52 protein-coding genes and 7 tRNA genes (2 of these 59 cut by a window edge) are annotated in these 56,960 nt (G+C 71.5%); 43 read left to right on the forward strand and 16 right to left on the reverse strand.

Annotated elements, in window-relative coordinates; genetic code table 11:
- Positions 1–914, reverse strand: the 5' portion of a protein-coding gene (locus tag JK359_RS25745) for a serine/threonine-protein kinase (protein WP_201840255.1). It extends 532 nt beyond the left edge of the window; only the first 914 of its 1,446 coding nucleotides appear in the window; its start codon is at positions 912–914; its stop codon lies beyond the left edge, outside the window.
- 603 nt (positions 915–1,517) lie between these two features.
- On the opposite strand from JK359_RS25745, the gene JK359_RS25750 reads away from it, so the two are divergent.
- From JK359_RS25750 to JK359_RS25760, 3 genes are all read left to right on the forward strand, one after another.
- Positions 1,518–1,694 (forward strand): hypothetical protein, encoded by a 177-nt coding sequence (locus tag JK359_RS25750; protein ID WP_014671580.1) that lies wholly within the window; start codon positions 1,518–1,520, stop codon positions 1,692–1,694.
- A gap of 472 nt (positions 1,695–2,166) precedes the next feature.
- The gene (locus tag JK359_RS25755) at positions 2,167–3,156 is read left to right on the forward strand and encodes a phosphotransferase family protein (protein WP_372445478.1); all 990 of its coding nucleotides are present in this window, start codon (positions 2,167–2,169) and stop codon (positions 3,154–3,156) included.
- Between the two features lie 81 nt (positions 3,157–3,237).
- Positions 3,238–3,534, forward strand: coding sequence for a TFIIB-type zinc ribbon-containing protein (locus JK359_RS25760; protein WP_201840258.1), 297 nt, complete (start codon positions 3,238–3,240; stop codon positions 3,532–3,534).
- A gap of 53 nt (positions 3,535–3,587) precedes the next feature.
- On the opposite strand, the gene JK359_RS25765 is transcribed toward JK359_RS25760, so the two are convergent.
- The 5 genes from JK359_RS25765 to JK359_RS25785 all read right to left on the reverse strand — a co-directional run bounded on the left by JK359_RS25765 (position 3,588) and on the right by JK359_RS25785 (position 4,054).
- Positions 3,588–3,659 (reverse strand) — tRNA-Val (locus tag JK359_RS25765).
- A gap of 29 nt (positions 3,660–3,688) precedes the next feature.
- Positions 3,689–3,760, reverse strand: a tRNA-Val gene (locus JK359_RS25770).
- A 36-nt stretch (positions 3,761–3,796) separates the two neighbouring features.
- Positions 3,797–3,868 (reverse strand) — tRNA-Val (locus JK359_RS25775).
- A gap of 1 nt (position 3,869) precedes the next feature.
- Positions 3,870–3,943: transfer RNA gene (locus JK359_RS25780), tRNA-Cys, on the reverse strand.
- 38 nt (positions 3,944–3,981) lie between these two features.
- Positions 3,982–4,054: transfer RNA gene (locus JK359_RS25785), tRNA-Gly, on the reverse strand.
- A gap of 178 nt (positions 4,055–4,232) precedes the next feature.
- Here JK359_RS25785 and JK359_RS25790 point away from each other — a divergent pair.
- The 3 genes from JK359_RS25790 to JK359_RS25800 all read left to right on the forward strand — a co-directional run bounded on the left by JK359_RS25790 (position 4,233) and on the right by JK359_RS25800 (position 7,090).
- A complete protein-coding gene (locus tag JK359_RS25790) occupies positions 4,233–5,276 on the forward strand; it encodes a chorismate-binding protein (RefSeq protein WP_201840260.1) in 1,044 nt (347 codons plus the stop codon).
- Positions 5,273–6,094, forward strand: coding sequence for an aminotransferase class IV (locus JK359_RS25795; RefSeq protein WP_201840262.1), 822 nt, complete (start codon positions 5,273–5,275; stop codon positions 6,092–6,094). Before JK359_RS25790 ends, JK359_RS25795 begins: the two co-directional genes overlap by 4 nt.
- A gap of 171 nt (positions 6,095–6,265) precedes the next feature.
- A complete protein-coding gene (locus JK359_RS25800; protein ID WP_201840265.1) occupies positions 6,266–7,090 on the forward strand; it encodes a GNAT family N-acetyltransferase in 825 nt (274 codons plus the stop codon).
- 21 nt (positions 7,091–7,111) lie between these two features.
- Here JK359_RS25800 and JK359_RS25805 read toward each other — a convergent pair whose 3' ends face one another.
- Entirely contained in the window at positions 7,112–7,645 is a 534-nt protein-coding gene (locus JK359_RS25805) for a DsbA family protein (RefSeq protein WP_201840267.1), read from the reverse strand.
- A gap of 190 nt (positions 7,646–7,835) precedes the next feature.
- On the opposite strand from JK359_RS25805, the gene JK359_RS25810 reads away from it, so the two are divergent.
- A complete protein-coding gene (locus tag JK359_RS25810) occupies positions 7,836–8,276 on the forward strand; it encodes a hypothetical protein (RefSeq protein ID WP_201840270.1) in 441 nt (146 codons plus the stop codon).
- A 155-nt stretch (positions 8,277–8,431) separates the two neighbouring features.
- Positions 8,432–8,584 carry a hypothetical protein gene (locus JK359_RS25815; protein WP_184971216.1) on the forward strand — a complete coding sequence of 51 codons (153 nt, stop codon included), beginning with the start codon at positions 8,432–8,434 and terminating at the stop codon, positions 8,582–8,584.
- Between the two features lie 71 nt (positions 8,585–8,655).
- Here JK359_RS25815 and JK359_RS25820 read toward each other — a convergent pair whose 3' ends face one another.
- Positions 8,656–9,216, reverse strand: a complete 561-nt coding sequence (locus tag JK359_RS25820; protein ID WP_201840273.1) for a CGNR zinc finger domain-containing protein — start codon at positions 9,214–9,216, stop codon at positions 8,656–8,658.
- A gap of 309 nt (positions 9,217–9,525) precedes the next feature.
- On the reverse strand, positions 9,526–9,939 hold the full coding sequence (locus JK359_RS25825; RefSeq protein ID WP_004002642.1) for an SsgA family sporulation/cell division regulator: 414 nt from the start codon (positions 9,937–9,939) through the stop codon (positions 9,526–9,528).
- Between the two features lie 191 nt (positions 9,940–10,130).
- On the opposite strand from JK359_RS25825, the gene JK359_RS25830 reads away from it, so the two are divergent.
- The 4 genes from JK359_RS25830 (at position 10,131) to JK359_RS25845 (ending at position 11,860) form a co-directional block, all read left to right on the forward strand.
- Positions 10,131–10,613 (forward strand): TIGR02611 family protein, encoded by a 483-nt coding sequence (locus JK359_RS25830; RefSeq protein WP_201840275.1) that lies wholly within the window; start codon positions 10,131–10,133, stop codon positions 10,611–10,613.
- 84 nt (positions 10,614–10,697) lie between these two features.
- Positions 10,698–10,769 (forward strand) — tRNA-Val (locus JK359_RS25835).
- 533 nt (positions 10,770–11,302) lie between these two features.
- Positions 11,303–11,749, forward strand: coding sequence for an SRPBCC family protein (locus JK359_RS25840; RefSeq protein ID WP_201840277.1), 447 nt, complete (start codon positions 11,303–11,305; stop codon positions 11,747–11,749).
- A gap of 39 nt (positions 11,750–11,788) precedes the next feature.
- Positions 11,789–11,860, forward strand: a tRNA-Val gene (locus JK359_RS25845).
- A 79-nt stretch (positions 11,861–11,939) separates the two neighbouring features.
- Here the strand turns inward: JK359_RS25845 and JK359_RS25850 are convergent.
- Positions 11,940–12,665, reverse strand: a complete 726-nt coding sequence (locus JK359_RS25850; protein ID WP_201840450.1) for a 3'-5' exonuclease — start codon at positions 12,663–12,665, stop codon at positions 11,940–11,942.
- Between the two features lie 168 nt (positions 12,666–12,833).
- On the opposite strand from JK359_RS25850, the gene JK359_RS25855 reads away from it, so the two are divergent.
- From JK359_RS25855 to thrS, 3 genes are all read left to right on the forward strand, one after another.
- Complete coding sequence (locus JK359_RS25855) at positions 12,834–13,400, forward strand: DUF4365 domain-containing protein (protein WP_201840279.1); 567 nt, start codon at positions 12,834–12,836, stop codon at positions 13,398–13,400.
- The gene (locus tag JK359_RS25860) at positions 13,397–14,629 is read left to right on the forward strand and encodes a hypothetical protein (protein WP_201840281.1); all 1,233 of its coding nucleotides are present in this window, start codon (positions 13,397–13,399) and stop codon (positions 14,627–14,629) included. Before JK359_RS25855 ends, JK359_RS25860 begins: the two co-directional genes overlap by 4 nt.
- A gap of 99 nt (positions 14,630–14,728) precedes the next feature.
- Positions 14,729–16,705 carry a threonine--tRNA ligase gene (thrS, locus tag JK359_RS25865; RefSeq protein WP_201840283.1) on the forward strand — a complete coding sequence of 659 codons (1,977 nt, stop codon included), beginning with the start codon at positions 14,729–14,731 and terminating at the stop codon, positions 16,703–16,705.
- Between the two features lie 36 nt (positions 16,706–16,741).
- On the opposite strand, the gene JK359_RS25870 is transcribed toward thrS, so the two are convergent.
- A complete protein-coding gene (locus JK359_RS25870; RefSeq protein ID WP_201840285.1) occupies positions 16,742–17,398 on the reverse strand; it encodes a potassium channel family protein in 657 nt (218 codons plus the stop codon).
- Between the two features lie 79 nt (positions 17,399–17,477).
- Between JK359_RS25870 and JK359_RS25875 the strand changes: the two genes are divergently transcribed.
- Entirely contained in the window at positions 17,478–18,029 is a 552-nt protein-coding gene (locus JK359_RS25875) for an HIT family protein (protein ID WP_236678428.1), read from the forward strand.
- Positions 18,030–18,286: 257 nt separating this feature from the next.
- Here JK359_RS25875 and JK359_RS25880 read toward each other — a convergent pair whose 3' ends face one another.
- Positions 18,287–19,933, reverse strand: a complete 1,647-nt coding sequence (locus tag JK359_RS25880) for an AbeC-like domain-containing protein (protein WP_201840291.1) — start codon at positions 19,931–19,933, stop codon at positions 18,287–18,289.
- A 212-nt stretch (positions 19,934–20,145) separates the two neighbouring features.
- Entirely contained in the window at positions 20,146–22,347 is a 2,202-nt protein-coding gene (locus tag JK359_RS25885; RefSeq protein WP_201840294.1) for an elongation factor G-like protein EF-G2, read from the reverse strand.
- Between the two features lie 251 nt (positions 22,348–22,598).
- Between JK359_RS25885 and pgsA the strand changes: the two genes are divergently transcribed.
- The 15 genes from pgsA to JK359_RS25960 all read left to right on the forward strand — a co-directional run bounded on the left by pgsA (position 22,599) and on the right by JK359_RS25960 (position 38,507).
- Positions 22,599–23,330, forward strand: a complete 732-nt coding sequence (gene pgsA / locus JK359_RS25890; protein WP_201840452.1) for a phosphatidylinositol phosphate synthase — start codon at positions 22,599–22,601, stop codon at positions 23,328–23,330.
- The gene (locus JK359_RS25895) at positions 23,327–24,235 is read left to right on the forward strand and encodes a phosphatidylinositol mannoside acyltransferase (protein ID WP_201840297.1); all 909 of its coding nucleotides are present in this window, start codon (positions 23,327–23,329) and stop codon (positions 24,233–24,235) included. Before pgsA ends, JK359_RS25895 begins: the two co-directional genes overlap by 4 nt.
- Positions 24,232–25,395: a glycosyltransferase family 4 protein gene (locus JK359_RS25900; protein ID WP_201840299.1), complete on the forward strand. Its 1,164-nt coding sequence runs from the start codon at positions 24,232–24,234 to the stop codon at positions 25,393–25,395. The genes JK359_RS25895 and JK359_RS25900 overlap by 4 nt, the downstream gene beginning before the upstream one ends.
- A 217-nt stretch (positions 25,396–25,612) precedes the next feature.
- Positions 25,613–26,155, forward strand: coding sequence for a LemA family protein (locus JK359_RS25905; RefSeq protein ID WP_201840301.1), 543 nt, complete (start codon positions 25,613–25,615; stop codon positions 26,153–26,155).
- A gap of 160 nt (positions 26,156–26,315) precedes the next feature.
- The gene (gene pdxS / locus JK359_RS25910) at positions 26,316–27,221 is read left to right on the forward strand and encodes a pyridoxal 5'-phosphate synthase lyase subunit PdxS (protein ID WP_201840303.1); all 906 of its coding nucleotides are present in this window, start codon (positions 26,316–26,318) and stop codon (positions 27,219–27,221) included.
- 21 nt (positions 27,222–27,242) lie between these two features.
- Positions 27,243–27,848, forward strand: a complete 606-nt coding sequence (gene pdxT / locus JK359_RS25915; protein WP_201840305.1) for a pyridoxal 5'-phosphate synthase glutaminase subunit PdxT — start codon at positions 27,243–27,245, stop codon at positions 27,846–27,848.
- Between the two features lie 48 nt (positions 27,849–27,896).
- On the forward strand, positions 27,897–28,649 hold the full coding sequence (locus tag JK359_RS25920) for a YebC/PmpR family DNA-binding transcriptional regulator (protein ID WP_201840307.1): 753 nt from the start codon (positions 27,897–27,899) through the stop codon (positions 28,647–28,649).
- A gap of 110 nt (positions 28,650–28,759) precedes the next feature.
- Complete coding sequence (gene ruvC, locus JK359_RS25925) at positions 28,760–29,299, forward strand: crossover junction endodeoxyribonuclease RuvC (RefSeq protein WP_201840310.1); 540 nt, start codon at positions 28,760–28,762, stop codon at positions 29,297–29,299.
- Positions 29,296–29,901, forward strand: coding sequence for a Holliday junction branch migration protein RuvA (gene ruvA, locus JK359_RS25930; protein WP_201840313.1), 606 nt, complete (start codon positions 29,296–29,298; stop codon positions 29,899–29,901). Before ruvC ends, ruvA begins: the two co-directional genes overlap by 4 nt.
- Before the next feature lie 103 nt (positions 29,902–30,004).
- The gene (gene ruvB, locus JK359_RS25935; protein WP_201840316.1) at positions 30,005–31,090 is read left to right on the forward strand and encodes a Holliday junction branch migration DNA helicase RuvB; all 1,086 of its coding nucleotides are present in this window, start codon (positions 30,005–30,007) and stop codon (positions 31,088–31,090) included.
- Between the two features lie 357 nt (positions 31,091–31,447).
- Positions 31,448–31,975 carry a preprotein translocase subunit YajC gene (gene yajC, locus JK359_RS25940; protein WP_201840319.1) on the forward strand — a complete coding sequence of 176 codons (528 nt, stop codon included), beginning with the start codon at positions 31,448–31,450 and terminating at the stop codon, positions 31,973–31,975.
- 144 nt (positions 31,976–32,119) lie between these two features.
- A complete protein-coding gene (gene secD, locus JK359_RS25945; protein ID WP_201840322.1) occupies positions 32,120–33,901 on the forward strand; it encodes a protein translocase subunit SecD in 1,782 nt (593 codons plus the stop codon).
- A 3-nt stretch (positions 33,902–33,904) separates the two neighbouring features.
- Positions 33,905–35,014, forward strand: coding sequence for a protein translocase subunit SecF (secF, locus tag JK359_RS25950; RefSeq protein WP_201840325.1), 1,110 nt, complete (start codon positions 33,905–33,907; stop codon positions 35,012–35,014).
- Entirely contained in the window at positions 35,011–35,559 is a 549-nt protein-coding gene (locus JK359_RS25955; RefSeq protein WP_201840328.1) for an adenine phosphoribosyltransferase, read from the forward strand. The genes secF and JK359_RS25955 overlap by 4 nt, the downstream gene beginning before the upstream one ends.
- 410 nt (positions 35,560–35,969) lie before the next feature.
- Positions 35,970–38,507 (forward strand): RelA/SpoT family protein, encoded by a 2,538-nt coding sequence (locus tag JK359_RS25960; RefSeq protein ID WP_201840331.1) that lies wholly within the window; start codon positions 35,970–35,972, stop codon positions 38,505–38,507.
- Between the two features lie 62 nt (positions 38,508–38,569).
- On the opposite strand, the gene JK359_RS25965 is transcribed toward JK359_RS25960, so the two are convergent.
- Positions 38,570–39,799 carry a DUF349 domain-containing protein gene (locus JK359_RS25965; RefSeq protein ID WP_201840334.1) on the reverse strand — a complete coding sequence of 410 codons (1,230 nt, stop codon included), beginning with the start codon at positions 39,797–39,799 and terminating at the stop codon, positions 38,570–38,572.
- A 154-nt stretch (positions 39,800–39,953) separates the two neighbouring features.
- Positions 39,954–40,775, reverse strand: a complete 822-nt coding sequence (locus JK359_RS25970; RefSeq protein ID WP_201840337.1) for a peptidylprolyl isomerase — start codon at positions 40,773–40,775, stop codon at positions 39,954–39,956.
- A 170-nt stretch (positions 40,776–40,945) separates the two neighbouring features.
- Between JK359_RS25970 and JK359_RS25975 the strand changes: the two genes are divergently transcribed.
- The 5 genes from JK359_RS25975 (at position 40,946) to rpsD (ending at position 46,371) form a co-directional block, all read left to right on the forward strand.
- Positions 40,946–41,653: an MBL fold metallo-hydrolase gene (locus JK359_RS25975; RefSeq protein WP_201840339.1), complete on the forward strand. Its 708-nt coding sequence runs from the start codon at positions 40,946–40,948 to the stop codon at positions 41,651–41,653.
- An 11-nt stretch (positions 41,654–41,664) separates the two neighbouring features.
- On the forward strand, positions 41,665–42,927 hold the full coding sequence (gene hisS, locus JK359_RS25980; RefSeq protein WP_201840342.1) for a histidine--tRNA ligase: 1,263 nt from the start codon (positions 41,665–41,667) through the stop codon (positions 42,925–42,927).
- 420 nt (positions 42,928–43,347) lie between these two features.
- Positions 43,348–44,004 carry a vitamin K epoxide reductase family protein gene (locus JK359_RS25985; protein ID WP_201840344.1) on the forward strand — a complete coding sequence of 219 codons (657 nt, stop codon included), beginning with the start codon at positions 43,348–43,350 and terminating at the stop codon, positions 44,002–44,004.
- A gap of 92 nt (positions 44,005–44,096) precedes the next feature.
- A complete protein-coding gene (locus JK359_RS25990) occupies positions 44,097–45,452 on the forward strand; it encodes a replication-associated recombination protein A (RefSeq protein ID WP_201840346.1) in 1,356 nt (451 codons plus the stop codon).
- 304 nt (positions 45,453–45,756) lie between these two features.
- Entirely contained in the window at positions 45,757–46,371 is a 615-nt protein-coding gene (rpsD, locus tag JK359_RS25995; protein ID WP_201840357.1) for a 30S ribosomal protein S4, read from the forward strand.
- A 21-nt stretch (positions 46,372–46,392) separates the two neighbouring features.
- Here the strand turns inward: rpsD and JK359_RS26000 are convergent, their stop codons facing one another.
- A complete protein-coding gene (locus JK359_RS26000; protein ID WP_236678430.1) occupies positions 46,393–48,711 on the reverse strand; it encodes an ATP-binding protein in 2,319 nt (772 codons plus the stop codon).
- Positions 48,712–48,864: 153 nt separating this feature from the next.
- Here JK359_RS26000 and JK359_RS26005 point away from each other — a divergent pair, with 153 nt between their 5' ends.
- The 7 genes from JK359_RS26005 to aroC all read left to right on the forward strand — a co-directional run.
- Entirely contained in the window at positions 48,865–49,302 is a 438-nt protein-coding gene (locus tag JK359_RS26005) for a DUF948 domain-containing protein (protein ID WP_201840359.1), read from the forward strand.
- Positions 49,303–49,318: 16 nt separating this feature from the next.
- Positions 49,319–49,666 (forward strand): hypothetical protein, encoded by a 348-nt coding sequence (locus JK359_RS26010; RefSeq protein ID WP_201840361.1) that lies wholly within the window; start codon positions 49,319–49,321, stop codon positions 49,664–49,666.
- A complete protein-coding gene (alaS, locus tag JK359_RS26015) occupies positions 49,666–52,338 on the forward strand; it encodes an alanine--tRNA ligase (RefSeq protein WP_201840363.1) in 2,673 nt (890 codons plus the stop codon). The genes JK359_RS26010 and alaS overlap by 1 nt, the downstream gene beginning before the upstream one ends.
- A gap of 9 nt (positions 52,339–52,347) precedes the next feature.
- The gene (gene ruvX, locus JK359_RS26020; RefSeq protein WP_201840365.1) at positions 52,348–52,812 is read left to right on the forward strand and encodes a Holliday junction resolvase RuvX; all 465 of its coding nucleotides are present in this window, start codon (positions 52,348–52,350) and stop codon (positions 52,810–52,812) included.
- Positions 52,813–52,934: 122 nt separating this feature from the next.
- Positions 52,935–54,596: an endolytic transglycosylase MltG gene (mltG, locus tag JK359_RS26025; protein ID WP_201840367.1), complete on the forward strand. Its 1,662-nt coding sequence runs from the start codon at positions 52,935–52,937 to the stop codon at positions 54,594–54,596.
- 304 nt (positions 54,597–54,900) lie between these two features.
- A complete protein-coding gene (locus JK359_RS26030) occupies positions 54,901–55,740 on the forward strand; it encodes a shikimate dehydrogenase (RefSeq protein ID WP_201840370.1) in 840 nt (279 codons plus the stop codon).
- Between the two features lie 166 nt (positions 55,741–55,906).
- Positions 55,907–56,960 carry the 5' portion of a chorismate synthase gene (gene aroC / locus JK359_RS26035; protein WP_201840372.1) on the forward strand. The gene runs 131 nt beyond the window's last position, so only the first 1,054 of its 1,185 coding nucleotides appear in the window; its start codon is at positions 55,907–55,909; the stop codon falls past the right edge of the window.

The following is a 56,960-nucleotide window of genomic DNA, read 5'->3' on the forward strand; positions in this document are numbered from 1 at the left end:
TGCTCGGGATAGGTGTCGGTGAGCCGCCCGGTGGGCCGGTCCGCCTCGGCGGCACGCGGGGCCGGCGGCCGTACGCCGTCCAGGCCCTGCGCCTCCCGGGCGGCGATCTCCTTCAGCCGCAACGACAGCTGCAGGGTGCTGGGCCGGTCGTCGGGATCCTTCGCCAGGCAGGCCCGCACCAGCGGCGCGAGTGCGTCCGGTACGCCGTACAGCTGCGGCTCCTCGTGCACCACCCGGTACAGCATCACCTCGGAACTGCCGTGTCCGAAGGGCGAGTCGCCGGTCGAGGCGTAGGCCAGGGTCGCGCCCAGCGAGAAGACGTCCGTGGCCGGGGTGACCGCCGCGCCGCGCACCTGCTCGGGGGCGAGGAAGCCGGGGGAGCCGACCGCGGTGCCGACATGGGTGAGCGTGGAGGCACCGGTGGACCAGGCGATGCCGAAGTCGATGATCCGCGGCCCCTTGGGGGACAGCAGGATGTTGGACGGCTTCAGGTCCCGGTGCACGACACCGGCCTCGTGCACGGCGACCAGTCCCTCGGACAGGGCCGCGCCGACCGCCGCCGCGTCCGCGGCACCGAGCGGGCCCTCGTCGGCGACCTTGTCGTGCAGGGACGGTCCGGGCACGTACTGGGTGGCGAACCAGGGCCGCTCGGCCTCCAGGTCGGCGGCGACCAGCCGGGCCGTGCACCCGCCGCGGATCCGCCGGGCCGCGGACACCTCGCGCGCGAACCGCGACCGGAACTCCTGGTCCTCCGCCAGATCGGGCCGGATCACCTTCAGCGCGACCCGTTGGCCCTTCTTGTCGGAGCCGAGATAGACCACGCCCATCCCGCCCGCGCCGAGCCGTCGGTGAAGCCTGAACGAGCCGACGACGCGCGGGTCCTCGCGCCTCAGGCGCATCATCGCCATGTTCATCCCCGCTGCCCGGTCCCTGTGACGTGGCACAGCTTACGTTTCCACGGCCGCCTGCGCGCAGAGGCCGCGCCCTCTCGGCCGGGCGGATTGTGTGGGCCGTTCAGGGGAGGTGAAACGCGGTCAGAAAGCCCTGCCGCACGGCACCTTTGGGCCGCCGCGGCCATCAACCCGGTTCTGCGGGAGGGTGGTTGGGGCCGGCCGAGGCCGCCGGTCGCACCTCCGCGCGCCCGTCCCCGTGCGCCCGGGAGCCCCCCGTGGCCGACTCCGCGTACCGATCGGCCGTCCCTGGCCCACCCCCCGCGCACCCCTGCCCAAAGTGATCGAAGTCACTTCTTCCGACCTCCCGGATAGTTCGGACATGCCCGGACACAGTGGGTGACCCCTCCGGGAAGACCCCTAGACGTCCGCCCGCGTCTCCACCCAGGGGAGTACTCCGCAGGTCGTGGCTCATCCTCGGGGAGGCCCGGCAATCGGTACGAGGGCATGACGCCCGTTGTGCGCCGCGCGCCTAGATTTGAGGTCAAGCGGCGGGTGCAGCACTCGTCCCCCGAGGTCAGGCACCCGTCGCTGCAGAGGACAACCGAAACGGTCAGGAGAGGGACCATGGCCCACACGGCACCGCGACGCACCGCGTTCGCCCCCCGCCGGACGGGCCGTCGCCACCCCTTGGTGGCGACGCTCATGGCACTTCCCCTGGCGGCCCTGCTCCTGCTCGTCTTCGACGGCTGGGAGACGGTGGCCACACAGGCGTCGTCCGTGGGTGCGATGCTGGGGCGCTGAGCGGCGACCCCAGGCCCGGAAGAGCGGTCCGGGCGGGGACATCGATCCATGAAACCCCGTGGGGACGGGGGTACGGCGGACGGCACACATGCCGGCGCAGCTGGGGAGCTGCGCCGGCATAGCCGTTTTCCGGGCGCGGCGGCCAGAGGCGCGACGCCGAGAACACCGCAAGTCGTCGCCGTGCCGACCGGGGTTCGGCGCCGGGATGCCGGCGGTCGTTGCCGTGCCGGGCGTGGGCGACGCCGAGACGCCGACCGGTGTGGTGCCGGGATGCCGGCAGTCGTTGCCGTGCCGGGCGTGGGCGACGCCGGACGCCGACCGGTGTGGTGCCGGGGCGCCGGCGGTCGTCGCCGTGCCGACCGGGGTGCGGTGCCGGGACGCCGGCCGCCGTTGTCCGGCCGGCCGCCCGCCTCGCGGGCGCCCCGCCCCCGATACCCTCAGGGCCGGACAGCCGAACCAGCCCGAGGCCCCCTTGACCGCAGACACCGACGCACACGAAGCGGCACACACCGCGACCCCCCTCGTCACCACGCTGAAGGCGCTGGCCACAGGCACCGCCCACCCCCGGACCCCTGGCGCCGCCCGCACCCCCTGCGGCTGCGGCACCACCCTCCTCGCCGACCGCCCCGACGCCACCGTCCTCCGGCACGCCGGCACCGTCGTCAAGGCGCACGCCCCCGGCACCGACCGCTCCGCGCTCACCGGCCGCCTCACCGTGGCCGCCCGCCTCCCGGACGTGTTCCTCCCCCCGCTGGCCACCACCGCGGTCCCGCTCGGCGACCGCCTGGCGACCTCCTGGCCGTACGGCGCCCCGGTGGACCCGGAGGACCCGGACGCGGCTCCCTGGGAAGCGGCCGCGGCCCTCCTCGCCCGGCTGCACCGCACGCCCGCGCCCCCCGGCCTCCCGCCGATGCGGGGTCCCGCCAAGGCCGCCCGCGCCGTCGCCCTGCTCCGGGCGGCCCGGACCACGCCCGCCCCGGCCGCCCGCGCCGTCCTGGCCGCCTGGGCGGCGCTGCCCGCCTGGGCCCGGGCCGAGGCCCCCATGCCGGAACCAGGGGCCCTGTGCCACGGTGACCTGCACCTCGGCCAGCTCGTCCGGCATCCCGCACCGGACGGGCCGTGGAGGCTGATCGACGTGGACGACCTCGGGACCGGCGCCCCGGCCTGGGACCTGGCCCGTCCCGCCGCCTGGTACGCCTGCGGACTCCTCCCGCCCGACGAGTGGACCCGCTTCCTGACCGCCTACCGGCGCCACGGCGGCCCGGCCGTACCCGCCGACGGCGATCCCTGGGCCGCCCTGGACGTCCCGGCCCGCGCCCTCACCGTGCAGACGGCCGCGCGCGTGCTCACCAAGGCACTCGCGGCGGACCGGCCGCTGGACGAGGTGGAGCAGGCCATGGTCGACGCCTGCGCGCGGATGCCGTCCGTCCCCCCTGGTCCGGCGCCCGGTTCCCCGGACTAGGCTGCAACCGCCCGGGGCCGAACGGAGTCTGTCCTGGGGAAGCACGAAGCAGGACCGACCGGCGAGGAGTTGAGCCGAACCATGCAGTGTCCGAAGTGCCATGCGCCGATGCACACCTACAACCGCAACGGCGTCCAGATCGAGCAGTGCAGCGGCTGTCGCGGCATCTTCCTCGACTACGGCGAGCTGGAGGCGCTGACCCGCCTGGAGTCCCAGTGGTCCCAGCCGGCCCCGCCGCCCCCGGCCGCCCCGCAGGCGTACCCGGCGGCCCCGGCCGCACCCGCCTGGGGTGCCCCGCACGGTGGTCACCACGGCGGCCACGGTCACCACGGACACCACCGCCACAAGAGCTTCGGCCACATGCTGTTCTCCAGCTGAGCCGACGAAAGGAGCCCCCGGCCGTACGAGACGGCCGGGGGCTCCTTGCTGTGTGGACGATACTGGGATTGAACCAGTGACCTCTTCCGTGTCAGGGAAGCGCTCTCCCGCTGAGCTAATCGTCCGCGGACCGTGACGCGTACGTCACAGGCAGTGCGCGATACTGGGATTGAACCAGTGACCTCTTCCGTGTCAGGGAAGCGCTCTCCCGCTGAGCTAATCGCGCGGGATCGGATCTCGTCGTACGAGCCGACGGATCCAGTGGACGATACTGGGATTGAACCAGTGACCTCTTCCGTGTCAGGGAAGCGCTCTCCCGCTGAGCTAATCGTCCTTGGAGGTGGAGACGGGATTTGAACCCGTGTAGACGGCTTTGCAGGCCGTTGCCTCGCCTCTCGGCCACTCCACCAGGAGTGTAGGGGATCGGGAAGACCCCTTCTTCCTTCGAGCGGACGACGAGGCTCGAACTCGCGACCTCAACCTTGGCAAGGTTGCGCTCTACCAACTGAGCTACGTCCGCTTGTCGTTTCGGTCCGCTTCCGCGTCCCGGCGACGTGTTGAACTCTAGCGGATTCCCGGGCCAGTACAAAAACGCGTTTGCGCAGCGTGCTGCGGTGGACCTGGCGGGCCCGCTGGTCGGGGCCCCCTCCGGGACATCCCCGGGCCACCCACCGGACACCCGACCTAGACTCGACCACGTGCTCCACCACCCTCCTCTCGCCCGCTTCGGCGACCGCGTCGCCACCGGCCTCCTCGACGTCACGAGCGATCCGGCCGCCCTGGACTCCACCGGCTTCTGGGCCGTGTGCGCGGACTTCGAGGGGCGCCTGACCTGCGCCCGCTTCGCGGACGTACGCGAGGAACCCGTGCCCGCACCGGTGCCCGGCCGCTGGCAGGGGCCGGCGGTGGGGGACTGGACCTCCTCCCTGGACCACGCCGCGTACACGGCGGCCGTCCGCCGGATCCGCGAGCACATAGCGGCCGGCGAGGTGTACCAGGCCAATCTCTGCCGGGTGCTCAGCGCCCCCGTCGCCCCCGGCGCCGACGTGGACGCCCTGACGGCCCTGCTGGCCCGCGGCAACCCGGCGCCGTACGCGGGAACGATCCGCCTGCCCGGGCACGGGGTGGAGATCGCCACCGCCTCGCCCGAGCTGTTCCTGCGCCGGCACGGCCGCACGGTCGAGTCCGGACCCATCAAGGGCACCGGACGCACCGAGGCGGACCTCCTGGACAAGGACTACGCCGAGAACGTGATGATCGTGGACCTGGTCCGCAACGACATCGGGCGTGTCTGCGCCACCGGCAGCGTGACCGTCCCCGATCTGTGCGCCGTGGAGAAGCACCCGGGGCTCGTCCACCTCGTCTCCACCGTGCGCGGCGAACTGACCGAGGGCGCCGGCTGGCCGGAACTGCTGGACGCGGCCTTCCCGCCCGGCTCCGTGACCGGCGCCCCCAAGTCGAGCGCGCTCAGGATCATCGAGGCGCTGGAGACGGCACCGCGCGGTCCGTACTGCGGCGGCATCGGCTGGGTGGACGCCGACCGCGGCACCGGCGAGCTGGCCGTGGGCATCCGCACCTTCTGGATCGACCGCGCCGACGGCGCCCTGCGCTTCGGTACCGGCGCCGGCATCACCTGGGGGTCCGACCCGGAGGGGGAGTGGCGGGAGACCGAACTGAAGGCGTCCCGGCTGCTCGCGGTAGCGTCGGGAGCGTACGAGGACACCGAAGGGGCGCTCACATGAGGATCTGGCTGGACGGCGGGCTGCGGGACCTGGACTCCGCCCGGGTCTCCGTCTTCGACCACGGGCTGACGGTCGGCGACGGCATCTTCGAGACCGTCAAGGCGGTGGACGGCACGCCGTTCGCACTCACCCGGCACCTCGACCGGCTGACCCGCTCGGCCCGCGGCCTCGGCCTGCCCGAACCCGACCACGACGAGGTGCGCCGGGCCTGTGCGGCCGTGCTCGAGGCCAATCCGATGCCGCTCGGCCGGCTGCGGATCACCTACACGGGCGGCCACGGACCGCTCGGTTCCGACCGCGGCGAGCACGGCCCGACGCTCGTCGTCGCCCTCGGCTCGACCACCCGCCGCCCCGACTCCACCGCGGTGATCACCGTCCCGTGGACCCGCAACGAACGCGGCGCCCTCACCGGCCTGAAGACCACCTCGTACGCCGAGAACGTCGTCGCCCTGGCCCGCGCCCATCAACACGGCGCCTCCGAGGCGCTGTTCGGCAACACGGTCGGACAGCTCTGTGAAGGCACCGGGTCGAACGTCTTCGTCGTCCTGGACGGCGAGATCCACACCCCGCCGGTCACCTCCGGCTGTCTGCCCGGCATCACCCGCGCCCTGGTCGTCGAGTGGACCGGCGCCAAGGAGACCGACCTGCCCCTGGACGTCCTCCGGCGCGCCGACGAGGTCTTCCTGACGTCGACCCTGCGCGACGTCCAGGCCGTGCACCGGATCGACGACCGCGAACCGGCCGGCACGCCGGGCCCGGTGACCGCCAAGGCCATGCGGATCTTCGACGAGCGCGCCGGGCAGGACCTGGACCCCTGAGCCCGGAGAACGGCCTGTCGGGCTCGGACCGGAGAACGGCGTGTCGGGGTCGGACCGGAGAACGGCCTGACGGGCCCCGGAACCGGAAGACCTGCTGAGGAGCCTGGAAAACGGCCTGACGAGCCTGGAAAACGGGCTGACGTGAGGGGCCGTGGCGGGTAGAACACCTGAGTGACCACGACCCTGCGGCCGGCCGAGCCGCTCCAGCGGAACGCCGACGGGACCCGCTCCCGCCGCTACACGGTGTGCGTGAACAGCCGTCCCGTCGGCGAGATCCACCTCGGCACCGCGCCGGCCTTCGGCGACACGGTGGCCCGCATCCACGACCTGAGGATCGCCGAGCCGGACCGGCGCCGCGGCCGGGGTACCGTGGCAGCGCTCGCCGCCGAGGAGGTGGCCCGCGGATGGGGCTGCACCGAGATCGGGATCGTGCTCCCCGCCACCGCGGATGCCGGGCTGCGCCTGTTCGCCGCCCTCGGCTACACCGAGCGCAACCGCGGCATGGACAAACACCTCGGCACCACCGCGCCCGAACTGCCGCCGGGCAGTCACGCGCGGCCCATGACCGCGGCCGAGTTCGACACCTGGCTGGAGCACGAGAGCGAGCGGTACGCGCGCACGTGGACCGCGCTCGGCATCCCCGAGGCCGCGGCCCGCGCCAAGGCCCGCGACGACCACGCGCGCCTGCTGCCGGACGGGCTCACGACCGACGGGATGCTCTTCAGCGTCCTGGAGCACGACGGCAGCCGGGTGGGCACCCTGTGGGTGGCCCTCGAGGAGTCCCGGGCCTACGTCTTCGACGTCGCGGCGGACGAGGCGCACCGCGGCCGGGGACACGGCCGTGCGCTCATGCTGCTGGCGGAGCGCCAGGCGATCGAGGCCGGCCGGCCGGTCCTCGGCCTCAACGTGTTCGCGGGCAACACCCCGGCCGAGCGGCTCTACGCGTCACTCGGGTACGAGACCGTGAGCCGCACCCTGACGAAGCCCCTGCTCTAGAGCGCGGGCCGCTCAGGCAGCTCAGGCCGCCCCGCTGGACCGGCCGGCCAGCAGCCGGTCCACGATCTCCACGATCCGGGCGCGCAGCCCCTCCTGGCTCTTGCCGCCGTCGAGGCGTTCGCCGTCGATGACGTACGTCGGTGTGCCGGACACGCCGATCGCCTTGCCCTCGGCCTGGTCGGCGTCGACCACCAGGATGTGCCGGCCGTCGATCAGCGCGGTGTCGAACTCCTCGGCGTCCAGGCCGAGTTCCCGGGCCACCTCGACCAGGAAGGGTTCTCCCGTACGGTCCAGCTCCTCCACCCGTCCCAGCACGGCCTCCACGTACGCCCAGCCCTTGCCCTGCTCCAGCGCCTCCTCGGCGGCCTGGGCGGCGGCGAAGGCGTGCTGGTGCTTCTCGAGCGGGAAGTGCCGCAGACGCAGCTCCAGCCGGTCGCCGTAGCGGTCGCGCAGGGCGCGGACGTCGTCGAGGGCGGTGCGGCAGTCGGGGCACTGCAGCTCGCACCAGACGTCCAGGACGAGGGCTTCGGTGCGTGCGGGGGTGGAGTCGCTCATGCGGCCCAGTCTTCCAGGCAGGGCGCGGGCCACCCAATCGGGACCGCGGGACCGCCCGAGAACGGTGGTCCGGGGGCCGCCGGCGGAGGTGACCCGGAGATCTCCCTGATGTCGGGCCGGGGCGTGGCCTCGCGAGGCTCCGGCGGTGCAGGATGGAAGGGACCAACGGGAGCCCTGCCAGGAGGACCGGATGATTGCCGAGACCGTCTGCTCCGCCGTGTCCGCGGCGGGCCTGGGCATTGCGGTGGTCACCGCCTATCGCAAGCGGTTCCTGGCCGCCGCCCGCATCGCGGCCTACTCGCTCGTGCCGGTCGGCCTGGTGATGACCGGAATCGTCGGCTGGCTCGCCGACACCGCCTTCAGCCCCACCGCCTGGGCCGGGTTCGGAGTCCTGGGCGCGGCCTGGCTCCTGTTCGCCGGCACCCGCGCCGTGGAGCGCCGGCGCACCGGCGCCGGCTCCGGACGCAAGGCGGCCCGGCAGTCCGGGCCGGACACCATGGCGCCCGGCGCCTCGGCGCCCTCGCTGGGGCAGGCGCCCCGGCCCGCGGCACGCCCCGCGGCCCCCCGGTCCGGCGCCCCGGCGGAGGACTTCAGCGACATCGAGGCCATCCTCAAGAAGCACGGCATATGACAGTCACATGACTCGCTGAAACGACACGGTGCGGCATCCGCTCGTGCGGAATCGATCACCGGCCGAACGGGACCCGAGGGTATTCGGCACAGACTCGCAAGATCAGCGTTCGTGATCGCGTGCGGTGACCCGGGTGCGCCATCATCGGCCGCGAGATGCTGGACACGACACAGAGTGAGGCTGCGCCGCCCAAGGACGAGCCTCGCGGGTGCCTCTTCGCCCTCTCCCAGCCACCGCTGATGATCTTCCTTGCGGTGATCGGGTGTCTGCTCCTCACGGCTGCGCTGCACGACCTGCTGTTGCTGTGACCCGTACACGTCCGTCCCGGCGCCACCCGCCGGGACCGACGTCGCATCCGTCGTGTCCGCGCGGACGCAGGTCAGCCCGTCGCTTCCTTGCGCCGGGCCCGGTAGGCGGCGACATGCAGCCGGTTCCCGCAGGTGCGGCTGTCGCAGTAGCGGCGCGAGCGGTTGCGGGACAGGTCGACGAAGGCGCGCCGGCAGTCCGGTGCCTCGCAGCGCCGGAGCCGTTCCTGCTCCCCGGCCACCACGAAGAAGGCGAGCGCCATCCCGCAGTCGGCCGCGAGATGGTCGGCCACGGAGGCACCCGGGGCGAAGTAGTGCACATGCCAGTCGTAGCCGTCGTGGTCCGTCAGGCGCGGGGTGGTGCCCGCCGCGGCGATCAGCTCGTTGATCATCCCGGCCGCGGCGCGGGGATCGGTGGCCGCGAAGATCGCGGCGAAACGCCCCCGGACCTTGCGCACCGCTGAGAGATCGAACTCGGACAGCACACCGACATCGCTGATCTGGTGGCTTCGTACGAAATCTGCGAGAGCCTGGACGTCGGGCAGTCCGTCCGCCGCCGCGTCGTCCTCCGGCACGGTGTTCACCAGATCCACCACGCTGTCGAGGGCGCACCGGGTGTCGTGGGTGATCAGCACGTTTCGCTCCCTGGCCTGGGGGTCGGGCGGGCGCCCGCCGATGCTGGCCGATGGTAGCGACTACCGCGCCCACTGCACCGGCCCCTGTCCGACCGGTTCGACCGTAGAACGCCTCCGTGCCGTCAAGGGTTCCCGCTCCCGCTCGACGCGCGTCACACAGGGTGACGGTCCGATCATGGTCCGGAAGCAGGCCGACGCCGCCCCCGTGATCACTCACGGTGGCGGCGTCGGTCCCTGCCGTGTACGGCTGTCTTGGCCCGAGCCGTCTCCCCGAGTGGACGGCGCCGGGCTGCTTGGAAGGGTGGCGGCCTAGCTTTCCGCCAGGATGTGCGACAGCTCCTGATCCAGGTCGAAGTGCCGGTGTTCCGTGCCGGGCGGCACGGCGGCGTCCGTTCGCTTCAGGAAGGACTCCAGGGCCCGCGCCGGGGCCTCGAGCAGCGCCTCCCCCTCCGGAGAGCTGAGGGCGATGCACACGACGCCCTGACCATGGCTGCGCGATGGCCAGACGCGGACGTCGCCGGTGCCGGTGGGCCGGTGAAGCCCTTCGGCGAGGAGGTCGCGGGCGAACACCCACTCGACGGTCTCCTCGGCTCCGGTGTGGAAGGTGGCGTGCACGGCGTAGGGGTCGGCCGTGTCGTACCGCAGGCCTGCGGGGACAGGCAGGGAGGACTCGCTCGACACAACGAGGCGCAGGTGCAGCTCGCAGCTGACCGTGGTGTTCATAAGCGCCAGGGCCTTTCGCTCAGTGTGCGCTCGGGGATTCGCACGTCGGCGAAATCGACATGCCACCTACGATGCCGTTGTAAACCCCTCTGAGGGTTTTGCGTGTGTTTACGTAACTCTTCCGGCCGAGAACTCGTACCAGACCTACGACCATTCCGGTGACCGGATTCGCTCGGGTAGGGTTTGTGTGTATGAATACGGGGAGTGACGAGCCGGGCGAGGTCGCCGTGGCGGCGGACGAGGCGAACGAGGCGGACGAGGTGGACGCGGACCGGCCGGAGGCGGGGCCGGAGGCCGAGCAGGGCCTCGGCTCCCGGGCGCCGGAATTCATCAAGGCGCGCCGGGCCCTGCACCTGAGCTGGCAGGTCGGCGTCTTCGTGGTCGGCCTGGCCGTGGTCGCGGCCGGCATCGTCATGCTGCCGCTGCCGGGACCCGGCTGGGTGGTGATCTTCGGTGGCATGGCGATCTGGGCGACCGAGTTCGTCTGGGCCCAGCTCGTGCTGCGCTGGACCAAACGCAAGGTCACCGAGGCGGCCCAGCGGGCCCTCGACCCCAGGGTGCGGCGCCGCAACATCACCCTGACCGTGATCGGACTGGTGATCATCGGCGTGCTCGCCGGGGTCTACCTGTGGAAGTTCGGCCTCGTCATGCCGTGGAAGATCAAGGATCAGTGACCGGTGCCCGGGGCCCGGCCGCCCGGCGGCCCGGCCCCTGGTCGGAGGCACCCCCTGACATGGGGTAATGTTCTTCCTGCGCCCGGGCGATTAGCTCAGTGGGAGAGCGCTTCGTTCACACCGAAGAGGTCACTGGTTCGAACCCAGTATCGCCCACCCGGACCGACGGCCCACCTGCGAGATGCAGGTGGGCCGTCGGCGTGTGTGCGCCCGGACCGCGTACGGCCGGACGGCGCGTGTGTTGTCCGTCGGCGTGTGTGGCCCGTCGGCGTGTGTGCGCCCGGACCGCCTGCTGACGGCCGGACCGGAGCATCGGCGGAAATCCCCCCGGTGTTTTCCGAAACGCCGTCACTTTCCTTGGGAAATACGACAAGCGAGGAATTCCCCTCGATCTCCGGCCCCGGGCACAGGCTCCCCGCAATCTGAGCCGCGGTCACTTCCGTGCGGATCTGGGGGAGTCGGCCGGGCCGACGGTGAGGAGCGCGGAATTCCGGTCGACTCCGCGACCATGGCGTCCGTCGTCGGTGCGCCCGTCATCGGCAGGAGGACCCTGCGGGAGTGGGGGAGCGCCGTCGCACGGGCGGCGGCGCTCTTGCCCCGAGTGTGCCGGGGGGCGCGGCTCGGTGCATGAGTACGCGTACTCAGATTTATGCACCTTCTTCAGGAGCCTTCCGGGGCACACTCGGGCCATGCACCCCAACCACTACCGCTTCCGCAGCCTGTGGTCGCTGCCCGCTCCGCCGGCCGTCGTGTACGCGGCCCTGGAACGGGCCGAGGACTACCCCCGCTGGTGGCCGCAGGTGCGGTCGGCGACCCGCCGGGACGACGGCACCGGCATGATCACCGTCCGGTCCGTGCTGCCGTACGCGATCACGTTCACCGTGCGCGAGATCCGCCGCGACCCGGCCGCCGGCGTCCTGGAGGCCGCGCTCTCCGGCGACATCGAGGGCTGGTCGCGCTGGACCGTCACCGCCGGCGGCCCCGGCACCCTCGCCCGGTACGACCAGGAGGTCGAGGTGCGCAAACCCCTGCTCAGGCTGCTCTCCGTCCCGGGACGGCCCGTCTTCCGCGCCAACCACGCGCTGATGATGCGCGCCGGCCGGCGTGGACTGCGGCGCCGGCTGGAAGCGGTTTGAAGGAACGGCGCCCGGGCCTGTATTGTTCAGTGCGTTCCCGGGCGATTAGCTCAGTGGGAGAGCGCTTCGTTCACACCGAAGAGGTCACTGGTTCGAACCCAGTATCGCCCACGCTCGGGGAGAGCGACGTGTGTCCGCCGTATACGCGGACCACGTCGCTCTCTTCTTTTTGTGGCCCGTGCCGCGCAGCTCACGCAGCCGCGGGCAGCTCCGGCCGCAGCGGCCACTCCGTGCTGACGATCTCCGTCGAGCCGCTGCGCGCGAACCACGCCTGCAGCCCGCGCGCCTGCGCCGCGTGCCAATTGGCCTGGAGCGTGTGCAGCTCGGCGGGGGAGAGGCGCTCCATCCGGGTCGCGAACCGGCGGCCCACCGCCCGTACGACGTCCAGCGCGGCCAACGCGTCCGCCGCCGCGTCGTGCGCCCCCTGCAGCGTCACGCCGTAGTGCGCGCACAGGTCGGTCAGAGTGCGGCGGCCCTTGCGGTACCGGTCCAGATGCTTGTCCAGCACCCGCGGGTCCAGCACCGTCAGCGGCATCGACTCGAACCAGCGGTCCAGCGAGGACGCCCGGTGCCGGCGCAACTCCCGGTCCAGCAACGTCAGATCGAACGGCGCGTTCATCACCACCAGCGGCCGGCCCAGCGCCGCGTGCTCGGCCAGCTGCTCGGCTATCTCGTACATCACCGGAGCCGGCCAGCGCCCGTTGTGCTGCAGGTGCTCCTCCGTCAGCCCGTGCACCGCCGTCGCGGACTCCGGCACCGGCACACCCGGGTTCACCAGCCAGCTGGTCACCCGGGGCCGGGTTCCCGGCGCGTCCTGGACGACGACGGCGGCCGACACGATCCGGTCGGTCTCGACGTCCACGCCCGTCGTCTCCGTGTCGAAGGCGGCCAGCGGCCCCTCGTACCAGGTCGTCATCCTCATCCAACTCCTTGTTCACCCACGGCAGGTGACGTTCCGTCTTCTGCCCGTTTGGTGATACCCGGGCCGTTTGCGCCGTACGCCGGCCGGACACAACAGGAGTGCGGGTCTTTGCAGTTCAGCGGCCCGCAGCGGGGAAACTCTTGGCTTGGAAGGCTGTCGGTCATGGCCATAGCGCAGCCCGAGCGGGGCGGGCTGCTGCCCGACCGTCCGGGCACCCTTCGCGGCACGCTCGCCACCACCGCCTGCATGGAGACACTGCAGGTCGGCTATCTCCACGCGGTCGCCGCCGCGGCCGGCTGCTCGCTGTCCCAGCCCTTTCCGGACAACGGCATCGACTGGCACGTCAGCCACAGCGCACCCGGACACACCGTCGACGACGAGGTCACCATCAAGGTGCAGCTGAAGGCCACCTACCAGATCGCGCCCAGCCCGCCCGGGCGCTTCTTCTCCTTCACCCTCGACAACGACCACCTGCGCAAGCTCGCCCGCACACCCGTCTCGGTGCACAAGATCCTGGTCGTCATGCTGGTCCCGCGCTCCCAGGACGACTGGCTGCGCGCCAGCCACGACCGGCTCGACCTCAGGCACTGCTGCTACTGGGCCAACCTCGCCGGCCAGCCCGTCACCGGCCGGCACCGGACCACCGTGCGGATACCGACCTCGCGCATCTTCGACGACCGGGCCCTCTGCGAGATCATGACGCGGGTCGGGACGGGAGGCAGGCCATGAGGAACCGTCCCTCCGAAGAGCCGCTGCGGCAGGTCCGGCCGCACCCCGGCGACCAGCCCTGGAACCGGCCGCCGCACCCCGCCGACGTGGACCCCGCCGTGCTCGGCGCCCTGCTGCACCGGCACGGCTGGCAGCGGCGAGGGGGAGCGGCCGGCCGCTACGGCCGCTGGACCCCGCCCGGCCCCGGCGGCGGCGGGACCAGCCTGCTCGTCCCCGAGAGCCGCGCCTTCCCCGACAGCGACGACCTGCTCGGCGAGGCGCTCGACGCCCTCGCCCGCAACGGCACCTCCGCCGCGCGCGAGGTGCTGATCTCGCTGGCCGTGCCCAGCGACGAGATCCGCTGGTGGCGCGACACCCCGAGCGGCCCCGCCGGCGCCGCCCCCTGGTCCGCCGGCGAGCACCTGCGCGGCGCGGCCCGGCAGATGCTGCTCGCCGCCGCACTCGCCACCCGCGCGCGTGCCGGCTACTACGGCGCCCGCCACCGCCGCGCCGCCACGGCCCTCCTGGACGAGGTCCTCGTCGGACCCGCCGCCGAGGGCCGCACCCTCACCGCGTTCGCCCCCGTCCCCACCGGCCGCCCCCTGGCCGTCCGCCTCCACCAGGCCCTCCACGCCGCCCGCGAGGCGATCGACTACCAGCGGGCCACCGGCGGCATGGACGCCTTCGACGGCGCCGTCGAAGCGGGCGTCAGCCGCGAACTCACCGAGGCGCTCACCACCCTGGTCCGCGGCACCGAGGGCGCCCGCGTCGCCGTCGCCTGGGCACCCGGCACCCAAGCCCCCGACGGCTGCGCCTCCGCCGCGGAGCCCGTCGAGTTCTCGCCCGGCGACCTACCCGTGCTGCGCGAGGCCGCCGCCCGCTACCTCCGCGAGGAACCCTCGGTCCCGGTCCGCGTCACCGGCGCAGTCGTCCGCATGCGGCGCTCCGGCCCCGGCGGCGAGGGGACCGTACGACTGCGTGTCCTCGCCGGAGCAGAGGTCCCGCACGTCCGCGTCACCCTCGACGAGGAGGACTACCGCATCGCCGGCCACGCCCACCTCGTCGGACTCCCGGTGCGCGTGCACGGCAGGCTGGAGCGCCGGGGCGGCTTCCGCCGGCTGACCGGCGCCTCCGGGGTCGTACCCGTGCAGGTCGACGAGGGCGAGCGGGACCGGCTGATGAAGGCCCTGCAGGAGAACCTCGACTTCTTCGAGGAGGCGTGCGGGGAAGCGTACGGGGACGAGGACTGAGGGTGACCGTTTCGCGGTCGGTGCCGTCGGGTCGGTACGATCGCCTGTGCGCGCGCTCCTGGTATGGCGCCGCACCCCACCTTCAGTCAGGAGAGACCGGTGTCAGACGTCCGTGTGATCATCCAACGCGATTCCGAGCGGGAAGAACGCGTGGTGACGACGGGCACTACGGCCGCCGACCTCTTCGCGGGCGAGCGCTCGATCATCGCCGCGCGTGTGGGCGGCGAGCTGAAGGACCTCACGTACGAACTGTCCGAGGGCGACGAGGTCGAGGGCGTCGAGATCTCCTCCGAGGACGGCCTGAACATCCTGCGCCACTCCACCGCGCACGTCATGGCGCAGGCCGTGCAGGAACTGTTCCCCGAGGCCAAGCTGGGCATCGGCCCGCCCGTGAAGGACGGCTTCTACTACGACTTCGACGTCGAGAAGCCGTTCACGCCCGAGGATCTCAAGGCCATCGAGAAGAAGATGCAGGAGATCCAGAAGCGCGGGCAGAAGTTCGCCCGCCGGGCCGTCACCGACGAGGCCGCCCGCGACGAGCTGGCGGACGAGCCGTACAAGCTGGAGCTGATCGGCCTCAAGGGCTCGGCCTCGCACGACGACGGCGCGGACGTCGAGGTGGGCGCCGGCGAGCTGACGATCTACGACAACCTGGACGCCAAGACCGGCGAGCTGTGCTGGAAGGACCTCTGCCGCGGTCCGCACCTGCCCTCGACCCGCCTGATCCCGGCGTTCAAGCTGATGCGCAACGCGGCCGCCTACTGGCGCGGCAGCGAGAAGAACCCGATGCTCCAGCGCATCTACGGCACCGCCTGGCCGTCCAAGGACGAGCTGAAGGCGTACCTGGACTTCCTCGCCGAGGCCGAGAAGCGCGACCACCGCAAGCTGGGCAACGAACTGGACCTGTTCTCCATCCCGGAGCAGATCGGCTCCGGCCTCGCCGTCTTCCACCCCAAGGGCGGCATCGTCCGCCGGGTCATGGAGGACTACTCGCGGCGCCGCCACGAGGAAGAGGGCTACGAGTTCGTCTACACCCCGCACGCCACGAAGGGGAAGCTCTTCGAGACGTCGGGGCACCTGGACTGGTACGCCGAGGGCATGTACCCGCCCATGCAGCTCGACGAGGGCGTGGACTACTACCTCAAGCCCATGAACTGCCCGATGCACAACCTGATCTTCGACGCGCGCGGCCGCTCCTACCGCGAACTGCCGCTGCGCCTGTTCGAGTTCGGGACCGTGTACCGGTACGAGAAGTCGGGCGTCGTGCACGGCCTGACCCGGGCCCGCGGCTTCACGCAGGACGACGCGCACATCTACTGCACCCGTGAGCAGATGTCCGAGGAGCTGGACAAGACGCTCACCTTCGTCCTCGGCCTGCTGCGCGACTACGGCCTCACCGACTTCTACCTGGAGCTGTCCACCAAGGACCCGGAGAAGTTCGTCGGCTCCGACGAGGTCTGGGAGGAGGCGACCGAGACCCTGCGCCAGGTCGCCGAGAAGCAGGGCCTGCCCCTCGTGCCCGACCCGGGCGGCGCCGCCTTCTACGGCCCGAAGATCTCCGTCCAGGCCAAGGACGCCATCGGCCGGACCTGGCAGATGTCGACCATCCAGCTCGACTTCAACCTGCCCGAGCGCTTCAACCTGGAGTACACCGGCCCGGACGGCTCCAAGCAGCGCCCGGTCATGATCCACCGCGCCCTGTTCGGTTCCATCGAGCGCTTCTTCGCCGTACTGCTGGAGCACTACGCGGGCGCCTTCCCGGCGTGGCTGGCCCCGGTCCAGGCGCTCGGCATCCCGATCGGCGACGCGCACGTGGAGTACCTGGAGAAGTTCGCGGCCGCGGCCCGGAAGAAGGGCCTGCGCGTCGAGGTGGACTCCTCCTCGGACCGTATGCAGAAGAAGATCCGCAACGCCCAGAAGCAGAAGGTGCCCTTCATGGTCATCGCGGGCGACGAGGACATGTCGAACGGTTCGGTGTCCTTCCGCTACCGCGACGGTTCCCAGGAGAACGGCATCCCGTTCGACGAGGCCATCGCCAAGATCGCGAAGGTCGTGGAGGAGCGCGCCCAGGTCTGATCCGGCGCCCGCCCCGTCCGAGGGCCCCCGGGGGGTTCAGCTCCCCGGGGGCTCTTCGTCGCTCTCCCGCGTGAAGATCCGCATCAGCCAGCCCGAGAAGGAACCCGTCACCGCGCCCAGCAGGGCGAGGCCGCAGGCCATCATCACGATCGCGAGCGCCCGGCCGAGGAAGGTCACCGGCACGACGTCGCCGTACCCGACCGTGCTGAGGGTCGAGGCGGCCCACCACACGGCGTCCCCGAACGTGTGCATGGTGGTACCGGGCGCCCCGCGCTCCGCCTGGTAGACCGTGAGGGCACCGGAGAAGCCCAGGAGCAGGGTGGACAGGCCCGCGTAGGAGATCACCCGCGCGTACAGCGAGACCCGGGGCTGACCGCGCCGGCGCTGCACCTCCTCGTACAGCGGCACGATGCGCAGCGGGCGCAGCAGCGGCAGGACCACCACCAGCGTGAGCATCGCATGGCTGACGACGAAGCGAGGGCCCTGCCCGCTGAGCCGCCAGCGCACCGCGTAGTCCGCGGCGAACACCAGCCACAGGGCGAGCATGACGAACCAGCACAGGTCCCGCCAGAAGTCGGGCAGGCCGGTGGCCAGGACGCGCGTGGCATAGGCGGCCAGGAAGAGCAGGGCCGCCGCGAACAGGGGGACCTCGGTGTCCTGACCCCAACGTGCAGTACGGCTGTCGTCGTCCACCGGCCAAGCTTGGCCGGAGAGCGCCGCGAGACCGCCCCGGCGACACGCCGGGCAGGGGTGACGCCATATGCTGCGTAGCATGACGAGTGAGCCGGAACAGCAGATCGGAGTGGGGACCCAGGACGCGTTCCAGCGTCTGTGGACGCCCCACCGGATGGCCTACATCCAGGGCGAGAACAAGCCGACCGGTCCCGGAGCGGACGACGGCTGCCCCTTCTGCTCGATCCCGGCCAAGTCCGACGAGGACGGGCTCGTCGTCCGGCGCGGTGACCACGTCTACGCCGTGCTGAACCTCTATCCGTACAACGGCGGCCACCTGATGACCGTGCCCTACCGGCACGTCGCCGACTACACCGACCTGACCGGTCCCGAGACCATCGAGCTGGCCGAGCTGACCAAGCAGGCGATGACCGCCCTGCGCACGGCGTCCGGCGCGCACGGGTTCAACATCGGCATGAACCAGGGCGGGGTGGCGGGCGCCGGCATCGCGGCCCACCTGCACCAGCACATCGTCCCGCGCTGGGGCGGCGACACGAACTTCATGCCGGTGGTGGGCCACACCAGGGTGCTGCCGCAGCTGCTGGCCGACACCAGGAAGATGCTGGCGGAGGCGTGGCCGACCGCGGACTAGGAGCGCCTGGCCGGCAGCGGACAAGGAGCCTGTCCGGGGTCCGAGGGCGAGGCCGTCCACGGCCGCAGCGGGGGTCCGGGGGCGGCGGCCCCCAGGAACCGCGCCTTCACGCACCCGCGCCCGCGCCCCGGCCGAACCGCCGAGCCCCGCGGCCGAACCGCCGAGCCCCCCGGCCGAACCGCCAAGCCCCGCGGCCGAACCGCCGGAGGCTCACGCACCGTAAAGGCCGGAGGCTCACGCACCGTAAGGCCGGCGGCTCACGCGTCGTACAGGTCGGCCTTCCTCGGTGACGGATCCTGGACGTTGCCGCTGAGGAACGCCGAGCGGGCACCGAACTTCTCGGTGTCCACGCCGTTCTCCTTCAGCACCCTGATCGCGGCCGAGTGCACCACACGCAGCACCGGCGTGGCGGCGCGCAGCGCGTCGTCGGCCATGAAGCGGTGCCGCCACGGCTGGTCGGCCCAGGCGTGCCGCAGCCCGAACGGCTCGGGCAGGCCGAGCGAGCCGCCGAGCCAGTTCAGCAGGGGCGGGTACCAGGTCAGCGGGGCGCGCACGGCCAGCCGTACGACCTCGTCGGTGGTGACCAGCGGCAGCTTGACCGTGCGGTTCTCCCAGGGCTTGAGGGACTTGGCGACCTCCTTGGTCGGCGCCTCCGGCTTGCTGGTGAACAGCGGGTTCACCGGTCCCAGCGCGTGCCCGGTGACCTCGATGCGCAGCGTCTCGTGCAGCACCGTGACCGTGATCAGCATGGTGATGACCAGCTGCCCGTCCCACAGCGTCCACTGCACGCCGAGGTAGTGCCGGTCGCCGCTGCCGAACTGCTGCTTGTTGCAGATCTCCTGTATGGCGTGCGGCTTGACCTGGAAGGCCTCCACGTCGGTGCCCTCGGGCCGGGACACCGCCGCGGCCTTCTCGCCGATGGGCGTGACGATCCAGTGCCGTATCGACGGCTTGGGGAAGCCGCCCGTGTTCAGCGGGCCGCGCTCCAGCAGCGCCAGCTGGTCGTGGATCGCGCGTACGACGTCCCAGCTGCGGAAGGGATGGATCTCCCGGCCGGCCTCGGCGGGCACCAGCTCCTCGGCGAGCTGCCACGCACCCCACCGGGTGCCCATGCCGAGTATGCCCTTGGGGCCGGCGTAGAAGACGGAGTTGGACTGCTGTTCGGCGCTGAGCCGGGCCAGTGCCTGGCGCAGCTCCTCGGCGGCGGTCTGGCCGGGCCCGCGCGGCACGGCCTCCGGGACCTTGGCGCCGACGCTGGTGCCGGAGAGCAGACCGTCCCAGCGGGCCCGCAGATCCTTCGCGGTGCGCTCGCAGATCCGCTTGGCCCAGAACCAGCCGAGCACGGGGACCACGACGGACGCGCGCGCGTACCACCCCCAGAAACCGGTGAACGGCATCTTGATCAGGAACAGGGCGGCGAGCACGCCGACGCCCAGCAGCAGCGCGGTGGCCAGCGACCCGGCCCGCTTGTCGTCGCGGCTGGCGACGAAGGTCCGCAGCTGGAAGACGAGCAGCCAGCCGATCATCCCGGGCAGGAACAGCAGACCGCACACGACCGTGACGGCGGTCAGGAGGTTGTCCCGCTCCCGGCGGATGTTGTTGGCGGCCAGCGCGTGTTCCACCACGAAGCGGGGTTCGGAGCCGAAGGACTGGATGAGCGGCTTGCGGCCGGGGGCCAGCATCCGGTCGACCAGGGCCCGGGAGAAGGCCTCACCGAGATTGGGACGGAACAGCTTGACCCGCCCGGCCTTCACGGTCGACTGGTGCCACTCGTTGTCGGCCTTCTTGATCTCCTCGACCGGGCTGTCCCGGTACGCCGCGGAGGCCAGCGCGGAGGTCGCCGCCTGCCCCTCGTCGCCCGAGACGGGCACCTGGGGCCCGTCCCACTCCGTTCCAAACGACATTCCCGCCCCCATCGCCGCCGGTGTCGCTCCTGCGGCCTTCCCGACTTCCTTGCTCCGCACACCTGTTGAACCGGCCGTCGCCCCGATGTCCGACGACGGCCGGACCGTTGCGGCACGACGTGATCAGGTGATCAGCGTATCCGCCGGCACCGACAGCCCGCGGGCGGACGGCCGAAGCCGCCCGCCCGCGCGCTGAGCGGGACGCGCTCCGACTACGCCTCGTCGCCCGCCTGTTCGCGGATGCGTTCGGCGATCTGCGGCGGCATCGGCTCGTGCCGGGCGTAGTTCCGGTCGAAGCGGGCCGTGCCGTGCGAGAGCGAGCGCAGGTCGACGGCGTACCGGCCGATCTCGAACTCGGGTACCTCGGCGCGGATCAGGGTCCGCCCGGAGCCGACCTGCTCGGTGCCGAGCAGCCGGCCGCGCCGGCCGGAGAGGTCGCTCATCACGGGGCCCACGTAGTCGTCGCCGACCAGCACGGTGACCTCCGCGACCGGCTCCAGCAGATGGATCTTCGCGTCCGCCGCGGCCTCCCGCAGCGCCAGCGCGCCCGCAGTCTGGAAGGCGGCGTCGGAGGAGTCCACCGAGTGGGCCTTGCCGTCCAGCAGCGTGACCCGCACGTCCACCAGCGGATAGCCGGCCGCGACGCCCTTGGCGGCCTGGGCCCGTACGCCCTTCTCGACGGACGGGATGAACTGGCGGGGCACCGCTCCGCCGACCACCTTGTCCACGAACTCGATGCCCGAGCCGCCCGGCAGCGGCTCCACCTCGATCTCGCAGATGGCGTACTGGCCGTGGCCGCCGGACTGCTTCACGTGCCGGCCGCGGCCGGCAGCCCGGTTCGCGAACGTCTCCCGCAGGGAGACCCGGTGCGGGACGACGTCGACCTGGACGCCGTAGCGGCTGCGCAGCCGCTCCAGGGCGACGTCGGCATGCGCCTCGCCCAGACACCACAGGACCACCTGGTGGGTGTCCTGGTTCTGCTCCAGGCGCATGGTCGGGTCCTCGGCGACCAGCCGGGACAGGCCCTGGGAGAGCTTGTCCTCGTCGGCCTTGCTGTGCGCGTGGATGGCGAGCGGCAGCAGCGGGTCGGGCATCTGCCAGGGTTCCACCAGCAGCGGGTCGTCCTTGGCGGAGATCGTGTCCCCGGTCTCGGCACGGCCCAGCTTGGCCACGCACACCAGGTCCCCGGCGACGGCATGGGTCACCGGGCGCTGCTGCCGGCCGAAGGGCATGGACAGGGCGCCGATCTTCTCGTCGACGTCGTGGTCCTCGTGGCCGCGGTCGGTCAGACCGTGCCCGGAGACGTGCACCGTCCGGTCCGGGCGCAGGGTGCCGGAGAAGACGCGGACCAGGGAGATCCGGCCGACGTAGGGGTCCGAGGCGGTCTTGACGACCTCGGCGACCAGCGGCCCCTCGGTGTCGCACGGCTTCAGCTCGCGCGTCTTGCCGTCGATGGTGGTGACCCCGGGCAGCGGGTGCTCGAACGGGGTCGGGAAGCCGCCGGTGATCAGCTCCAGCAGCTCGACCGTGCCGAGGCCCTGCTTGGCGCCCTCCGCCGCGGGCGCGGCGGCCAGCACGGGATGGAAGGTGCCGCGGGCGACGGCCCGCTCGAGGTCCTGGACGAGGGTCTTGATGTCGACCTGCTCGCCGCCCAGGTAGCGGTCCATGAGGGTCTCGTCCTCGCTCTCGGCGATGATCCCCTCGATGAGCCGGTTGCGGGCCTCCTCGATGTCCGGCAACTGGTCCGCGCCGGGCTCGGACTCCTTGCGCTCCCCGGACGCGTAGTCGAACAGCTTCTGCGACAGCAGCCCGATCAGCCCGGTCACCGGCGCGTGCCCGTCGGGGCCCTCGGGGCCGCGCAGGGGCAGGTACAGCGGCAGGACGGCGTCGGGGTCGTCGTCGCCGAACGCCTCGGCGCAGATCCGGGTCATCTCCTCGAAGTCCGCGCGCGCGGACTCCAGGTGCGTGATCACGATGGCGCGGGGCATGCCGACCGCCGCGCACTCCTCCCACACCATCCGCGTCGAGCCGTCCACGCCGTCCGAGGCCGAGACCACGAAGAGGGCCGCGTCCGCGGCGCGCAGACCGGCCCGCAGCTCACCGACGAAGTCGGCGTACCCGGGGGTGTCCAGCAGGTTGATCTTGATGCCGTCCCACTCGACCGGCACCAGCGAGAGCTGCACCGAGCGCTGCTGGCGGTGCTCGATGTCGTCGTAGTCCGAGACGGTGCCGCCGTCCTCGACGCGGCCTGCCCGGTTCACCGCCCCCGCGGTGAGTGCGAGGGCCTCCACCAGAGTCGTCTTGCCCGAACCGGAGTGGCCGACCAGCACCACATTCCGTACGGACGCGGGTTGGTCGGCCGCCAGAGCCCTGCCGGCGGCCCCGGGGTGGTGAGTCTGTGCCTTGTCGCCCATGATCCTGCCTCCCGTGCACGGTGAGGTCACTGTGGGCGCGGACACGCGGGACCCGCGTGCTGCGGCGGCTCCGGCGACGCCCGCGGTTATTCGAGCTTTCCACTCCCGTCACGTTGCGTCCATACGAAGGACCACGAAGGGTGCGGACCCGCACCTATCGCGCCACACCCGCTCCCCGCGCGGCCGTACCCACCGGTTCGCGCCACGAGCTGCGGGTGCCCGCCCGTCACGCACGCGTGCGCGTGGCTACGATGGGCCAGCCGGAGGCCACCAGGGCCGCGGCGACACCGACCGTCGGGAAGGCCATGCTGAACAAGTACGCGCGTGCATTCTTCACGCGTGTCCTCACACCGTTCGCCGCGTTTCTCATCCGCCGGGGCGTCAGCCCCGACACGGTGACGCTCATCGGCACGGCCGGTGTGGTGGCGGGCGCGCTGGTCTTCTACCCCCGGGGCGAGTTCTTCTGGGGCACGGTCGTGATCACCCTGTTCGTCTTCTCCGACCTGGTCGACGGCAACATGGCCCGCCAGCTGGGCCGCTCCAGCCGCTGGGGCGCCTTCCTGGACTCCACCCTGGACCGGGTCGCCGACGGTGCGATCTTCGGCGGGTTCGCCCTCTGGTACGCGGGCAACGGCGACGACAACGTGCTGTGCGCCGTCTCGATCTTCTGCCTGGCCAGCGGCCAGGTCGTGTCGTACACCAAGGCGCGCGGCGAGTCGATCGGCCTGCCGGTGGCCGTCAACGGGCTCGTCGAGCGCGCCGATCGGCTGGTGATCTCGCTGGTCGCGGCCGGTTTCGCGGGCCTGCACAAGTTCGGTGTGCCGGGCATCCAGTGGTTGCTGCCGGTCGCCCTGTGGATCGTCGCCGTCGGCAGTCTCGTCACGCTGATCCAGCGGGTCGTCACGGTCCGTCGCGAGTCCGCCGAGGCCGAGGAGGCCGCCGCCCGCGAGGACGCGTCCCAGGGGAGGGAGACGGCGAAGTGAGCACGGCGGAACGATTGACCGACGCCCTGTACGGGCTCGGCTGGAGCACCGTCAAGAAGCTCCCGGAGCCCGCAGCGGTCCGCCTCGGGCGCACCATCGCCGACCTCGCCTGGAAACAGCGCGGCAAGGGCGTCCGGCGCCTGGAGTCCAACTACGCGCGCGTGGTGCCCGGTGCCACTCCGGAGCGGCTGGCCGAGCTGTCCCGCGCGGGCATGCGGTCGTACCTGCGCTACTGGATGGAGTCCTTCCGGCTGCCGGCCTGGAGTGCCGAGCGCGTGAAGACGGGCTTCGACCCCAAGGACATCCACTACCTGACCGACGGACTCGCCTCCGGCCGGGGCGTGGTCCTCGCCCTGCCCCACCTGGCCAACTGGGACCTGGCCGGCGCCTGGGTCACCACCGAGCTGGAGACGCCGTTCACGACGGTCGCCGAACGCCTGAAGCCCGAGACGCTCTACGACCGGTTCGTCGCCTACCGCGAGGGCCTCGGCATGGAGGTCCTGCCGCACAGCGGCGGCACCGCCTTCGGCACACTGGCCCGCAGGCTGCGCGACGGCGGCCTGGTCTGCCTGGTCGCCGACCGTGACCTGTCCGCCTCCGGCGTCGAGGTCGGCTTCTTCGGCGAGACGGCCCGCATGCCGGCCGGACCGGCCCTGCTCGCCCAGCAGACGGGCGCGCTGCTGCTGCCCGTCACCCTCTGGTACGACGACTCGCCGGTCATGAAGGGCCGGGTGCACCCGCCGGTCGAGGTGCCCGAGTCAGGCACGAAGGCCGAGAAGACGTCTGTCATGACACAGGCGCTGGCCGACGCCTTCGCCACCGGGATCGCCGAACATCCGGAGGACTGGCACATGCTCCAGCGGCTGTGGCTCGCCGACCTCGACCCCGCGAAGGGACCCGCGTGAGAATCGGGATCGTCTGCCCGTACTCCTGGGACGTGCCCGGCGGCGTCCAGTTCCACATCCGCGACCTCGCCGAGTACTTCATCCGGCTCGGCCACGAGGTGTCCGTCCTCGCCCCGGCCGACGACGACACCCCGCTGCCGCCGTACGTCGTCTCGGCGGGCCGCGCGGTCCCGGTGCCGTACAACGGCTCGGTGGCCCGGCTGAACTTCGGCTTCCTGTCGGCCGCGCGGGTACGGCGCTGGCTGCACGACGGCGCCTTCGACGTGGTCCACATCCACGAGCCGACCTCGCCCTCGCTCGGCCTGCTGACCTGCTGGGCGGCCCAGGGCCCCATCGTCGCGACCTTCCACACCTCCAACCCGCGCTCACGAGCCATGATCGCCGCCTACGCGATCCTGCAGGCCGCGCTGGAGAAGATCAGCGCGCGGATCGCGGTCAGCGAGTACGCCCGCCGCACCCTGGTCGAGCACCTGGGCGGGGACGCGGTGGTCATCCCCAACGGCGTCGACGTGGACTTCTTCGCCCGGGCGGAGCCCGACCCGCGGTGGCAGGGCGACACCGTCGGCTTCATCGGCCGGATCGACGAGCCCCGCAAGGGTCTGCCGGTGCTGATGAAGGCCCTGCCGAAGATCCTGGCCGCCCGCCCGCAGACCCGGCTGCTGGTCGCCGGCCGGGGTGACGAGGAGGCGGCCGTCGAGGACCTGCCCGAGGAGCTGCGCTCCCGCGTGGAGTTCCTCGGCATGGTCAGCGACGAGGACAAGGCGCGGTTCCTGCGCAGCGTCGACCTGTACGTCGCGCCCAACACCGGCGGCGAGAGCTTCGGCATCATCCTGGTCGAGGCGATGTCCGCGGGCGCCCCCGTGCTCGCCTCCGACCTGGACGCCTTCGTGCAGGTCCTCGACCAGGGGGAGGCCGGCGAGGTCTTCGCCAACGAGGACGCCGACGCGCTGGCCGACGCGGCCGTACGGCTGCTGGAGGATCCCGCGCGCCGGGAGGAGCTGCGCAAGCGCGGCAGCGCCCATGTGCGGCGGTTCGACTGGTCGACGGTCGGCGCGGACATCCTGTCCGTCTACGAGACGGTGACGGCGGGCGCGGCGGCGGTCGGCGCCGACGAGCGGACGACCGGGCTGCGGGCGCGGTTCGGACTGGCCCGGGACTGACGGGGGCCGCCGTCGGCGTGCGGGCCGGCGCGGGGCCGGTGAGGCCGTCGGGGCGCGGGCCGGTGCGGGACAGGTGAGGCCGTCGGCGTGCGGGCCGGTGCGGGACAGGTGAGGCCGTCGGCGTGCGGGCCGGTGCGGGGCCGGTGAGGCCGTCGGGGCGCGGGCCGGTGTGGGGCTGACCGCGGGGGCGTGTTCCGCCAGCCGATAGCCTTCGGCCGTGACCGCAACCCTGATCTGGATCCTCGTCGCGCTCGTCGCCGTCGGCGTGTACCTGAGCTGGACGGCCGGCCGGCTGGACCGGCTGCACGTGCGCATGGACGCCGCCCGTGCCGCACTGGACGCCCAGCTGCTGCGGCGGGCCTCCGTGGCGCAGGAACTCGCGACGTCGGGCGTGCTGGACCCGGCCGCCTCGATCGTGCTGTACGAGGCGGCCCACGCGGCCCGGCAGTCCGAGGAGGAGCACCGGGAGGTCGCCGAGAGCGAGCTGAGCCAGGCACTGCGGGCGGTCTTCGAGGACGCCGGACAGGTGGAGGCCGTACGGGAGGCGCCGGGCGGCGAGGAGGCTGCCCGTGAGCTGGCCGAGGCCGTACGCCGGGTGCCCATGGCCCGCCGCTTCCACAACGACGCCGTGGGCGCCGCCCGCAGGCTCCGCGAGCACCGCAAGGTCCGCTGGTTCCGGCTGGCCGGACACGCCCCGTTCCCGCTGGCCTTCGAGATGGACGACGAGCCGCCCGCGGCCCTGGTGGAGAGGGCCTCCTGAAGCGGGCGCGTCCCGTTCCGGACTCCCTCCCGCACCCCGGGTTCGAACCCCAGGTGGACCAAAAGGATCCACCGGCTTGCCATTGGCCCTTGCTGTGGCCTGGTCCACTCACGTTTCCTCTTCGGAGCAGAAACCCTCTTTCACTTCAGTGAGGTCACCCGTGTCCACCATCGAGAACCAGGCTCCCGAGACCGGCACCGCCCGCGTGAAGCGCGGCATGGCCGAGCAGCTCAAGGGCGGCGTGATCATGGACGTCGTCACGCCGGAGCAGGCGAAGATCGCCGAGGACGCGGGCGCCGTCGCGGTCATGGCCCTGGAGCGGGTCCCCGCCGACATCCGCAAGGACGGCGGCGTCGCCCGCATGTCCGACCCCGACATGATCGAGGGCATCATCGACGCCGTCTCGATCCCGGTCATGGCCAAGTCCCGCATCGGCCACTTCGTCGAGGCCCAGGTGCTGCAGTCCCTCGGCGTCGACTACATCGACGAGTCCGAGGTCCTCACCCCGGCCGACGAGGTCAACCACTCCGACAAGTGGTCCTTCACCACCCCGTTCGTCTGTGGTGCCACCAACCTGGGCGAGGCCCTGCGCCGCATCGCCGAGGGCGCCGCGATGATCCGGTCCAAGGGCGAGGCCGGCACCGGCAACGTCGTGGAGGCCGTCCGCCACCTGCGCCAGATCAAGAACGAGATCGCCAAGCTGCGCGGCTTCGACAACCACGAGCTGTACGCCGCCGCCAAGGAGCTGCGCGCCCCGTACGAGCTGGTCAAGGAGGTCGCCGAGCTGGGCAAGCTCCCGGTGGTGCTGTTCTCCGCCGGTGGCGTCGCCACCCCGGCCGACGCGGCCCTGATGCGTCAGCTCGGTGCCGAGGGCGTCTTCGTCGGCTCCGGCATCTTCAAGTCCGGCGACCCGGCCAAGCGCGCCGCCGCCATCGTGAAGGCCACCACCTTCTACGACGACCCGAAGATCATCGCGGACGCGTCCCGCAACCTCGGCGAGGCCATGGTCGGCATCAACTGCGACACCCTCCCCGAGACCGAGCGCTACGCCAACCGCGGCTGGTAACCCACACAGGTACATCACCCCATGAACACTCCTGTCATAGGCGTCCTGGCCCTCCAGGGCGACGTACGGGAGCACCTCATCGCCCTGGCCGCGGCCGACGCCGTGGCCAGGCCGGTGCGGCGCCCCGAGGAACTCGCCGAGGTCGACGGTCTCGTCCTGCCCGGCGGCGAGTCGACCACCATCTCCAAGCTGGCCGTCCTGTTCGGCGTGATGGAGCCCCTCCGCGCGCGCGTGCGGGCCGGCATGCCCGTCTACGGGACCTGCGCGGGCATGATCATGCTCGCCGACAAGATCCTCGACCCGCGTTCGGGCCAGGAGACCGTCGGCGGCATCGACATGATCGTGCGCCGCAACGCCTTCGGCCGGCAGAACGAGTCGTTCGAGGCCGCGCTCGACGTGCGGGGCATCCCGGGCGATCCTGTGGAGGGCGTCTTCATCCGCGCCCCCTGGGTGGAGTCCGTGGGCGCCGCGGCCGAGGTGCTCGCCGAGCACGACGGTCACATCGTCGCCGTCCGCCAGGGCAACGCCCTCGCCACGTCGTTCCACCCCGAACTGACCGGCGACCACCGTGTGCACGCCCTGTTCGTCGACATGGTGCGCGCCAACGGGACCGCGGAGTCCTTGTAGGATCTCTGGCGTTCGTTCATAGACGGGTTACGCGAAGGAGACAGGCAGATGTCCGGCCACTCTAAATGGGCCACGACGAAGCACAAGAAGGCCGTGATCGACGCCAAGCGCGGCAAGCTCTTCGCGAAGCTGATCAAGAACATCGAGGTCGCTGCGCGTATGGGCGGTGTCGACCTCGACGGCAACCCGACGCTGTACGACGCCGTCCAGAAGGCCAAGAAGCAGTCGGTCCCGAACAAGAACATCGACTCCGCGATCAAGCGCGGTGGCGGTCTCGAGGCCGGCGGCGCCGACTACGAGACGATCATGTACGAGGGCTACGGCCCGAACGGTGTCGCGGTGCTCATCGAGTGCCTCACCGACAACCGCAACCGCGCCGCCTCCGACGTCCGTGTCGCGATGACCCGCAACGGCGGCTCGATGGCCGACCCCGGCTCCGTGTCGTACCTGTTCAACCGCAAGGGCGTCGTCATCGTCCCCAAGGGCGAGCTGGCCGAGGACGACGTGCTCGGCGCCGTCCTGGACGCCGGTGCCGAGGAGGTCAACGACCTCGGCGAGTCCTTCGAGGTGCTCAGCGAGGCCACCGACCTGGTCGCGGTCCGCACCGCCCTCCAGGAGGCCGGCATCGACTACGACTCCGCGGAGGCCAACTTCGTCCCGACCATGCAGGTCGAGCTGGACGAGGAAGGCGCCAAGAAGATCTTCAAGCTGATCGACGCGCTCGAGGACAGCGACGACGTGCAGAACGTCTTCGCGAACTTCGACGTGAGCGACGAGATCATGGAGAAGGTGGACGCGTAACGCACGCGGCGTACCGAACGGGCCGACGGGACACACACCCGTCGGCCCGTCGCTTTGTCAGTGGCACCCGATAGCCTGCACGAACCGGCTGTCGAAGGGAGGGGGCGCGCGTGCGTGTACTGGGGGTGGACCCCGGGCTGACCCGGTGCGGCGTCGGTGTCGTGGAGGGGGTCGCGGGCCGACCGCTCACCATGCTCGGCGTCGGGGTCGTACGGACGCCCGCGGACGCCGACCTCGGTCACCGGCTGCTCGCCGTCGAACAGGGCATCGAGCGGTGGCTGGACGAGCACCGGCCCGAACTCGTCGCCGTCGAGCGCGTCTTCAGCCAGCACAACGTGCGCACCGTCATGGGCACCGCCCAGGCCAGCGCCGTAGCGATGCTGTGCGCCGCCCGGCGCGGCATCCCGGTCGCCCTGCACACCCCGAGCGAGGTCAAGGCCGCCGTCACCGGCAGCGGACGGGCCGACAAGGCGCAGGTCGGAGCCATGGTCACCCGACTGCTCCGGCTCAGCGCCCCGCCCAGGCCCGCCGACGCCGCCGACGCCCTCGCCCTCGCCATCTGCCACATCTGGCGCGCCCCCGCCCAGAACCGGCTCCAGCAGGCCGTCGCCCTGCACACCGCCCACGCAACGAAAGGCCGTACGGCATGATCGCCTTCGTCAGCGGCACGGTCGCCGCACTCGCCCCCGACGCCGCGGTCGTCGAGGTCGGCGGCGTCGGCATGGCCGTCCAGTGCACGCCGGACACGCTGTCGACGCTGCGCATCGGTCAGCCCGCGAAGCTGCACACGTCCCTCGTCGTCCGCGAGGACTCGCTGACCCTGTACGGCTTCGCGGACGACGACGCCCGCCAGGTCTTCGAGCTGCTGCAGACCGCGAGCGGGGTCGGCCCGCGCCTGGCCCAGGCCATGCTCGCCGTGCACAGCCCGGACGCGCTGCGCCGCGCCGTCGCCACCGGCGACGAGAAGGCCCTCACGGCCGTCCCCGGCATCGGCAAGAAGGGTGCCCAGAAGCTGCTGCTGGAGCTGAAGGACCGGCTCGGCGACCCCGTCGGCGCCCCCGCCGTCGGCACACCGGTCTCGCAGGGCTGGCGCGACCAGCTGCACGCGGCCCTCATCGGTCTCGGCTACGCCACCCGGGAGGCCGACGAGGCGGTCACCGCCGTGACGCCCCAGGCCGAGGCCGCCGGTGGCACGCCGCAGGTGGGCCAGCTGCTCAGAGCCGCCCTGCAGACCCTGAACCGAGCCCGCTGACCCGAGACCGTCCGTCAGGCACACCCATGGTGTGCGCTCCCGGGGAAGACCCCGGACCCCGGCCGAACGACCCGGCCGGCGTTCCACCGCGAGGAGAATGGCAGTGAACTGGGACGACCCGACCGACACCGCCGCCGCATCAGCGGAGCGGCTGGTCGGCCCTGCGGCCGACCGGGAGGACCAGGCCGTCGAGGCGGCCCTGCGCCCCAAGGACCTCGGCGAGTTCATCGGCCAGGAGAAGGTCCGCGAGCAGCTCGACCTGGTCCTGCGCGCCGCACGCGCGCGGGGCGCCACCGCCGACCACGTCCTGCTGTCCGGCGCGCCCGGCCTCGGCAAGACCACCCTGTCGATGATCATCGCGGCCGAGATGGGCGCCCCCATCCGGATCACCTCCGGCCCCGCCATCCAGCACGCCGGCGACCTCGCGGCGATCCTCTCCTCCCTCCAGGAGGGCGAGGTCCTCTTCCTGGACGAGATCCACCGCATGTCCCGGCCCGCCGAGGAGATGCTCTACATGGCCATGGAGGACTTCCGCGTCGACGTCATCGTGGGCAAGGGCCCCGGCGCCACCGCCATCCCGCTGGAACTGCCGCCGTTCACCCTGGTCGGCGCCACCACCCGCGCGGGCCTGCTGCCGCCCCCGCTGCGCGACCGCTTCGGCTTCACCGCGCACATGGAGTTCTACGAACCGCACGAACTGGAGCGCGTCGTGCACCGCTCGGCGAACCTGCTGGACGTCGGGATCGAGCCGGACGGCGCTGCCGAGATCGCCGGCCGCTCCCGCGGAACGCCCCGCATCGCCAACCGCCTGCTGCGCCGCGTCCGCGACTATGCGCAGGTCAAGGCCGACGGACTGATCACGCGCGAGATCGCCGCGGCGGCCCTCGCCGTGTACGAGGTCGACGCGCGCGGCCTCGACCGGCTCGACCGCGCCGTCCTGGAGGCCCTGCTGAAGCTGTTCGGCGGCGGCCCGGTCGGTCTGTCCACCCTCGCGGTCGCGGTGGGGGAGGAGCGCGAGACGGTGGAAGAGGTCGCCGAGCCCTTCCTGGTCCGGGAGGGCCTGCTCGCCCGCACCCCGCGCGGCCGGGTGGGCACCCCCGCCGCATGGGCACACCTCGGCCTCACCCCGCCCCACGCGGCCCCCGGCGGACCCGCGGGAAACGGACAGCAGGGCCTGTTCGGGACGTGACGACAGGATCCGCCCGCAGTGACGACGGGATCCGCCCGCAGCCGACGGCGCCGGCCGTGACGGCCGGCGCCGGCCCGCGGCGCGGGACCTGCTGGGCGGCGGGGGCAACCGCAGCGGGAAGGCGGCGCCACCCTGGGGCGACGGGGCGGCGGGCCGAGCCCCGTCCTGTGACGACGTGATGCCTTCGTGACGGCGAGGGCATTGGCCGGACCAGGAACTCAGGTGCCATGCTGAGCGTTGTTCCATGCATGCGGACTCGCTTAGACTCCGCCGATGCCGCCCTCCCGGGCGGCGCCGACCACACCCCCATCACATAGGCCGCTCTCCGCCGCGGTCGCGCGAAGGAAATCCCGTCCCGTGAATACCTTGACCCTTCTCCCGTTCATCGTGCTCATCGCGGCCATGTTCCTGATGACGCGCTCGGCCAAGAAGAAGCAGCAGCAGGCCGCCGACATGCGGAACCACATGCAGCCCGGTTCCGGCGTCCGGACGATCGGGGGCATGTACGCCACGGTCAAGGAGGTCAACGAGGACACCGTCCTCCTCGACGCCGGACCGGGAGTCGAGCTGCTCTTCGCCAAGAACGCCATCGGCGCCGTCCTCACCGACGACGAGTACAACCGCATCGTCCACGGCATCGAGCACGACCTGAAGTCCGACGCCGCCGTCGTCCCGGACGACGCCTCCTCCCTCACCGAGACCGACGAGACCGACGGGCCTGCCGCCGCTGCCGCCGCCTCCGACGAGAAGATCGACCTCGGTAAGAAGGACGCCGCCGAGCGTGGCGCGGACGCGATCCAGGCCGCCGAGGACAAGGCCGACGCGGCCGAGGCCAAGGCGGAGGACGAGTCCAAGAAGACCGACGGCGACTCCGACACGAAGTAGTCACGCCCCGGGACGCGCGGCGGCGGCGCCACAAGCCCCGCCCCGCGCACCCCGGGCGCGTCTGTTTCGCACGGGAGCCCGACACCATGTCATGGCCGACCGCGCCGACCGGGCGCGGGGCGGCCCGAGAGGGAGTACGAGAAGGTGGCAGCACCTAAGAGGGGCCGTAGCGCGAGCGCCCAGAGCAAGCCAGGGCGCTCGCTGGCCCTCATCCTGATCGCCATCGTGGCGCTCACCGGGGGGATGTTCCTCTCCGGGCACAAGACTCCGCGTCTCGGCATCGACCTCGCCGGTGGCACGAGCATCACGCTCGAGGCGAAGGCCGACCAGGGGTCCGCGATCAACAAGGCCAACATGGACACCGCGGTCGACATCATGAACCGCCGTGTCAACGGTCTGGGTGTCTCCGAGGCGGAGGTGCAGACCCAGGGGACGAAGAACATCATCGTCAACATCCCCAAGGGCACCAACTCCAAGGAGGCCCAGGAGCAGGTCGGCACCACCGCCAAGCTGTACTTCCGGCCGGTCCTGGCCAAGGAGCCCAGCGTCCCGGCAGGGAAGAGCCCCTCGCCGAGCGCCTCCACCGGCGGCAGCTCCGCGCCGACGCCGGGCACCAGCCCGTCCTCGAGCGCCTCGACCCCGCAGAAGGCCTCCGGCAGCGGGTCCCCGACCGCCACGGCGACCTCCCAGGGCCGCTCCGTGAGCGACGCGCTGAAGGCCGACGCCACTCCCTCGCCGAGCGGCTCCGCCTCCGGCAGCGGCAAGCCGTCGGCCTCGCCCTCGGCCACCCCCGGCGGATCGGGCGGCGACTCCAAGCTGCAGGCCCAGTACGCCGCCCTGAACTGCACCAAGCCCGCCGACCGCGCCAACGCCGGCAAGAACGCCAAGCCCGGCGAGCCCACCGTGGCCTGCGGCCAGAACGACGGCGCCTGGTACAAGTACCTGCTCGGCCCGGTCGCCGTGGACGGCACCGAGGTGAAGAAGGCCCAGGCCGTCTTCGACACCCAGGGCGCCGCCGGCTGGCAGGTGCAGATGAACTTCACCGGCACCGGTTCCAAGAAGTTCGCCGACGTCACCGGTGAGCTGGCCAAGAACCAGACCCCGCAGAACGAGTTCGCCATCGTCCTCGACGGCGACGTCGTCTCCAGCCCGTTCGTCCAGGGCGCCATCACCGGCGGCCAGGCGGAGATCTCCGGCAGCTTCAAGCAGGAGGAGGCCCAGAACCTCGCCAACATGCTGTCGTACGGTGCTCTGCCGCTCTCCTTCAAGGAGCAGTCCGTCACCACCGTCACCGCCGCGCTCGGCGGTGAGCAGCTGCACGCCGGTCTGCTCGCCGGCGCCATCGGCCTGGCGCTGGTCGTGATCTACCTGGTGGTCTACTACCGCGGCCTGTCGATCGTGGCCATGGCCTCGCTGCTCGTCTCCGCGATCCTCACCTACGTGATCATGGCCCTGCTCGGCCCGGCCATCAACTTCGCGCTGAACCTGCCGGCCGTCTGCGGTGCCATCGTCGCCATCGGTATCACCGCGGACTCGTTCATCGTGTACTTCGAACGCATCCGGGACGAGATCCGCGAGGGCCGCTCGCTGCGCCCCGCCGTGGAGCGGGCCTGGCCGCGCGCCCGGCGCACCATCCTGGTCTCCGACTTCGTGTCGTTCCTCGCCGCCGCCGTGCTGTTCATCGTCACCGTCGGCAAGGTGCAGGGCTTCGCGTTCACGCTCGGCCTGACCACCGTACTCGACGTGGTCGTCGTCTTCTTCTTCACCAAGCCGCTGATGACGGTCCTCGCGCGCCGCAAGTTCTTCGCGAACGGTCACAAGTGGTCCGGCCTCGACCCGAAGAGCCTGGGTGCCAAGCCGCCGCTGCGCCGTACCCGCCGTCCCGCCGGTCCCGCCGCCGGCCCCGTCGACCCGAAGGAGGCGTGAGCGATGTCGAAACTCGGCAACCTCGGCGCCCGGCTGCACCGCGGCGAGATCAGCTACGACTTCGTCGGCAAGCGCAAGATCTGGTACGGCATCTCGATCCTGATCACCATCACGGCCGTCCTCGGCCTGGCGGTGCGCGGCCTGAACATGGGCATCGAGTTCCAGGGCGGCGCGGTCTTCACCACGCCGACCCACATGAGCACCTCGGTGGCCAAGGCGGAGGAGTACGCCAACGACGCCTCCGGTCACCAGTCGGTCGTGCAGAAGCTGGGCAACGGCAGCCTGCGCATCCAGATCGCGGGCATCGACACCGGCGAGTCCGACAGGATCAAGCAGGACCTGGCCAAGGACCTGAACCTCGACCCCGAGAAGCTCGCGGCCGACCTGGTGGGCCCGAGCTGGGGCGAGCAGATCGCCAGCAAGGCCTGGGAGGGCCTGGCGATCTTCATGGTCCTCGTCGTGATCTACCTGGCGATCGCCTTCGAGTGGCGCATGGCCATCGCGGCGCTGGTCGCGCTGATCCACGACATCACCATCACGACCGGCATCTACGCCCTGGTCGGCTTCGAGGTCACGCCCGGCACGGTCATCGGTCTGCTGACCATCCTCGGTTACTCGCTCTACGACACGGTCGTCGTCTTCGACAGCCTCAAGGAGCAGACGAAGGACATCACCAAGCAGACCCGGTTCACCTACGGTGAGATCGCCAACCGGTCGATCAACGGCACGCTGGTCCGTTCCATCAACACCACGGTCGTCGCCCTGCTGCCGGTCGCCGGTCTGCTCTTCATCGGCGGCGGCTTCCTCGGCGCGGGCACGCTGAACGACATCTCGCTGTCGCTGTTCGTCGGTCTGGCGGCCGGTGCCTACTCGTCGATCTTCATCGCCACGCCGCTCGTCGCGGACCTCAAGGAGCGCGAGCCGGCGATGAAGGCCCTCACCAAGCGGGTCATGGCCAAGCGCGCCCAGGCCGGCGCCGGCGAGAGCCTCGTGGAGGACCACGCCACCGCCGGTGACGACGCCGACGACGCCGCCCCCGCCGTGGTGGGCCCGCGCAACCAGCCCGCGTCCCGCGGCCGAGGCCGCGGCCGGACCCCCGGGAAGCGCCGATGACCGAGCTGACAGGCGTCTCGCAGCTCCTCCTCAGCCGCATCCGCGATGTCGCCGACTACCCGGAGCCCGGGGTGATGTTCAAGGACATCACCCCGCTCCTGGCCGACCCGGCGGCCTTCTCCGCGCTCACCGACGCCCTCGCCGAGACCGCCGCCCGTACCGGCGCGACCAAGGTCGTCGGACTGGAGGCCCGGGGCTTCATCCTCGGCGCCCCGGTCGCCGTCCGTGCGGGCCTGGGCTTCATCCCGGTCCGCAAGGCGGGCAAGCTGCCCGGAGCCACCCTGCGGCAGGCGTACGAGCTGGAGTACGGCTCGGCCGAGATCGAGGTCCACGCCGAGGACCTGGCCGCGGGCGACCGCGTCCTGATCGTGGACGACGTCCTGGCCACCGGCGGCACCGCCGAGGCCGCGATCCACCTCATCCAGCGCGCGGGCGCCGAGGTCTGTGGCCTCGCGGTCCTCATGGAGCTGGGTTTCCTGGGCGGCCGCGCCCGTCTGGAACCGGCGCTCGCCGGGGCCCCGCTGGAGGCCCTCCTCCCGGTCTGAGACCCCTGCCCCGCACGACGAACGGCCGCCCCGGCACCCGACCGGCGCGGCCGTTCGCCGTACCGGCGTGGCCGCCGCCGCACCGCGGTGATGCCGGGGCCGCCGTGCCCGCCGCTCGGCGGCCCCGGCGGCCCCGGCATCCCCGGACTGGCCTCCGAACGGGGCCGGGGGACGGGTGCCGGGGCACGGCAGGACCGGGGCGTCGTGCCCGCCGTACCGGGGCCCCGGGCGGGTGCCGGGACACCCGTGGGACGTCCCGCGGACACCTCCTGGAATCCTGCGGGAACCCCGTGCGTTTCACGGGTAGACGGTCCTCACAGCCGCCTGCAGGCGATGACGAGGCGCAGGATCGCTACCATGGGGTCTCCGGAGCCTGACCGGGGGACCCGGATCGCGCACGAGGAGTCCTCTTGGCAGACGAGGCCCAGCACCTGACCGCCGCGAAGCCCGAGCCTGCCTCGGCAGCCGCGGCGAAGCCCGCGCCGAACGCTTCCCAGGTGAAGAACGACACCCGCGGGCCGGTCGAGCACGCCCAGTCCGCGCCCGTCGAGAAGAGCACCGAGGCCTCGCGGCCCAAGCCGGCCCCGCCCGAGCGCCCCGTGCAGCCCCCGGTGGTGCGCCCGCCCTCCGTGCAGCCCGGCCGCACCGGTTCCCCCAACCGCGTCCGCGCCCGTCTCGCCCGCCTCGGCGTACAGCGCGCGAACCCGTACAACCCGGTCCTGGAACCGCTGCTGCGCATAGTCCGCAGCAACGACCCCAAGATCGAGAACTCCACGCTCCGCCAGATCGAGCGCGCCTACCAGGTCGCCGAGCGCTGGCACCGCGGCCAGAAGCGCAAGAGCGGCGACCCGTACATCACGCACCCGCTCGCCGTGACCACCATCCTCGCCGAGCTGGGCATGGACCCGGCCACCCTGATGGCGGGGCTGCTGCACGACACCGTCGAGGACACCGAGTACGGCCTCGACCAGCTGCGCCGGGACTTCGGCGACACCGTCGCCCTGCTCGTGGACGGCGTCACCAAGCTGGACAAGGTCAAGTTCGGCGAGGCCGCGCAGGCCGAGACCGTGCGCAAGATGGTCGTCGCCATGGCCAAGGACCCGCGCGTCCTGGTCATCAAGCTCGCCGACCGCCTGCACAACATGCGCACCATGCGCTATCTCAAGCGTGAGAAGCAGGAGAAGAAGGCGCGCGAGACCCTCGAGATCTACGCGCCGCTCGCCCACCGCCTGGGCATGAACACCATCAAGTGGGAGCTGGAGGACCTCGCGTTCGCGATCCTCTACCCCAAGATGTACGACGAGATCGTACGGCTGGTGGCCGAGCGGGCACCGAAGCGTGACGAGTACCTGGCCATAGTGACCGACGAGGTCCAGGCCGACCTGCGTGCCGCCCGCATCAAGGCGACCGTCACCGGCCGCCCGAAGCACTACTACAGCGTCTACCAGAAGATGATCGTGCGGGGCCGCGACTTCGCCGAGATCTACGACCTGGTGGGCATCCGCGTCCTCGTCGACACGGTCCGCGACTGCTACGCCGCCCTCGGCACGGTGCACGCGCGATGGAACCCGGTCCCCGGCCGGTTCAAGGACTACATCGCGATGCCCAAGTTCAACATGTACCAGTCGCTGCACACGACGGTCATCGGCCCCAACGGCAAGCCGGTCGAGCTGCAGATCCGCACGTTCGACATGCACCGCCGCGCCGAGTACGGCATCGCCGCGCACTGGAAGTACAAGCAGGAGGCCGTCGCCGGCGCCTCCAAGGTCCGTACCGACGTGCCGAAGGCGTCCGGCAAGGACAAGGACGCCATCAACGACATGGCGTGGCTGCGGCAGTTGCTGGACTGGCAGAAGGAGACCGAGGACCCCGGCGAGTTCCTGGAGTCCCTGCGCTTCGACCTGTCCCGCAACGAGGTCTTCGTCTTCACGCCCAAGGGCGACGTCATCGCGCTCCCGGCCGGCGCGACCCCGGTGGACTTCGCGTACGCGGTGCACACCGAGGTCGGTCACCGCACCATAGGCGCCCGGGTCAACGGCAGGCTCGTACCGCTCGAGTCCACCCTCGACAACGGCGACTTGGTGGAGGTCTTCACCTCCAAGGCGCCCGGCGCCGGGCCGTCCCGCGACTGGCTCGGCTTCGTCAAGTCGCCGCGGGCGCGCAACAAGATCCGGGGCTGGTTCTCCAAGGAGCGCCGGGACGAGGCGATCGAGCAGGGCAAGGACGCCATCGTCCGCGCGATGCGCAAGCAGAACCTGCCGATCCAGCGCATCCTCACCGGCGACTCGCTGGTCACGCTCGCGCACGAGATGCGCTACTCGGACATCTCCGCGCTGTACGCGGCGATCGGCGAGGGCCACGTCTCGGCACAGAACATCGTGCAGAAGCTCGTCCAGGCGCTCGGCGGCGAGGAGGCGGCCACCGAGGAGATCGACGAGGCGGTCCCGCCGACCCGCAGCCGCGGCCGCAAGCGGCGCTCCAGCGCCGACCCCGGCGTCGTGGTCAAGGGCGTCGACGACGTGTGGGTCAAGCTGGCCCGCTGCTGTACGCCGGTGCCGGGCGACCCGATCATCGGTTTCGTCACCCGTGGCAGCGGCGTATCGGTTCACCGCAGCGACTGCGTCAACGTCGAGTCACTGTCCCGCGAGCCGGAGCGCATCCTCGACGTCGAGTGGGCGCCGACCCAGTCCTCGGTGTTCCTGGTCGCCATCCAGGTCGAGGCCCTGGACCGCTCCCGCCTGCTCTCGGACGTCACCCGCGTCCTGTCCGACCAGCACGTCAACATCCTCTCGGCGGCCGTCCAGACCTCCCGCGACCGGGTGGCCACCTCCCGGTTCACCTTCGAGATGGGCGACCCGAAGCACCTCGGTCACGTCCTGAAGGCGGTCCGTGGCGTGGAGGGCGTGTACGACGTGTACCGCGTGACCTCGGGTCGCAGCCGCTCGTAGCAGGCACGGAGAAGGGCCCCGTACGCGCGTACGGGGCCCTTTCCCATGCAGCGAGGGGGGGATTAGCCGCCGAACTCCTGCAGGCCCTTCAGGGCCTGCTCCAGGAGCGCCTCGCGGCCCTCCAGCTCACGCTCCAGCTTGTCGGCCTTGGCGCTGTTGCCCTGGCCGCGCGCCTGCTCGATCTGACCCTTCAGCTTGTCCACGGCGGCCTGCAGCTGACCGGTCAGCCCCTCGGCACGCGCGCGTGCCTCCGGGTTCGTCCGGCGCCACTCGGCCTCCTCGGCCTCCTGCAGGGCCCGCTCGACGGTGTGCATCCGGCCCTCGACCTTCGGCCGGGCGTCCCGCGGGACGTGACCGATGGCCTCCCAGCGCTCGTTGATCGAGCGGAAGGCGGCCCGCGCGGCCTTCAGGTCCTCGATCGGCAGGAGCTTCTCGGCCTCCTCGGCCAGCTCCTCCTTGAGCTTGAGGTTCTCGGACTGCTCGGCGTCCCGCTCGGCGAAGACCGAGCTGCGGGCGGCGAAGAACACGTCCTGGGCGCCGCGGAAGCGGTTCCACAGGTCGTCCTCGTGCTCGCGCTGGGCACGGCCCGCGGCCTTCCACTCCGACATCAGCTCGCGGTAACGAGCCGCCGTCGGACCCCAGTCCGTCGAACCCGACAGCCCCTCGGCCTCGGCGACCAGCCGCTCCTTGGTCCGGCGGGCCTCCTCGCGCTGCGCGTCCAGCTGCGCGAAGTGCGCCTTGCGGCGCTTGGAGAACGCCGACCGGGCGTGCGAGAAGCGGTGCCACAACTCGTCGTCGGACTTGCGGTCCAGACGCGGCAGACCCTTCCAGGTGTCCACCAGGGCCCGCAGCCGCTCACCCGCCGCCCGCCACTGGTCCGACTGCGCCAGCTGTTCCGCCTCGGTGACCAGGTCCTCCTTGGCCTTGCGGGCCTCGTCGGACTGCTTCGCCCGCTGCGCCTTACGCTCCTCGCGGCGCGCCTCGACGGTCTCCACGAGCTTGTCCAGCCGCCCCCGCAGCGCGTCCAGGTCACCGACCGCGTGGTGCGCGTCCACCTGCTCGCGCAGGTGGTCGATCGCGGTCTGGGCGTCCTTCGCCGAAAGGTCGGTGGTCTTGACTCGCTTCTCGAGGAGGCCGATCTCGACAACCAGGCCCTCGTACTTGCGCTCGAAGTAGGCAAGCGCCTCCTCGGGGGAGCCGGCCGCCCAGGAACCGACGACCTGCTCGCCGTCGGCCGTACGCACGTACACGGTCCCCGTCTCGTCGACGCGGCCCCACGGGTCGCTGCTCACAGCGCCTCCTCCACATGATGCCTGCGGGGGCCTCAGCGCCCCCGGGCATCGTCCACAGTTTCGTCACGGCCAACATAGGCGACCAGCGGGTTGCCTGTCCGCATCCAGCGCGACCGAAATTCCGCAGTTGGCCGTTATCGGGATTCCGGCGCCGTCAGGACTTGGTGACGGTCGCCTTGTTGATCACGACGGTCGCGTTGGGAGCGGTGTTGCCCGAGGTCGGGTCGGCCGGCTGGGCGCCGGCGTCGGCGATCTTCTTCAGCACCTTCATGCCCGCCGCGTCGATCGTGCCGAACGGGGTGTACTGGGGCGGCAACGGGCTGTCCTTGTACACGAGGAAGAACTGGCTGCCGCCCGTGTGCTTCTGTCCGGTGTTGGCCATCGCCACGGTGCCCGCCGGGTACGTGTTGCCCTTGAGGCTCTTGTCCTTCAGGTTCTCGTCCGGGAGCGTGTAGCCGGGGCCGCCCATGCCGGTGCCCTGCGGGTCGCCGCACTGCAGCACGAAGATGTTCTCGGGCGTGAGCCGGTGGCACTTGGTGTGGTCGAGGTAGCCCTTGTCCGTGAGGAAGGCGAACGAGTTCACCGTGTGCGGGGCCTCGGCCGTCTTCAGGGCGATGCCGATGTCACCGCACGTCGTGGCGAGCTTCATCGTGTACTTCGCCGACGTGTCGATCGTCATCGCCGGCTCCTTCTTCCAGCTGAGCTTCTTCACCGAGCCCGCCGCCGGCTTGGCGCACGGATCGGGGGCCTTGCTGGGGCTGGGCGAGGTCTCGGCGCCGGCGTTCGCCTTCTTGCCGTCGTCCTTCAGGACCCCGGTCGTGTACAGCGCGACACTGCCGATCACGACCACGCCCAGGACCGACGCGATCACGGAGTTGCGCAGACGGGCCTTGCGCCGCGCCTGGGTGCGCCGCTGCTGCTGCCGCAAGAACTTCTCCCGGGCGAGCTGACGCTTCCGCTGTTCCTGGCTGACCACCGGGTTCTCTCCTCATGAGTGTCGTGTGTCGACCGGTACGCGTGCGTCCTGTGTGAGCCGATCGCAGCGTGTAGCCCCGTACCGTATATGGGTTCGCTGAGTGAACGGCAGCGCCGGTAGTCTCTGAGTGCAGCTGAAGCCGCTTGTAACCGACACAACGAAGGACGATCGTGCTCATTGCCGGGTTCCCCGCCGGGGCCTGGGGGACGAACTGTTATCTCGTCGCCCCCGCCGCCGGTGAGGAGTGCGTGATCATCGACCCGGGCCACCAGGCCGCCGAGGGCGTCGAGGAAGCACTGAAGAAGCATCGGCTCAAGCCCGTCGCCGTCGTCCTCAGCCACGGCCACATCGACCACGTGGCCTCGGTCGTCCCCGTCTGCGGGGCGCACGACGTGCCGGCCTGGATCCACCCCGAGGACCGGTACATGATGAGCGACCCCGAGAAGGCGCTCGGCCGCTCCATCGGCATGCCGTTGATGGGCGAGCTGACCGTGGGGGAGCCGGACGACGTCAAGGAGCTGACGGACGGCAGCACCCTCGAACTGGCGGGCCTGGAGTTCTCCGTCGCGCATGCGCCGGGCCATACCAGGGGGTCGGTGACCTTCCGGATGCCCGAGACCACCGACATCCCGTCGGTGTTCTTCTCCGGGGATCTGCTGTTCGCCGGCTCCATCGGACGCACCGACCTGCCGGGCGGATCCATGGAGGACATGCTCGAGTCGCTGGCCCGCGTGTGCCTGCCGCTCGACGACTCCACCGTGGTGCTGTCCGGTCACGGCCCCCAGACGACCATCGGCCAGGAGCGCGCCACCAACCCCTACCTGCGGCAGGTGGCGGCCGGCCAGGGAGCGTCCCAGGCTCCCCGACGAGGAATGTGACGAGAATTTCCGTGAGCACTTTCAAGGCCCCCAAGGGCACGTACGACCTGCTCCCGCCGGACAGCGCCAAGTTCCTCGCCGTCCGCGAGGCGATCGCCGCGCCGCTGCGCACTTCGGGCTACGGCTACATCGAGACGCCCGGCTTCGAGAACGTCGAGCTGTTCGCACGCGGTGTCGGCGAGTCCACCGACATCGTGACCAAGGAGATGTACGTCTTCGAGACCAAGGGCGGCGACCGGCTCGCCCTGCGCCCGGAGACCACGGCCCCCGTCCTGCGGGCGGTGCTGGAGGCCAACCTCCACAAGACCGGCAACCTGCCGGTGAAGGTCTGGTACTCGGGCTCCCAGTACCGCTACGAGCGCCCCCAGAAGGGCCGGTACAGGCACTTCTCCCAGGTCGGTGCGGAGGCGATCGGCGCCGAGGACCCGGCGCTGGACGCCGAGCTGATCATCCTGGCCGACCAGGCGTACCGCTCGCTGGGCCTCAGCAACTTCCGCATCCTGCTGAACAGCCTGGGCGACAAGGAGTGCCGGCCGGTGTACCGGGCCGCGCTGCAGGACTTCCTGCGCGTCCTTGACCTGGACGAGGACACCCGCCGCCGGGTCGACATCAACCCGCTCCGGGTCCTCGACGACAAGCGCGAGTCGGTCCAGAAGCAGCTGACGGGCGCGCCCCTCCTGCGGGACTACCTGTGCGACGCGTGCAAGGCGTACCACGAGGAGGTCCGCGAGCTGCTGACCGCGGCCGGCGTCTCCTTCGAGGACGACCCGAAGCTGGTGCGCGGCCTGGACTACTACACCCGCACCACCTTCGAGTTCGTGCACGACGGCCTGGGCTCCCAGTCCGCGGTGGGCGGCGGCGGCCGCTACGACGGCCTGTCCGAGATGATCGGCGGCCCCGCGCTGCCGTCCGTCGGCTGGGCGCTCGGCGTCGACCGCACGGTCCTCGCGCTGGAGGCGGAGGGCGTGGAACTGGACATCCCGTCGTCCACCAGCGTCTTCGCGGTGCCGCTCGGCGAGGAGGCCCGCCGGGTGCTGTTCGCGAAGGTCACCGAGCTGCGCAAGGTCGGCATCGCGACGGACTTCTCCTACGGGGGCAAGGGCCTGAAGGGCGCCATGAAGAACGCCAACCGCTCCGGCGCCCGCTACACGATCGTCGCCGGCGAACGCGATCTCGCCGAGGGCGTCGTCCAGCTCAAGGACATGGAGTCCGGAGAGCAGACGGCGATCGGCGTGCACGAGATCGTGGCGGAACTGGAGTCACGGCTCGGCTGAGCAGCCAGGCCACACCGAAGGGCGCCGGGACGACCCGGCGCCCTTCGCGCTGCCCGGCCGGCGGGGCTCTGCGCCGCCGGGCGGGACGGCACGCCGTCCCGGGACCGTCAACCGCGCGTGCGCCGGTTCGTCCCACCGGACGACCCCCGCACGGGACCACCACGCGGGGCCGCCGGTCGCCGGATCCGTGCCCGGCTCCGAGACCCCGCCCACGCCCCGGGGCCGGTTGTCCTGGCAGATCTCCGCCGCCGTGCTCCTGCCCGTGCCGTCGGGCCGTGCCCCGGGCAGCGGCCGGAACCGAACGGTCCGTCCCCACCGCCCGTATTCCCTTACGCCCATCGAACGGTGGACACACAAGGCTGTACGGCACAATGGCCCTGCCCGAAGATGGTCCGCCTCTCAAGTGACGGAATCGGCGTGATGAGCAAGACGACAGTCAAAGACGTCTCCACGGACCCCGAGCCGGAGCGCGCCGCCGGAGCGCCGCGCGCCGAGGGCGGCAGTCGTGCCTTCGCGCTGCTGCTGATCATCACCGGCGCGGCCGGACTGCTCGCGGCCTGGGTCATCACGATCGACAAGTTCAAGCTGCTCGAGGCCAAGGTCGCCGGGAAGACCTTCACCCCGGGGTGCAGCCTGAACCCGGTGGTCTCCTGCGGCAGCGTGATGGAGAGCAAGCAGGCCGCCGCCTTCGGTTTCCCGAACCCGATGCTCGGCCTGGTCTGCTACGGCATCGTCGTCTGCGTCGGCATGAGCCTGCTGGCCCGCGCCCGGTTCCCGCGCTGGTACTGGCTGACCTTCAACTTCGGCACCCTGTTCGGTGTCGCCTTCTGCACCTGGCTGCAGTACCAGTCCCTGTACCGGATCAACGCGCTGTGCCTGTGGTGCTCGCTGGCGTGGGTCGCGACGATCATCATGTTCTGGTACGTCACCTCGTTCAACGTCCGCAACGGCTTCCTGCCCTCCCCGGGCTGGCTGAAGTTCTTCTTCGGCGAGTTCACCTGGGTGCTGCCGGTCCTGCACACCGGCGTCATCGGCATGCTGGTGCTGACCCGCTGGTGGGACTTCTGGACCAGCTGACGGTCCCGACGCCGGTCCCGAGGGGATGGTCGCCGCGGTGTTCCGCCGACGGCCCCGAGGGGATTGTCGGTGCGGTGTTCTAGGGTTTCAGCGTGGAACCCGACCTCTTCACCGCCGCAGCAGAAGAACGCCAGGAGAAGGACCCGGCGGCCAGTCCCCTGGCAGTGCGCATGCGCCCGCGCACACTCGACGAGGTCGTGGGCCAGCAGCACCTCCTCAAGCCCGGCTCACCCCTGCGCCGGCTGGTCGGCGAGGGCAACGGCGGACCCGCCGGACCGTCCTCGGTGATCCTCTGGGGCCCGCCCGGCACCGGCAAGACGACCCTCGCCTACGTCGTCTCCAAGGCGACCGACAAGCGGTTCGTGGAGTTGTCCGCGATCACCGCGGGCGTCAAGGAGGTCCGCGCGGTCATCGACGGCGCCCGCCGCGCCTCCGGCGGCTTCGGCAAGGAGACCGTCCTCTTCCTGGACGAGATCCACCGCTTCAGCAAGGCCCAGCAGGACTCCCTGCTCCCGGCGGTCGAGAACCGCTGGGTCACCCTGATCGCGGCCACCACGGAGAACCCGTACTTCTCGGTGATCTCCCCGCTGCTCTCCCGCTCCCTGCTGCTCACCCTGGAGCCGCTCACCGACGACGACGTCCGCGGACTGCTCCGGCGGGCGCTCGCCGACGAGCGCGGCCTGAAGGACACCGTCGCCCTCCCCACGGACACCGAGGACCACCTCCTGCGGATCGCCGGCGGCGACGCCCGCCGCGCCCTGACCGCCCTGGAGGCCGCAGCGGGGGCCACCCTGGACCAGGGCGAGACCGAGATCAGCCTCCAGACGCTGGAGCAGACCGTCGACCGTGCGGCGGTGAAGTACGACCGCGACGGCGACCAGCACTACGACGTCGCCAGCGCCCTGATCAAGTCCATCCGCGGATCCGACGTCGACGCGGCCCTGCACTACCTGGCCCGCATGATCGAGGCCGGCGAGGACCCCCGGTTCATCGCCCGCCGCCTGATGATCTCCGCCAGCGAGGACATCGGTCTGGCCGATCCGGGCGCCCTGCCCCTCGCGGTCGCCGCCGCCCAGGCCGTCGCCATGATCGGCTTCCCCGAGGCCGCGCTCACCCTCAGCCACGTCACGATCGCCCTGGCCCTCGCCCCCAAGTCCAACTCCGCGACCACCGCGATCGGCGCCGCCCTGGAGGACGTGCGCAAGGGCCTGGCCGGTCCGGTCCCGCCCCACCTGCGCGACGGGCACTACAAGGGCGCGGCCAAGCTCGGCCACGCCCAGGGCTACGTCTACCCGCACGACCTGCCCGAGGGCATCGCCCGGCAGCAGTACGCCCCGGACGCCCTCAAGGACCGCGAGTACTACGCCCCGGGCCGGCACGGCGGGGAGGCCCGGTACGCGGACGCCGTCGAGTGGACCCGTCAGCACCTCGGTCGCAAGCGGTCCTGAACGCCCTGTAGACTGCTCCGAAGTGCTGAGTCCCGTGCTGTCAGAGCGGGAGCGTCAGCCGGAGCCCGGTCCCGTGCGGACCGGCTCCAGGAGCGTCGCGCACCGTCGAACGGTGTCGCGGGCAGCCCACCACCACCCGGAACTCCGGGACCGGTCGGTGGGCCACTCGCGTGCTGCACGTATGTGCCCAGACCAGGGAAGCGGCTGCCCGGCAGGTCCCTTGCGGACCCGCGGGTTTTCCCGGCTGCGGATGCGACCTCCCTAACTCCTGACGAGCCGAACACTACGAAAGAGACGAAAGACAGTGGCGAACCAGTCCCGCCCCAAGGTCAAGAAGTCGCGTGCCCTCGGCATCGCGCTGACCCCGAAGGCCGTCAAGTACTTCGAGGCCCGCCCCTACCCGCCGGGTGAGCACGGCCGTGGCCGCAAGCAGAACTCGGACTACAAGGTCCGTCTGCTCGAGAAGCAGCGTCTGCGCGCGCAGTACGACGTGTCCGAGCGCCAGCTCGTCCGCGCCTACGAGCGTGCCTCCAAGGTCCAGGGCAAGACCGGTGAGGCCCTGATCATCGAGCTCGAGCGCCGCCTCGACGCGCTGGTCCTGCGTTCGGGCATCGCCCGCACGATCTACCAGGCCCGCCAGATGGTCGTCCACGGCCACATCCAGGTCAACGGCCAGAAGGTCGACAAGCCGTCCTTCCGCGTCCGTCCGGACGACGTCGTGCAGGTCCGCGACCGCTCCAAGGAGAAGACCCTCTTCGCGATCGCTCGCGAGGGTGGCTTCGCCCCCGACGGTGAGACCCCGCGCTACCTGCAGGTGAACCTCAAGGCCCTGGCGTTCCGCCTGGACCGCGAGCCGAACCGCAAGGAGATCCCGGTGATCTGCGACGAGCAGCTCGTCGTCGAGTACTACGCCCGCTGATCCCAGCCCGGGCGCAGCACCTCAGCCCGCCGTCTCCCCGCCCTTCCGGGTGGGCGAGGCGGCGGGTTCGCGTTTCCCGCCACCGCGACTCCCCGGCTCGCCCCCGCCGCGACTCCCCGGCTCGCCCCCGCCCCGTCCACCCGGCTCGCCCCCACCCGGCCCACCCGGTTCCCCCGGCTCGCCCCCACCCGGCCCACCCGGTTCCCCCGCCGCGCCGCCGCCCTGGGACACCGGCCCGCGCGGCGCCGGCATCGCGGACAGCGGCCGCACCTCCCGGTGCCGCAGCGCCCTGGCCACCGCCGCCTCCCGGTCCAGCCGGGCCCCCTCCCGCAGACACTCCGCGTACCGGACGTCGCCGAGCGCCTTGCGGGCCGCTGCCTCGCACTGCTCGTGCGGGGCGTTGTAGTACGCCGAACCGAACAGCGGCAGCCCGACCGAGGGCCACAACCGGCCTGCGGCACCCTGGAGCACCGCCGCCTCCACCGGATCGCCCTGCGTCACCGTCACCAGCGCCAGCAGCTCGATGGACAGCACCGAGCCCAGCAGGTCCCGGAAGGCGTGGGTGTTGCCCAGGCACTCCGCCAGCAGCTGCCGCGCCCCGGCAGGGTCGCCCTCGAGCCAGGCCGCGTACGCCAGCACGTACAGCGCGTACGAGCGGGCCCACCGCTCCCCGTGGTCCTCGCACACCCGGCGCACGTCCTCGCACAGCCGGACGGCGTCCGGCAGATCGCCCTGGAAGGCCCGGGCCATGGCCAGCTCCACCTGGCCCATCAGCACGTTGCTGTTCAGCTCGCCGATCTCCCGGTAGCGCTCCAGCGCCGACCGCAACAGCGTTTCTGCGCGTGCCATGTCATCCGTGACCAGGGCCAGACACCCGGCGCGGTGCTCCGCGTACGCCAGCGCCGTCGGATCGGCCACCCGTTCCGCCTGCTCCCGGCACACCTGCAGCGCCTGCAACGCGGGCACGGTGTCGCCCTGCAGGATCGCCACGTAGCCGAGCACCCACAGCGCCTTCAGCCGGGACTGCTCGTACTCCGAGTCCAGCTCCACACTGCGCTCCAGCCAGCGCCGGCCCTCCGCGAGCCGGCCGCAGCCCACCCAGCAGAACCACAGCGATCCCGCCAGGTACTGGCCGAGATGCGCCTCGTCCGGGTCGGCCAGCGAGAAGTCCAGCGCGGCCCGCAGATTGGGTAGTTCGGCCTCGACACGGGCGGCCACCTCCCGCTGCCGTGGCGAGAACCACTCCAGCTCGCACCAGGTCGCCAGTCCCAGGTACCAGTCGCGGTGCCGTCGGCGCAGCCGGCCGGCGTCCCCCGTGGCCGCCAGCCATTCGGCACCGTAGGCCCTCACCGTGTCCAGCATCCGGTAGCGGGGACCGGCCGCGCTCTCCTCGCGGGACAGGACCGACTGCGCGAGCAGCTCCGACAGGACGTCCAGGACGTCCTCGGCGGCCAGCCCGTCCCCGCTGCACACGTACTCGGCGGCCTCCAGGTCGAAGGTCTGCGCGAACACCGACAGCCGCGCCCACAGCAGCCGCTCGGCCGGTGTGCACAGCTCGTGGCTCCAGCCGATCGCCGTGCGCAGCGTCTGGTGCCGGGGGAGGGCGTCCCGGCCGCCGCCGGTCAGCAGCCGGAACCGGTCGTCGACCCGCTGCAGCAGCTGCGCCGGGGACAGCGCCCGCAGCCGGCCCGCCGCCAGCTCCAGCGCCAGCGGGATCCCCTCCAGCCTGCGGCACAGCTCCCGGACCTCCGGTCCGTCGGTCACCGGCACGCCCTGCTCGCGGGCCCGGTCCGTGAACAGCTCCACCGCCTCGTCCTCGCCGAGCGGCGCCAGCGGGAACAACCGCTCGCCCGCCAGGCCCAGCGGGCGCCGGCCCGCGGCCAGCACCTGCAGGTCCGGCAGCTTCCGCAGCAGCTCCGCCACCAGCTCGGCGCAGGCCTCCACCAGGTGCTCGAAGCCGTCCAGCACCAGCAGCACCCGCCGGCCGGCCAGATGCTCCAGCAGCGTCTCCCGGGGTGTGCGGGCGGTGTGGTCGGTCAGCCCCAGCGCCTCCGAGACGGCGTACTCCACGAACTGCGGATCGCGCACCGGCGCCAGCTCCACCCGCCCCCGGCACGCCGAGGGCCCGCTCCGCCCGGGGGAGCCGGCCGCCCACCGCGCCGCCACCCGCACGGCCAGCCGGGACTTGCCGACCCCGCCCACCCCGGTCACGGTCACCAGCCGGGCCTGCCTCAGTGCCGTCGTCAGCCCGGCCAGCTCGGCCGCGCGGCCGACGAACGCGGTGAGTTCGAGGGGCGGATCGCCGTCCGCCCGGGGCCCGGGGCTCTGAGAACCTCGCATGGGACACGGAGCGTACTGAACCGTGTTCATTCCGTACAATCGCTTCCCGCAACTCCGCCCGCGCAGCGCCCTAATCCGGTACGGAGCCTCCGCCCCGGCGCGATAGGCTCGGGGCACGACTTTTCCGATGCTCAGGCACGTTTCAGGGAGCGGGTGCACACAGTGTCCGGTGGAGAGGTGGCCGGGATCCTGGTGGCCGTCTTCTGGGCGATCCTGGTCTCCTTCCTCGCCGTCGCCCTGGCGAGGCTGGCCCAGACGCTCAAGGCGACCACCAAGCTCGTCGCGGACGTGACCGACCAGGCGGTCCCACTGCTCGCCGACGCTTCCGCGGCCGTGCGCTCCGCGCAGACCCAGATCGACCGGGTCGACGCGATCGCCTCCGACGTCCAGGAGGTCACCTCCAACGCCTCCGCGCTGTCGACCACCGTGGCCTCCACCTTCGGCGGCCCGCTGGTCAAGGTCGCGGCCTTCGGCTACGGCGTCCGCCGCGCGCTCGGCGGACGCAAGGAGACGGACGTGCCTGCCAAGTCGCCCCGGCGTACGGTGATCGTGGGCCGCACGGTCCCTGCCGTACGACGCAAGCGGAAGTAAGGACTGAGACCGAGCGATGTTCCGCCGTACGTTCTGGTTCACCACCGGCGTCGCCGCAGGTGTATGGGCCACCACCAAGGTCAACCGCAAGCTCAGGCAGCTGACCCCGGAGAGCCTGGCCGCGACCGCGGCGAACAAGGCCCTGGAGACCGGGCAGCGGCTGAAGGACCGCGCGGTCGGCTTCGCGCTCGACGTCCGCGACAACATGGCCCAGCGGGAGGCCGAGCTGGGGGAAGCCCTCGGCATCCAGAACGACCCGGAACTCCCCGCCCCCCGGCGGTACACCGCCATCGAGAACAACCGCAGCAACCCGAAGTACATCGACCCCCCGATGCACTCGTACAACCGGAATGAGGACCACTGATGGAGTCGGCCGAGATTCGCCGCCGCTGGCTGAGCTTCTTCGAGGAGCGCGGGCACACCGTCGTCCCTTCGGCGTCGCTCATCGCGGACGACCCGACTCTGCTCCTCGTCCCCGCCGGCATGGTGCCCTTCAAGCCCTACTTCCTGGGTGAGGTCAAGCCGCCGTTCCCGCGCGCCACCAGCGTGCAGAAGTGCGTGCGCACGCCCGACATCGAAGAGGTCGGCAAGACCACCCGCCACGGCACGTTCTTCCAGATGTGCGGCAACTTCTCCTTCGGCGACTACTTCAAGGAAGGCGCCATCAAGCTCGCCTGGGAGCTGCTCACCAGCCCCCAGGACAAGGGCGGTTACGGCCTCGACCCCGAGCGCCTGTGGATCACCGTCTACCAGGACGACGACGAGGCCGAGCAGATCTGGCACGAGGTCGTCGGCGTGCCCAAGGAGCGCATCCAGCGCCTGGGCATGAAGGACAACTTCTGGTCCATGGGCGTCCCCGGCCCCTGCGGCCCCTGCTCCGAGATCAACTACGACCGCGGCCCCGAGTTCGGCGTCGAGGGCGGCCCCGCCGTCAACGACGAGCGGTACGTGGAGATCTGGAACCTCGTCTTCATGCAGTTCGAGCGGGGCGAGGGCATCGGCAAGGACAACTTCGAGATCCTCGGGGACCTGCCGAGCAAGAACATCGACACGGGCCTCGGCCTGGAGCGGCTCGCCATGATTCTGCAGGGCGTGCAGAACATGTACGAGATCGACACCTCCATGGCCGTGATCGACAAGGCCACCGAGCTGACCGGCGTGCGCTACGGCGACGCCCACGGCTCGGACGTCTCGCTGCGTGTCGTGACCGACCACATGCGCACGGCCACCATGCTCATCGGCGACGGCGTGACCCCGGGCAACGAGGGCCGCGGCTACGTGCTGCGCCGCATCATGCGCCGCGCCATCCGCAACATGCGCCTGCTCGGCGCCACCGGTCCGGTCGTCAAGGACCTGATCGACACCGTGATCCGGATGATGGGTCAGCAGTACCCGGAGCTGATCACCGACCGCGAGCGCATCGAGAAGGTCGCCCTCGCCGAGGAGAACGCCTTCCTGAAGACGCTGAAGGCCGGCACCAACATCCTCGACACCGCCGTCACCGAGACCAAGCAGTCCGGCGGCACCGTTCTGCCCGGCGACAAGGCCTTCCTGCTCCACGACACCTGGGGCTTCCCGATCGACCTCACCCTGGAGATGGCCGCCGAGCAGGGCCTCTCCGTGGACGAGGACGGCTTCCGCCGCCTGATGAAGGAGCAGCGGGAGCGCGCCAAGGCCGACGCCCAGGCCAAGAAGACCGGCCACGCCGACATGGGCGCCTACCGCGAGATCGCCGACGCCGCCGGTGCCACCGACTTCATCGGCTACACCGACACCGAGGGGGAGACCACGATCGTGGGCATCCTCGTCGACGGCGTCTCCTCGCCGGCCGCCTCCGAGGGCGACGAGGTCGAGATCGTCCTCGACCGCACCCCGTTCTACGCCGAGGGCGGCGGTCAGATCGGCGACACCGGCCGGATCAAGGTCGACTCCGGTGCCGTCATCGAGATCCGCGACTGCCAGAAGCCGGTCCCGGGCGTCTACGTCCACAAGGGCGTCGTCCAGGTCGGCGAGGTGACCGTCGGCGCCAAGGCCCATGCCTCGATCGACGCCCGCCGCCGGCACTCCATCGCCCGCGCCCACTCGGCCACGCACCTGACCCACCAGGCCCTGCGCGACGCCCTCGGCCCGACGGCCGCCCAGGCCGGTTCAGAGAACCAGCCCGGTCGCTTCCGCTTCGACTTCGGCTCCCCGTCCGCCGTGCCGACGGCCGTGATGACCGACGTCGAGCAGAAGATCAACGAGGTGCTCGCCCGCGACCTCGACGTGCACGCCGAGGTCATGGGAATCGACGAGGCCAAGAAGCAGGGCGCCATCGCCGAGTTCGGCGAGAAGTACGGCGAGCGCGTCCGCGTGGTCACCATCGGCGACTTCTCCAAGGAGCTGTGCGGCGGCACCCACGTGCACAACACCGCCCAGCTGGGCCTGGTGAAGCTGCTCGGCGAGTCCTCCATCGGCTCGGGTGTGCGCCGTATCGAGGCCCTCGTCGGCGTGGACGCCTACAACTTCCTCGCTCGTGAGCACACGGTCGTCAACCAGCTGACCGAGCTGCTCAAGGGCCGTCCCGAGGAGCTGCCCGAGAAGGTCTCCGCCATGCTCGGCAAGCTGAAGGACGCCGAGAAGGAGATCGAGAAGTTCCGCGCCGAGAAGGTGCTCCAGGCCGCCGCCGGCCTCGCCGAGTCCGCCAAGGACGTGCGCGGTGTCGCCCTGGTGACCGGGCAGGTCCCGGACGGCACCACCCCTGACGACCTGCGCAAGCTGGTCCTGGACGTGCGCGGCCGGATCCAGGGCGGCCGGGCCGCCGTCGTGGCCCTCTTCACGGTCAACAACGGCAAGCCGCTGACGGTCATCGCCACCAACGAGGCCGCCCGCGAGCGTGGTCTCAAGGCCGGTGACCTGGTCCGTACCGCCGCCAAGACCCTCGGCGGCGGCGGTGGCGGCAAGCCGGACGTCGCCCAGGGCGGCGGCCAGAACCCGGCCGCCGTCGGCGAGGCCGTGGACGCCGTCGAGCGCCTGGTCGCCGAGACGGCGAAGTAGGTCGTAGCGATGCGCAGAGGACGTCGGCTCGCGATCGACGTCGGGGACGCCCGGATCGGGGTCGCCTCGTGCGACCCCGACGGGATCCTCGCCACCCCGGTGGAGACCGTCCCGGGCCGGGACATCCCCGCCGCCCACCGCCGGTTGCGTCAACTGGTGGAGGAGTACGAACCGATCGAGGTCGTCGTCGGCCTCCCTCGCTCCCTGAAGGGGGGCGAGGGGCCGGCCGCGGTCAAGGTCCGCGCCTTCGCCCAGGAACTGGCCAAGGGCGTCGAGCCGGTGCCGGTCCGCCTGGTCGACGAGCGGATGACGACCGTGACGGCCAGTCAGGGGCTGCGTGCCTCGGGCGTGAAGTCGAAGAAGGGGCGCTCGGTCATCGACCAGGCCGCCGCGGTCATCATTTTGCAGCAGGCCCTGGAATCCGAACGGGTGTCAGGCAAAGCACCCGGCGAAGGCGTCGAAGTGGTCATCTGATCGCGATACGGTAACGTTCCGCGCGATGCGCCGGTGTTCGAACAGCCGGGGCACAGCAAGAGGCGGAACGGAAGCCGGCCCACCGGCCGCGGGACCGTCGGCCTCGCGGCTCTAGGGGATCGATGACTGAGTATGGCCGGGGCGCAGGCTCCGAACCGTGGCATCCGGAGGACCCGTTGTACGGGGACGGCGGATGGGGAGGACAGCAGGCCCAGGCGGGTCAGCAGTCCCCCTACGGCGGCCAGCCACAGCACTATCCGCAGCCGCAGGAGTACGGCGACTGGAGCCAGCAGCAGCAGCCCGGCTACGACGGGCAGCAGCACCAGTACTACGACGCACAGGGCCGGCCCGCGTACGACCCGCAGTACGCCGGTACCGCCCAGCAGCACTTCCACCAGGGCACCTGGGACGCGACCGGAACCCACGGGCACGTGCCGTACGCCCCCGACCCGGGTGACCCGTACGGCCAGCAGCCCGCGGCCTACGGCGGGGAACAGCCCGACTTCTACGGCACGGACGAGGCCTTCCCGCCGCCGGTGCCGCCCAGCCGCCGGCGACCCGAGCCGGGGGCGGAGCCCGAGGCGCCCGCCGAGGAGGAGCACGCCGTCATCGCCGGAGGCGAGGACGAGGAAGACGGCGAGGAGCACGAGCTGCAGAGCCGGCGCGAACGGCGCGGCAAGGGCAAGAAGCCCGTCAAGAACAAGAAGGGCCGCACCGGCTGCGCTTGCATGGTGGTCGTCCTGGTCTTCGGCGGCGGCCTCGGCGGAGTCGGCTACTTCGGCTACAAGTACTACCAAAATCGTTTCGGCGCGGCGCCTGACTACGCGGGCAGCGGAAACGGTGAGCAGGTCACGGTGGAGATCCCCAAGGGTGCGGGGGGCTGGGAGATCGGCCAGAAGCTGAAGGATGCGGGCGTCGTCGAAAGCGCTGCTGCCTTCGTCTCCGCACTGCAGGCGAACCCTGACGGCAAGTCGCTCCAGGACGGTGTGTACACCCTGGAGAAGGAGATGTCCGGCGCGAGTGCGGTGGAGATGTTGCTGAATCCTAAGAGCCGCAGCAACCTGATCATCGCCGAAGGCCTCCGCAATACGGCGGTCTACGCCCTGATCGACAAGCGCCTCGGAGTGGCCGCTGGCACTACGGCGCGCGTGGCGAAGCACGAGTACAAGCACCTCGGGCTGCCCGCCTGGGCGATGAACCACGCGAGTCTCAAGGACCCGCTGGAAGGCTTCCTCTACCCCTCGAGCTACGCGGTCACCAAGGGGCAGAAGCCCGAGGACGTCCTCAGGAAGATGGTGTCCCAGGCTACCGCCGAGTACAAAGAACTCGGTCTGGAAAACAAAGCCAAGGCGCTCGGCCTGGTAAGCCCCTGGCAGTTGCTTACCGTGGCGAGCCTGGTGCAGGCCGAGGGGACGAGTCACGACGACTTCCGCAAGATGGCGGAGGTCGTCTACAACCGGCTCAAACTGGATAACCCGCAGACCTATGGGCGGCTGGAGTTCGACTCCACGTACAACTACGTGAAGAACCAGAGCAAGCTCGACCTGAGCATCTCCGCGCTGCGCAGGTACAACAACCCGTACAACACGTACTTCGCCAAGGGCCTGCCGCCGGGGCCCATCGACAACCCCGGTGAGGAGGCGCTCAGGGGCGCCCTCGACCCGACGCACGACGGCTGGTACTACTTCATTTCGATGGACGGCAAGACCAGCAAGTTCACGAAGACGCTCGCGGACCACGAGAAGCTGGTCGACGAGTGGAATGCGGGGAGGAACAAGAACTGAGTGCAGCGTGCGGTCACTTACCCAGTGAGGGCCGAGCGGTGCGAATGGGGTAGGAGGAGCCTGGCACGGGCCGGTTCGCCTGGAAGCTTGCACCGGTAACAATGGCAAGGTGCTGGCGAGCAGCTGCGTCTGCAGGCCCGACAAGGTTTAGTCTCTTCGTCGCCGTATCTCCCTTGACTCGCATGCGTGACGAGTTCCTGCGGAGCGCACCCGCTACCTGATGGCGGCGATTCACCAGCCTTCCCGACCGGGAGAGACGGAAGGCCGGACAATGTAACCCCGCGGAAGTCGAGGGCAGCTTTCCATGACACTGAAGGCAGTTGAGGGCCGTCGTGCCGCCGTGCTCGGTAAGCCGATCGCCCATTCCCTCTCCCCGGTGCTGCACCGGGCTGCGTACGAGGCGCTCGGACTTGGCGGCTGGTCGTACGACAGCTTCGAGGTCGACGAGACCGCCCTGCCGGGCTTCCTCGACCGGCTCGGACCGGAGTGGGCGGGGCTGTCCCTGACCATGCCGCTGAAGCGGGCGGTCATCCCGCTGCTGGACGAGGTCAGCGACATCGCCGCCTCGGTCGACGCGGTCAACACGGTCGTCTTCACCGAGGACGGCCGCCGACTCGGCGACAACACCGACATCCCGGGCATGGTGGCCGCCCTCCGCGAGCACGGCATCGAGCAGGTCGACTCCGCCGCGATCCTCGGCGCCGGCGCCACGGCCTCCTCCGCCCTCGCCGCACTGGCCCGTATCTGCACCGGGGAGGTCGTCACCTACGTCCGCAGCGAGGCCCGCGCCGCCGAGATGCGGGAGTGGGGCGAGCGCCTCGACGTGGAGGTCCGCACGGCGGACTGGGCCGACGCCGCCGAGGCACTGCGCGCCCCGCTGGTGATCGCCACCACGCCCGCCGGGACGACCGACGCCCTCGCCGCCGCCGTACCCGAGCGCCCCGCCACCCTCTTCGACGTGCTCTACGAGCCCTGGCCCACCGAGCTGGCGGCCCGCTGGTCCATGTTCGGCGGGGCCGTGGTCAGCGGACTCGACCTGCTGGTCCACCAGGCTGTACTCCAGTGCGAGCAGATGACCGGACGCGCCCCGGCCCCGCTGGAGGCCATGCGCCGGGCCGGCGAGAAGGCGCTCGCCGCCCGCTGACAGCCCCCCGTACCCGTCCGTCTGCTGGACCGGCGGCCATCGCGGACACCGGACGTGGGAGGATCAGAGGTGGCGTACCGGGGTCGCGCACCCGGCGGCGCCGTCGCCGTACGCGAGGACGTGCGCACGGCGGGCAGTGACCGGGCGCGAACACTGAGGAGCTTCGTTGAGCAGGCTGCGTTGGCTGACCGCGGGTGAGTCCCACGGTCCCGCACTTGTCGCGACGCTGGAGGGCCTTCCCGCCGGCGTGCCGATCACCACCGAGATGGTGGCGGATCACCTGGCGCGGCGGCGGCTCGGTTATGGCCGCGGTGCGCGGATGAAGTTCGAGCGGGACGAGATCACCTTCCTCGGTGGCGTCCGGCACGGCCTGACCCTCGGTTCCCCGGTCGCCATCATGGTCGGCAACACGGAGTGGCCGAAGTGGGAGCAGGTCATGGCGGCCGACCCCGTCGACCCGGAGGTACTCGCCGGCCTCGCCCGCAACGCCCCGCTGACCCGGCCGCGGCCCGGCCATGCCGACCTCGCCGGCATGCAGAAGTACGGCTTCGACGAGGCCCGCCCGATCCTGGAGCGTGCTTCGGCACGGGAGACCGCGGCCCGGGTGGCCCTCGGTGCGGTGGCGCGGTCGTACCTGAAGGAGACGGCCGGTGTCGAGATCGTCTCGCACGTGGTGGAGCTGTGCTCCGTGAAGGCTCCGCAGGGCGTGTACCCGACCCCGGCCGACGTGGCGAAGCTGGACGCGGACCCGCTGCGCTGCCTGGACGCGGACGCGTCGAAGGAGATGGTCGCGGAGGTCGACCAGGCCCACAAGGACGGCGACACGCTGGGCGGCGTGGTCGAGGTGCTGGCCTACGGCGTCCCCGTCGGCCTGGGCTCGCACGTGCACTGGGACCGCAAGCTGGACGCGCGACTGGCCGCGGCGCTGATGGGCATCCAGGCGATCAAGGGCGTGGAGATCGGCGACGGCTTCGAGCTGGCCCGGGTGCCCGGCTCCAAGGCGCACGACGAGATCGTCAACACGCCCGACGGCATCCGGCGCGTCTCCGGCCGCGCGGGCGGCACGGAAGGCGGGCTGAGCACGGGCGAGCTGCTGCGGGTGCGCGCGGCCATGAAGCCGATCGCGACCGTGCCCAAGGCCCTGCAGACGGTGGACGTCACCACCGGCGAGCCCGCCCAGGCCCACCACCAGCGCTCGGACGTCTCCGCGGTCCCGGCGG

The organism is Streptomyces actinomycinicus (genome assembly GCF_016741775.1).
GTDB classification, from domain to species: domain Bacteria; phylum Actinomycetota; class Actinomycetes; order Streptomycetales; family Streptomycetaceae; genus Streptomyces; species Streptomyces actinomycinicus.

What these genes read in the sequence shown, in the direction of transcription:
- JK359_RS25830 (WP_201840275.1), top strand. Translation starts at nt 10,131, where the DNA reads ATGAATACGGGGAGTGACGAGCCGGGCGAGGTCGCCGTGGCGGCGGAC.
- JK359_RS25885 (WP_201840294.1), bottom strand. Translation starts at nt 22,347, where the DNA reads ATGGGCGACAAGGCACAGACTCACCACCCCGGGGCCGCCGGCAGGGCT.
- alaS (WP_201840363.1), top strand. Translation starts at nt 49,666, where the DNA reads ATGGAGTCGGCCGAGATTCGCCGCCGCTGGCTGAGCTTCTTCGAGGAG.
- JK359_RS25760 (WP_201840258.1), top strand. Translation starts at nt 3,238, where the DNA reads ATGCAGTGTCCGAAGTGCCATGCGCCGATGCACACCTACAACCGCAAC.
- pgsA (WP_201840452.1), top strand. Translation starts at nt 22,599, where the DNA reads ATGGGCCAGCCGGAGGCCACCAGGGCCGCGGCGACACCGACCGTCGGG.
- JK359_RS25850 (WP_201840450.1), bottom strand. Translation starts at nt 12,665, where the DNA reads ATGACGACCTGGTACGAGGGGCCGCTGGCCGCCTTCGACACGGAGACG.
- JK359_RS25805 (WP_201840267.1), bottom strand. Translation starts at nt 7,645, where the DNA reads ATGAGCGACTCCACCCCCGCACGCACCGAAGCCCTCGTCCTGGACGTC.
- JK359_RS26010 (WP_201840361.1), top strand. Translation starts at nt 49,319, where the DNA reads ATGTTCCGCCGTACGTTCTGGTTCACCACCGGCGTCGCCGCAGGTGTA.
- JK359_RS25920 (WP_201840307.1), top strand. Translation starts at nt 27,897, where the DNA reads ATGTCCGGCCACTCTAAATGGGCCACGACGAAGCACAAGAAGGCCGTG.
- JK359_RS25955 (WP_201840328.1), top strand. Translation starts at nt 35,011, where the DNA reads ATGACCGAGCTGACAGGCGTCTCGCAGCTCCTCCTCAGCCGCATCCGC.
- JK359_RS25750 (WP_014671580.1), top strand. Translation starts at nt 1,518, where the DNA reads ATGGCCCACACGGCACCGCGACGCACCGCGTTCGCCCCCCGCCGGACG.
- JK359_RS25795 (WP_201840262.1), top strand. Translation starts at nt 5,273, where the DNA reads ATGAGGATCTGGCTGGACGGCGGGCTGCGGGACCTGGACTCCGCCCGG.
- JK359_RS25985 (WP_201840344.1), top strand. Translation starts at nt 43,348, where the DNA reads ATGAGCAAGACGACAGTCAAAGACGTCTCCACGGACCCCGAGCCGGAG.
- JK359_RS25815 (WP_184971216.1), top strand. Translation starts at nt 8,432, where the DNA reads ATGCTGGACACGACACAGAGTGAGGCTGCGCCGCCCAAGGACGAGCCT.
- mltG (WP_201840367.1), top strand. Translation starts at nt 52,935, where the DNA reads ATGACTGAGTATGGCCGGGGCGCAGGCTCCGAACCGTGGCATCCGGAG.
- JK359_RS25855 (WP_201840279.1), top strand. Translation starts at nt 12,834, where the DNA reads ATGGCCATAGCGCAGCCCGAGCGGGGCGGGCTGCTGCCCGACCGTCCG.
- secF (WP_201840325.1), top strand. Translation starts at nt 33,905, where the DNA reads ATGTCGAAACTCGGCAACCTCGGCGCCCGGCTGCACCGCGGCGAGATC.
- JK359_RS25840 (WP_201840277.1), top strand. Translation starts at nt 11,303, where the DNA reads ATGCACCCCAACCACTACCGCTTCCGCAGCCTGTGGTCGCTGCCCGCT.
- ruvX (WP_201840365.1), top strand. Translation starts at nt 52,348, where the DNA reads ATGCGCAGAGGACGTCGGCTCGCGATCGACGTCGGGGACGCCCGGATC.
- JK359_RS25860 (WP_201840281.1), top strand. Translation starts at nt 13,397, where the DNA reads ATGAGGAACCGTCCCTCCGAAGAGCCGCTGCGGCAGGTCCGGCCGCAC.
- pdxT (WP_201840305.1), top strand. Translation starts at nt 27,243, where the DNA reads ATGAACACTCCTGTCATAGGCGTCCTGGCCCTCCAGGGCGACGTACGG.
- JK359_RS26000 (WP_236678430.1), bottom strand. Translation starts at nt 48,711, where the DNA reads ATGCGAGGTTCTCAGAGCCCCGGGCCCCGGGCGGACGGCGATCCGCCC.
- JK359_RS25880 (WP_201840291.1), bottom strand. Translation starts at nt 19,933, where the DNA reads ATGTCGTTTGGAACGGAGTGGGACGGGCCCCAGGTGCCCGTCTCGGGC.
- ruvA (WP_201840313.1), top strand. Translation starts at nt 29,296, where the DNA reads ATGATCGCCTTCGTCAGCGGCACGGTCGCCGCACTCGCCCCCGACGCC.
- JK359_RS26030 (WP_201840370.1), top strand. Translation starts at nt 54,901, where the DNA reads ATGACACTGAAGGCAGTTGAGGGCCGTCGTGCCGCCGTGCTCGGTAAG.
- JK359_RS25810 (WP_201840270.1), top strand. Translation starts at nt 7,836, where the DNA reads ATGATTGCCGAGACCGTCTGCTCCGCCGTGTCCGCGGCGGGCCTGGGC.
- JK359_RS25825 (WP_004002642.1), bottom strand. Translation starts at nt 9,939, where the DNA reads ATGAACACCACGGTCAGCTGCGAGCTGCACCTGCGCCTCGTTGTGTCG.
- JK359_RS25875 (WP_236678428.1), top strand. Translation starts at nt 17,478, where the DNA reads ATGACGAGTGAGCCGGAACAGCAGATCGGAGTGGGGACCCAGGACGCG.